Here is a 52,800-nt window from a genome sequence, read left to right on the forward strand (position 1 = left end):
GCACTCCGCGGCGAAAAACGCGGACGCGGCCTTCAGGATCTCGTTGGTCCGCCGCAGCTCGGCGTTCTCCTTCAACAGCCGGCGGTTCTCCTCCAGCATCTCGCTGGTCGGCCGATCCGTGCGCTCGCCGGCATCGGCCTCGGCCTGCCGGATCCAGTTCCGCAGCGCCTCGTGATGCACACCGAGCTGGGCCGCCAGCTTACGGATCACGGGCTTCGGGTCCGACTCGCGATACAAGCGCACAGCCCGCGCTCGCAGCTCGTCGGGGTACTTCTTCGGTGCAGCCACAGAACTTCCTCCCCATGATCAGTCGATCATGCTTGAGAAGCTCCGTGAAACCGGGGGAAACTCACCACCCGCATCCCGTCAGTGAACAACACCGCGAACAAGGCAAGCTCGGCGAGGGTACCGACGATCGCCGAGTCGGCGTGCACGTCGAGCACCCCGGTCACATCCGGACCCAGGACGAAGCCGGCGGCCAAGAACAGGACCGCGGTGGACAAGATGGTCCGCTTGGCCAGGGCAGACACCAGGACTGCGAGCAACAGCACGCAGGCGAAGGCGAGCAACAGCAACGAAGGCTCCGGTCGACAAGGACGGTTGATCTCACCGGCCAGCAGATACCGGCACGTACCGGCAGGGTAGCCGGTTCATTTACGGGTCACGATCAGATGCAAAACCCAGCCATCAGGTCAATTTCATACCGGTTCCCCGCGCCCGTCCAGTCTTCCGAGGTCAGCACCGTCCCGGCGGCGCCAGCGGACCGTGGCGCTCAGGTCGGCTGTGACGCCCGCGCGACCGCCAATCCGGTGTTCGCACTACCTAACCCAGGTCGCGATAGACCTGGCATGGCCTGGTGCAGGTCGGCGGGGCATCGCCGTCATCGTCGACCGTCAAGCGCAGCGGCGGACGCCGTTCGTTCGGCGCGCGCCGCTTTCCGACTGCGCTGCCGTCGGGGAAGTACGACTACATGGGGTGCAGATAGCTGTTGCGGTGTGGGGTATATCCGTAGTGCTTGTACAGCTCGGCGTAGGCGTCGTTGGCGTCTACCAGGTCCGGGTCGTAGCGGGGTGCCTTGCCGACGTGTTCGCGGGACTGGCTGACGTGCACGACATCGTCGCGGATGTCCTTGACGGCGTCCACCGGGATGAACGACGCCGTAGCGCCGATGCCGAAGATTCCGCCGTGTTCCACGCGTAACATGCGTACCTTGCGTTCGCTGGCGTCGATGAGTAGGTCATCGACTTTGCCGAGATCGCTGCCGTCACGATCGATCACCTTGCGGCCGCGGATGTCCTCAGCGGGATCAGTCACCATCTGGTCGCTGTCGCTGAGCTTGACCAAGGCGATGGTCTCGTCAGATGACCTGTCGCCTCTTCCGTCTGGATTCCCCATGTGCTGCAAGTACCATCGGTTTGCGGTCCTAAACCGATCGATTCACCGAGAACTTCCCGAAGCATCTGCCCGCCGGCCGGCGTGCCGCGCACGCCGATGTGACCGCAGGCTGTTGCCGGTACTGGCGGCGGGCGTGGCGCTGCTGCCGGTGTCCGCGACGGTGCTCGACGCCCTATACCACCGCTGATCCATGCTCCGACGCCGTTCTCAACCAGGCTCGTCGGTCGTCTTTCGCCGCCCGCATCCCGAACATCGCCAGCGCTGTCACGACAGTGCGGTGTTCGCCGTGCCGATCCTCGCCGCGAACATGATGTTTGTCGATTCCATGACGTTCCGGCGGAATGTGATGGCTGGTAGCAGCCGGGGGTACCCGCACCTCGGACACATCGATCCGTCGACCAAGGAGGTCACCATGGGTGTGAACGAACAGCGGCAGCACCGCCCGGACGAGACGACCAGCCGTTCGGCAACCGCGCGGGTCGGTGTGGCGCAGCGCCTGATCGAGGGCGCACCCGGCCTGGCCGAGGCTCGGCAGCTGTACGACGACCTGGTTGCCGCCGGCATCTCGCCCGATCGCATCATGCTGGTCGGCCGCGACCTCACGCCAGCGACCCGGGAGTCCGATCGCTGGGCAACGGTCTCCGTCGCCGGCAAAGGGGCGCTGCCCGGACTGATCACCGGTGCGCTGGTCGGTGGGCTGCTCCGGCTGACCGGGCTGGTCGACCCGACGGTGTCGGACGGCTGGCTGATCTTCGCCGCAGCCCTGCTGGGAACGGTCCTCGGTGCCATCGTCGCGGTGATAAGTCATGGCATGCTGGCCACCCGCCGTGCCGCCGCCCGCGCGAGCCAGGTGAACGTCAGCCATGTCGATCTGCTGGTCGACGCCGAGCTCGCCGACCACGCAGCACGGCTGCTCAGAGAGCAGGCACCGGAGCACCCGGCGGGTAACGGTCGATGACACGGCCCGATCGGCGTCGCCTGCGTCACGGTGTGCGCCGGCTCGCCGTCCGCACGCTGTTCGCCGCGGTGCTGCTCTCGATGGCCGCCTGCGGCGATGATCCGGCCCGGCACGACGGCGACCACGTGATCTCCGGGGACCTCGCCGGCGACCGGGAACAGGCCACGTTCCTCATGACGGCGGGAGCCGACGTGATCCGGGTACGTGCCCACGACCTCGACGGAGAGCTGTACCGCATCTCCACCCCCGAGGACTCGAAAGTCCTTCCCACCGCCGTCCTCGACGACGAGGTGCTCACCACCTCGCTGACAGACGGACCCGGCAGTGGTCTCGCCATCGTGACCGCCGAGTTGAACGCTGCCGTCCGGTGGACGATCCGTCTGCACGGCGGCGCCAAGGAACAGCTTCTGGACTTGAGCGCCGGCAAGGTCGCGCGTGTCGACTTCGTCGCGGGCACCAGCCGAGCGGAGCTCTTCCTACCGCCGCCCTCGGGCGCCGTCGCGATCGGCCTGGCCGGTGGTGCCGGCGAGTTCCGGATCCATCTGCCCAAGCACGTGCCAGCGAGGGTGCGTATCGGGGGCGGCGCCGGAACAGCCGACATCGACGGTGAGCGCCACACCGGCATCGCCGGCGGCACGGTGCTCACCACCGACAGCTGGACCGACGCCGGGGACCGATACGACATCGACCTGACCGCAGGCGTCTCCCACCTCAGCCTCGACCGGCAGCCCAACGACAGCCCGTCGGTAGCCAGTCGATGAGGACGCCCCTGGTACGACCGCCATCACCGCACCGCTCAAGGAGAGCATCATGGAAGTCACCGGATTTTTCACCGCCATCCTGTTCGGCCTGATCATCGGCGCACTCGGTCGTCTCGTCGTACCGGGCAAGCAGAACATCCCGATCTGGCTGACCTTGGTGGTCGGCGTGGTGGCCGCGCTCATCGGCACCTTCCTGGCCGCCGCCCTCGGCGTCGACGACACCGCCGGCATCGACTGGATCGAACTCGCCCTGCAGATCGGCCTCGCCGCGGCCGGTGTCGCCCTGGTCGCCGGCACCCGCGGACGCCGCCAACTCTGACACACCGCGCCCACTCTGATACGGCATACGACGGCGTGCCGCTGCAGCCCCGCGCTTTGTGCCTGGAATGGGCGCTGACACAGAACCGTCATGGATAACCGCGGCCGTACGGGGGATGCCTTCACAGACCATGGTCGTCGGCAGCGTATCCCTCACTTCTAACAGGGACTGCGGACGCAGGGATGCGACACCGCCGGCTTCAAGGAAGTCACCCGGAGGAGACTCGATCATGCCGAACGTTCAACAGCCCGATGCGCCGCAGCGGCGAGACGCGCCTGGTCCAAGACAGCGACCTCCCCGACGCCGCGACCGGAAAGAGCCCGCGCGCCGAGCACCGCACCATCCCGGCCGACCAGCAGTCCCCGTACGGTCCCGGCGCCACCGCGAGCAGCCCGCAGGAACCCCGCGGCCGAGACGCCGAAGGCGAATAACGCCCTGCCGCGCCAGCTCCACCGAGGCCGGGGGCACACCGTCACCAGCAGGAACGGATGACAATCATGATGAAGCGGCCATACCCCGACGACTCCTCCCGCAGCGAGCCTCACCAGCACCAACCCGACCCCGACAACGCACTCTGCCAGCAAGTAACCGAACGACTACGGCAGCAGCCCGACGCCAGCACGCAGGCCATCACGGTGCAGGCACAGCACGGTGTCGTCCTTCTCGGCGGAACCGTCACTTCCCCTGCCGACCGGGACAATGCCGCCAACATAGCCCGAAAAATCAACGGGGTGCGCGACATCTGCAACATGGTGACCGTCTCGGCTGCACCAGGCGACACACCGTCGTCAACCGCACACGGCGGTACGGCCGATGCCCGGCACCAGGGCGCCCACCCGAACCGGACGGCGTTCGATGCCATCACCGCGGACCTGATGGCACAGGACCCCGGCCTCGCCCGCCGTGTCGAAGTCTCTCTCAATCCGGCCGTACGCATCACCCTCGCGATCGTCGTCGGCGTCGCGTGGGCGTTGCTTTCGGTGCTGCTGGTCACCGCGACGTGGCTCGCCGTCCTCATCATCGGCGGGCTCCTGATCATGGCGACAGCGGTGGCACTCAGGAAACGGAGACCACACCGATCCGGCAGCACTTCACGACGCCTCCCGTCGCACGGCAGTTCCTGAACTCGCGACGCGCCGCGTCGCGCCATCGGCACCGCAGCGGCAATCCGCGCCCCTCACCTGCACCATCGTGTGCGCAAACACGAAAATCGGGTACTGGTGCGGGATCAGACGACCGGCAGGGAAACGAGATGGCTGACCCTCGACAAGACCGGAACGCCGCGTCCGCCCGGCCGTTGTTCCGGATGTCGACCTGGAATGAGGCCAAGTTCGTCACCGAGGCGCTGCGCACCGAAACGGTCGGTGGAGTGTTGCTGCTGCTCGGCGCTGCGCTGGCGCTCATCTGGGCCAACACGCCATGGGTCGACGCCTACCAGCAGGTACGGCACTTCGTCCCCTGGCCCGGCGGGCAGGCCCTGCTGCACCTGGACCTGGACCTCGCACACTGGGCCGGCGACGGCCTGCTCGCGATCTTCTTCTTCGTCGTCGGGCTGGAACTCAAACGCGAGTTCGTCGCCGGAGACCTGCGCAACCCGCGCCAGGCCGCCCTACCCATCGTCGCGGCTGTGGGCGGCATGGCCGTACCCGCCGTCATCTTCGCACTGATCAACATGGGTGACCGTGCCGCGCTGCAGGGCTGGGCCGTGCCCACCGCGACCGACATCGCGTTCGCCCTCGCCGTGCTGGCCGTGATCGGCTCCCACCTGCCGCTCGGGCTCCGGGCGTTCCTGCTGACCCTGGCCGTGGTGGACGACCTGCTGGCGATCACCATCATCGCGCTGTTCTACACCGACGACTTCCAGATCCTGTTCCTGCTCGGCTCGCTGCTGCCGATCGCCGTGTTCGCCCTGCTCGTGCAACGCGGCAAGACCTGGTGGTGGGCGCTCATCCCGCTCGCCGTCACCGCGTGGACGCTCATGCACGCCTCCGGAGTGCATGCCACCATCGCCGGGGTGCTGCTCGGTTTCACCGTGCCGGTGGCGGCCCGCGCTGGCGCCGAGCACGGCATGGCCGAACATCTCGAACACGTGTGGCGGCCCGTATCGGCGGGTTTTGCGGTGCCCGTGTTCGCGTTCTTCGCCGCGGGTGTGTCGCTGCGCGGTACCGACGTCGGCACCATCGCCACCGACCCGATCGTCGTCGGCATCGTCGCCGGGCTGGTGCTCGGCAAGGTGATCGGCATCCTCGGCTCGTCCTTCCTGATGGCCCGCTTCACCCGCGCCGAACTCGACGAGGAACTGTCCTGGACCGACCTGTTCGGGGTGTCACTGCTGGCCGGCATCGGCTTCACCGTCAGCCTGCTGATCGGCGAACTCGCCTTCGGCGCCGGCACCGACCGTGACAGCGCCGCGAAGGTCGCCGTCGTCGCCGCCTCCGTCATCGCCGCTACCCTGGCCGCGATCGTGCTCAGCCGCCGCAACACCGTCTACCGCCGGCTGCACGAACGCGCCACCCACGACGCCGACGCCGACGGCATCCCCGACATCTACCAGACGACGCCTCAGCAGCAAGAGCGCAACAGCTGACGCACACGGTACGGAACTCGCGTACCGAACCTCGAATCGATGGAAACCGTCCGGGCGTCCACGGTGACCCGCAACGGGGCGCGGACACGACCGGTCACCTCGGGCAGCAACGGGAGGTAGAGGGCTTAGTCGGCCGGGTTCAGCAGCACCACCTCGGCGGCACCACGCGCCGAGCGCAGCAAGGTTCGTGCCGTCCCGTACCCTCCGGTCACGTCCCCGGGCCGCGCGCCAACTCGGCGGGAGCGGAGGAAACCGCAAAGTGCGTTGTCATCGTCAGGGTCAATCGACCGACGAACGGGTAGGCGCGCAGCATGACGACTACACGATCAGCTTCCACCAGTTCGCGTGCCTCGACCTACGCGCTGCTGGCGGTGGGAATGGCGTTGTTCGGCAGCGCGACGCCGGTCAGCAAGCTGGTCGGCGAGGCGTTCCAGTCGATGGTTGCCTCGGGGCTGCGGATGCTGACCGCGTTCGCTGTGCTGGTGCCGGTGCTGGCGATCCGCCGGGTGTCCCCCGGACATCCGGTGCCCCGACTGCAACGGCGTGACTGGCTGCTGCTGACCGGTATCGCCGCGATCGGCACGTTCGGGTTCACGCTGCTGCTGTTCTACGGCATGCGGCAGGCACCCGGGCGCCGTGGTGATGGCCACCACCCCGGCCGTCACCGCGATCGGCGCGGTGCTGTTGCTGCGCGACCGGATCACCGGCTGGAAAGCCGCTGGGCTGGCCGTCGCGGTGGCCGGCGTGGTCGCGGTCAACCTCGGCGGCCCGTCCAGCGGATCCGGCGACAACGTGTGGCTGGGCAGCCTGCTGGTCTTCGGCGCCGTCTGCTGCGAGGCGACCTACACCCTGCTCGGCAAGAAGCTCACCGCCAACCTGTCACCGCAGACGATCGCCGTGTGGGCCGCCGCCGGTGCGGCACTGCTGTTCGCACCCTTCGCGGTCGTGCAGGCCATCGACTTCGACTGGTCCCGCCCGGCTGCCACCGACTGGCTGGCGCTGCTGTGGTGGGGTGCCGGCACGATGGGCCTCGGCTCGCTGCTGTGGTTCGGCGGCGTGATGCGGGTGTCCGGCACCACCGCCTCGGGATTCATGGCGGTCATGCCGCTCAGCGCACTGCTGCTGTCCTACCTGCTGGTCGGCGAGTCGTTCGCGTGGATCCATGTCGTCGGCATGGCCGCAGTCGGGACCGGCATCGCCGCCGTCGCCTACAGCGACACCCGCCGCAACGACGAACGAGAAGGCAGCTGACCGTCGTCGGCCCCTCCGAACAGATTCAGGCGGCCCTGAGTCACAAGACCCGCACGTACGGCCGGCGTCGACGACCTCACGGGTGCTTGGTCGAGCCACAGCTCGGTGGTTCATTGCCGACGACGGCTCCGACCGGTGCCGGAGCCGGCGACCGGGAAAACGGCGATGCCTTTCGCGACCGGACGGTGCCGTTTGGTCACGCTCAGGTGGGGCATCAAACACCGAAGATCGATGGGAGGGCGGGCGCGGATGGGTCACGAGACGGAGAAGCAACGGTGGGAGCGCAACTTCGGCGACCTGTTGCAGGAACTGCGGGTGGCGCAGACCGGCGTGCAGATCCTGTTCGCGTTTCTGCTGACGTTGCCGTTCACCGCCCAGTTCGAGCAGACCACCGGCGTGCAGCGTGGCATGTACATGGTGGCGCTGCTGGCTGCCGCGTTCGCTACGGGGGCGATCATCTCGCCGGTGGCGTTCCACCGCGTGTTGTTCCGGCGGGGCCGCAAGCCGGAGTTGGTGCGGTTCGCGCATCGTATGGCCAGCGCCGGCCTGGGGTGCATGGTGGTGGCGATGGCGACGTCGGTGTTGTTGATCACGGATTTCCTGTTGCCGAGGCCCTTCGCCTTCGCGTTGACCGTGATGGCGGCGGCGTGGTTCCTCACTTTGTGGGGCGTGCTGCCGCTGGCTCGGCGCAGTTGGAGCGGGAATGATCCGGACGAGCATCTTTCCGCACAGGAGGTCTCGCAACGGGTGAACGCCGGGACCGATCGGTAAGCCGCAGCCACCTGTTCCAGCACGTTGCTCGAGTGGACCGGCTCGGCCGGCGTCGTGCCTGACGTCAGGCCCGGGCGATCCCGGCGAAGGACGGCGGCCAGTAGGGCGTGTGCAGGGACCGGCCTCCGGCGTCCCGGTATCCGTAACGATCTATTTGTCTTCGAATCTTCAACGCGTGTCGCGGTTGCCGCCAGGGCGCGCGGGTAGGCGGAACGACATTGTCCGTGTACCGGGAGGACGATCCGTATGAGCGCGCCGGAGACGACCGGACGGGCCGGGACCGTCGGGGTTCCCGATCCGCCGACGGGGCGTAATCGGCTTCGCTACATCGGGCCCGGTGTGTTGTGGGCGCTGGCCGCACTGGCGACCGGCGAATTGTTGTTCACCCCACGCGTCGGCGCGCAGTACGGCTATGCGCTGCTGTGGGCTTTGGTCGTGGCGTTACTGCTGAAGCTGTTCGTCACCCGGGAGGTCGGTCGGTACAGCGTGGTCACCGGCGGCAAGCTGCTGACCGGTCTGTCCGAGCTGCCCGGCCCGCGAGGCTGGGCGATCTGGGCGATCCTGCTGCCGCAGCTGGTGGTCGGGGCCGCGTCGATCGCGGGGATCGCCAGCGCGGCGGGCAGTGCGGTGGTGCTGGCGGTGACCGGGCCGGTGCAGCTGTGGACCGGCGTGGTGATCGCCGCAGCCGCAGGCCTGGTGCTGTTCGGCCGGTACGCGGGCGTGGAATGGGTGTCGCGGGCCCTCGGGCTGTTGCTCGCCGTCGGCGCGGTGATCGCCGCGGTAATGGTCGGCCCGGATCTCGGCGAAGCCGCCACCGGGATCATCCCAGGCATCCCATCCGATCTGGTGGTCGCCGACATCCTGCCGTGGTTGGGGTTCCTGTCCAACGGCGCCGCCGGGCTCATGTGGTACTCGTACTGGGTCGTCGCAAGGGCACCGGCATGGCCGCCCTCGACACCGGCCGACGCGCCGACCTGAACTCACTCGACACCGGGCAGATCGACCGCTGCGCCGCTGGCTGCGCACCATGACCTTGGACTCGACGTCCGCCGTCGTCGGCACCGGCATCATCACCCTCGCCTTCCTCGTGCTCGGCGCCGAACTACTGCGCCCGGAAGGCATCGTGCCGGCCGAGTCCGACATGGCCCGCGACCTGACGACACTGTTCAGCGAAGTCTTCGGCGTCGGCTTCTGGCTGATGGTCGCCGGACTGATCTCCGCCTTCTGGACGGCCACGCTGACCAACATCGACGGCTGGCAGCGGCTCTACACCGATGGCATCCGCCGGCTGCTGCCAACTCGGCCCGCCGACCGGACCTGGGCCAGGCCCGAGATCATCGGCCGGATCGCGGTCATCGGCTGGCTGGCCTTACTCCCGTTCGCGGTGTTCCTGATCTTCGGTGACCCGATTGCGCTGCTGAGTCTGGCCGGTTCCATCGAGGCCGTGCACATTCCGCTGGTCGCGGGCTCACCCTCTGGTTGAACCGGCGCACGCTGCCAGCCGAGCTGCGAGCCGGACGCGTCGCCACCGGCCTGGTCGTGGCCGCGATCGTCTTCTTCACCACCTTCGCCGCCTACTACCTGTGGCAGCAGGTGATGTGAGTGCATCGGAGTCGTGATCGGGCTGGCTCTGTTGCCCGCCGCGGCGCTGGTTAGCGTCGGCGTGGGCGGCTGCGTCGAGTCACCCCGGCTGGGGCTGCGGGAACCGGCGTACGCCGGGCGTAGCGGTGTGGCACTGACACCGAAAGCGACCACGCTGAGCATGCAGCTCCTGCTCCCACCCGGCCCCTGGGGCCCGGAAAGATCATGGATGTGTGCGGTCACAGTTAGCGGCGGACGCTACGGGGGACGCCCGCCGATCACACGAACGGTGATCACTGTCGTCGGCGACTTCCAGCGGCGCGACGCAGGTCAGGCCGCGACCGCCTCCTTCGGCACTTCGTCAACGACGGGGAAAGCCTCGCTGAGCTCGGCCGCGGCGAGGATACGTCGGACGAACGTCGAGGCGCCAGCAAGTGGACCGTCCGCCCGTGGCGTTCAGCAGTCCGGCCACCCTCGTCGACGACTTTGACGGTCGAGCACCGGACACATCACAGTCCGCTGCCGATTTCGCACACCGCTCGAGGTAAGGCATCCGACCCACCACGAAGCTGTTCTGTTCGCCGATCAGCAAGGTTCTGCGGGTTACCAGGGCGGCGTCGCTTTCGTTCAGGGGCACGCCTTCGGATCGTGCGTCACCCTCATCCCGGAGGGGTACGGCAGGAGCATGCTGCTTCAGAATCCCTCGGATCTCTGGCGCGTCGTCGTTGTCGGCGTGCTGATCTATCCAGCGCTGATCGCCGTATTGCGCTGGTCCGGCAAACGAAACCTGGCGAAGATGAACGCCTTCGATCTCATCGTCACCGTCGCGCTCGGTTCCACACTGGCGACCATCCTGCTGTCCCGCGATGTCGCCTGCTCGAGGGACTGTTCGCGCTCATCCTGCTGATCGTCCTGCAGCTGGCCGCCTCGTGGCTGTCGGTGCGGTTCGGTCCGGTCCGCCGTCTGCTCAAGTCGCAGCCCACGCTGCTGCTGCGCGACGGCGAGATCCTCACCGACGTACTGCGCCGGCAACGTGTCACTCCGGGAGAGGTCCACCAGGCGATCCGTGCTCAGGGCTTGGGCAGCGTGGCCTCCGTCGCGGCGGTCGTCCTAGAAACCGATGGCAGCTTCAGTGTCATCCCGGCAGAGCAAGCCGGCGACCTCACCGCCCTGGCCGACGTCGACGGCTGCGGGAACACCGCGTGATCGGCGGCCCGCCCTGGCCGCTGGCACCCAGCGTCATCGCTCTGACCGTGGCCCTGGGGTCGATTATTGCGGTGGGCCGGCGGCTGGCGTCGACAGCCGATGCTCTGGCCGACCGTACCGGGATGGGCGAGGCCGCGGCCGGGGCGCTGCTGCTGGGCGCGGTGACCTCGCTGCCCGGGATCGGCACGACCGTGGTGGGCGCGTTGGGCGGCGATGCCCAGTTCGCGTTGGCGAACCCGCTCGGCGGTGAGCGCGTTGCAGACGTCGGTCACGCCGGGGACGGACCGCGCTTGCTCGGCTGCGGCGGTGCCGGCAGCCTCGGTGTCGATCTCACCGTCGAGGATCACGACGCTGTTCTGCGCGCTCACCTCCACCGATCCACCGGTCACGGCCGGATCGTTGAGCAACGCCGCTGCCACCCGTAAGGCAAGTCCGCGTTCACCGTCGATGGGCAACATGGTCGTCGTCGTTCGGGGACAGGCCAGCATGGCGTCGCGGCCGCGCCGAGATCCGCGGTACGCCACGCTGTTATACCACTCGGGGTACGACCACCAGTACATGAAGCCCTCCCACGAATCGTGAACCGGCCGAGCCGATGACCCGTGCCGTTTTCTCAGGGTCACAAACTCGTGCGGCGACCAGTCCGCGACCCCGTCACGAATCGATGACTGTTGCACCGAGGGTCGTGGTGATGAGCAGGCCGATCATCGCCTGGAAGGGCTGGGATTAAAGCTGTTGAGGGGTGCGGGCGATGCGGAGTGCGACTGCGGTGACGCCGGCGTTGCCGGCTCGCTGTCGGGGTCGTCGGCGGCGAGTCGGCGTCGGATCGTGACTTCGGCGGTGCCGCTGCCGCCGACCGTGATCTCGTCGTAGGCCTGCAGCGTGTGCGAAGGGTCGAGGTAGATCAGTGTCATCTCGAGCGGGGTGGGGGTGTCGCCTTCGAGTCCGCGCAGGCCGGCTCCGCCGGTGGAGCCGCTGACCATCAGCCGGGTTTCGCTCCGTCCGGATACCGGCGCCAGGATGCTGACCTTACGGGTGTGCCGATGCCCGGCGAGCACCAGCGGGACCGCACCGTTGAGCGGTCCGGCGCTGGCCGGGTCGTGCACGAGCGCGATGTCGACCGGTGTGCCGGCGGCGTCGACCGTGGCGGCGAGCTGTGACCCGGACGCGTCGAGCAGCCCAGGCACGTCATCGATCTCGGCGCTGGCCTCCTTGTCGGGGGTGAAGCGTGGATCGCCGATGCCGGCGAACGTCAGCCCGGCCACGGTGGCGATCTGATTGTCCAGCACGACCGCGTTGGGTTGCGCGGCCACGGCCGCGGCGGTGATCGACGAATCGTGGTTACCACGGACATAGACGTACGGCACGCCCAGGGCTCCGATCGCAGCGACGAACGACGCCTCGACCTGGCTGCCCCAGTCGTTGATGTCGCCGGTGTCGACCACGACGTTCACCTGGTACTGCTTGACCACCGCCGCGATCACCGTCCAGGCGGCCGGGTTGAGGTGCAGGTCGGAGACGTGCAGGACACGGATCGTGTCCGGGCTGGCCTGATAGACCGGCAGTGTGGAGAACGTGGCGTAGACCTTGCTGATGTTGCCGACCATCCGTTGCAGCTGGTCGCGGTACTTGGTGAACTGGTCGGCGATACGGCGGGCGTCACCGACGACCGCGGGCGCGTTGGCGAGCAGCCCGTGATACGTCGGTTCCTCGATCGAGCCGGGCTTGAACGTGACCGCGGTGATCGCACCGGTCGCTGTGAGGGTCGCCGCAGCGACACCGACGCCGGCCAGCACACGACGCCAACGCCGGAAGACGATCGCGGACAGCAGCAGCGCCCCGAGCAGCCCGGCGACGATCGACCGGGTCAGCAGCCGGGTGACGCCGTTCTGCACGTCGGTCGCCGCGGTCTGGCTGGCCGCGGCAAGCCCATTGGTGTCGTTGGCCAGCGCGAACGTCCGGTCCTGATCCAAGGTGTCCAGGCGTACCTTCAAATGCGCCGGCCCATCGTGACTGGCCAGACCGAGCGAGCCCAGCGGCGGGATCTGCACCTCGGTGCCCCCCGACAGCGACGGCGTCACCGAGAACCGGGCCGCGAACGGCCCCACATCCGCCTGAGTGTCTCCAGCAGCGAGCAGACCGGCATGGACGCCGACCAGGCTCACCACGGCCACCGCAATGCCGAGACCCGCACGGCCGATAAGCCGGTGCCCGCGAGCACACTGCCAGACACCGACAACGACGTGGACCGTCTGACGAACGAAGTTTCGCCCACGAGACATGCTTGCAGCTGCCACGCCACTCCCCGGCCCATCGCGACAGGTCAATGCGCGGATCCTCGCAGCAGTCGCGGTACCTGTCCACTGCCGGAACAGATCCTTGTTCTCGTCGGATCGCGTCGATGGTGCTGACCACACGAGCGTCGTCCGGGCAGGGAATCCTATGCTGGGGATCAGCAGCAGGGCGACATCCAGGCCGGTCGCGCCATAGGAGGGCGAAGGTGTTGCGGTCAGTGTAAAAGCCGTTCGCACACGTCGGCGTGGATCTCGTCGCGGATCGCCCGCCACCGGCCGGCGAGGCCAGGCGGTGGTGCTCGACAGCGGCAGTCGACGCGGCGACAGACCGTCACGGCACTGTCACGAGGCCGCCATGTTCACCGCCCGAGGCGGCCGCTCCGCAAACTTGTCGCCCTGGTCGCCGGCGCCCGCGGACGCCGCCGCCTTCGACGCCGCCCCTGCTCCTTTCGCCAGTGTGCCGCTGCTGAACGGCGCCGGCACACTGGCGTCCTGCCTCACATCGACAGGTCGGCGCATTGCGACTCGTTCGGCAGTAGCGGCCGGATCCTCAGCTGCCATGTCTGCCCCTGTGAAGTCCAGGGAGTCATGGTGCCGGCGTCCTCTGCGGCCGAGCGGATCCGTTCCACGTCAGATCCTTCGGCGATGACACAGCCGGTCCAGGTCTCTCCGGGTGGTTCGGAACCGGGTAGCGCCGGTCCGGGCCAGGCTTTCACCGGCGCCGGGCTTGCCGGATCGGGGCTGCCGGGCGAATGCGGGCGTACGAGAACCGCGATCGTGCCCGGCAGGTACGGAACGGGCCGCGGCAGGCTCTCCGCTGTCGGTAGTCCCTCGAGTTCGTGAACCAGCGCCTTCACCTCTTCTCGGGCTGCCTGCTGGGCCGCGGTGAGGTCGGGATCGACGTCGGCCTCCTGAAGGCCGATGATCGCGACGGTCGCCGGCGTGCCCGCGTTGTTCACGGTGATCCAGGTGGTGGTGGCGTCGGGTATCCGCGGATCGCCGAAATCGGTGTCCGGACGGATCCCGGCGGCCACGGCCCGCTCGGCGAGGTCCTGCGCCCGGGCCGCGCCGATCCGTTGCAGTTGCACGCTGGGCAAGGCCGGAGGGGGGTAGATGAGGATCTGCGGCCCCGGCGTGACCAAGCGCCCGTCGGGATACAGGGTCACGGCCGGTACGTCGGCGATGGGCGGCCCCGTCCCGGCGAGACCTCCGCCGCGCCGCACCTGCAGCAGCACCGGTGTCGAGGCGGCCGCTGACGAGTCAGCACCGGCATCCGTGTCGCCTGACGCGGCACAACCGGCAAGCATCAACAGGGTCGAACACCCTGCCAGCAGACGGTTCATGTCGAGCATGCCATTCCTCCTTCGTCCGGTGTACCCGTCGTCCGTTCTTCTCGAATACGACGACGTGGCGGCGGGTCCGGGTTCCGGCAGATGCCATCCGTCATCGGACTGTCACGACCCGTCGTGCGCCCGACCGGGTCGACGAACGCACCGCGGGTACTCGGATCACAACGAGGTGCGCCGCGCCGGCCGGTACCGGCCCGATAACGCCGGCATGTGACAACGGCGCATTAAAAATGAAGGGGAGCCACCCATGAACAAGACAGCCTTCACCTGCGCCACAGCCGCCGGACTTCTCCTGATGGCCGGTTGCGGCGACAACTCGACGCCTGCCCCGACGTGCCGGCGACCGGTGAGCCGGCACCCACCTCTGCCGCGCCGACGGCCGGCGTCGCCGAGTGCGTGGTCGGTGAATGGCGCAGCACCGGCCTGCCCGCCGCCGACGGCGGCGCCGCAGACGCCGATCTGACCGGCGGTGCCGGGTTCCGGGTGACCATCGGGACCGACGGGGGCGCGGCGATCACCTTCGACGGCATGGAACCGGTCGTCTTCTCCGCCCGCCTCGGCGAAGCCGAAGTGAGCGGGAAGTTCACCTACAGCGGTCAGGCCACAGGCCCGATGACCACGAACGCTGGCTCGGGCACCAGCCCGTCACCGGCGACAACCGGCAACTGGCAGCCGATCGGCGACATCAACTGGGATCAGACCCGCCTCACCGTCGACCTCACGGAACCGGCATCCGCCCGCCTCTTCGACAACGTGCCGCTCGAGGACTACACCGGTGACGGCGCCGCACGCACCGGCGACGCCGTCGACATCGACCCGTTCTTCGACACCGGAACCTACACCTGTGACGGTGACACCCTCACCGTCACACCGGACGACGACGGCGACCTGCCGCTCATCCTCGAACGCGCGTGACAGGCCACCAGGATGCTCGCCGACGCGTACGGCCATCCCGGCCACGACGCCTACGACATGGACGGGCTGCGCAGTTTCTGGCGTACCCGACTGCTGAACATCATGCTCTATGTGGCCGCTCTCCTGATCGGCGCGGTGCTGTTGCCACTGTTGGTCATGGGACCCGGCATCCTCGCCCGCTTGTTGTCCGAGCTTCCCGGCCCAGACCTGACATGGCTGATCACCGTGGCCTACTGGCCGACCGTGGTGCTACTGTCCCTGGCCGCTCTGACGTCGCTGTATCACCTGGCGGTACCGGTGAAGACGCGCTGGGCCAGAGACCTGCCCGGAGCGGTGCTCGCCCTGCTCATCTGGATCGGCGGCAGCGCGGCGCTTCGCGCGTACCTGCCCTCGGGTCTGCGCGGCGACGCCGGGCCGATCGCATTCCTGCTGTTCTTCTTTCTGACCGCCCTCGCGGTGCTGATCGGCGCCGAACTCAACGCCACCATCGACGAGTCGCAACCTGACGAAGCGACCCGCACCGGGCGGCAGCAGGCACGCCGCATCGCGAGGCCTCGTAGATCGCAGCGCCAACCCACCGAACTTTAACGGAACCGCCCGAGCAGGATCAGCACCACAGCGGCCGAGCCACGGCGATCAACAGCCCTCGCTTGGAGACATCCGGCAGCGGTCCATGAGGTTCCCGCTCGCGCTACGCCCGAGCGGGCCACGGCGCCAGGACCGCCTGTCACCATCGGCCGGCGCAACGCAGCGTACCAGGACGTCCGTCGGGGTCGTAGAACAGCCGGTACGGAACGGTGGCTCAGGCACGATGGAACGCGGGCAGCGGGGCGGGGTCGTGCCGCGGCGTCCGAGGCACTGAAGGCCTGCTGCGGATCGAGCAGATCCGGTCCTGACCGCCGCCCGGGTGACGGTCCAGATGCTCACGCATGAGGGTCAGGCACAGGTCACGAGCGAAAACACGGGCACGGTCACCGAGCCCGGCAGGGGCCGGCCGCCTTCAGGTCGACGCGCTCGTGTAACCGACGGTTCCCCAAGCCGGACCAAGCCGACGCTGCCTATCCATTCCCGCCAATCCGGCAGCGTCATCCTGATGCCCTACCCGATACTCACCGGCGACCGCGTCGCAGTGTTCTGACATCAGACCGTCCTGCCCGGCGACTCGACTTGCTGCACCCTGGAACACCTGCTCCGCCTGGTGCGCTCCCGGAACCTCAGCCGCTGAGATGCCAACGAGCACGACCCGAACGCAGATCAACCGCTCGTCGCTGACCCTGCCCCAGGTGGGATCGGAGTCCACCGCGACACGGCACTGCCGTGGTTGCGGGGTCGCTGGAGCTGCTCGGCCCGAGCGACGCCGCACGGCCGCACGGGGCAGTGACTTCAGCGGGCCATGGTTCCCGGAAAGGCCGAGCGGCAACGCGTGCGACCGGAGGCCGGCGTGGCAGATGAGCAGGATCCAGAACGCTCCGACAAGTTCAACTCCGCCGCCGAGTGCGTCCTGAACGGTGGACACGGCGTCCAGGAGGCAATGGCGGTCGCGGTCGAGGAGAGGACGACGTCGCGCAGCGCGATGGCACGGTCGTGCACGCTGCCCCGGAAGTTGATCGCGAACCGCTGCTTGACCGCGTTCTTCTCGTTGATGGTGGTCAACGATGCGTCGATGCTGCGCACTTCCCAGACGCCTACCCCGACCAGCACCACCATGGCGAGAACGACGACCACGAACCCGGCACCGAGACGCCTGCCGATGCTCCAACTCCGCACTGCGCGGCACCCCCATCGAGCAGTTACCGAAAGCGCGGCGTTCGCTACGCAATGCAATCATCGCTCGTCAGGGCCGCGTGCAACTGGAACCGAATATCTTTCAGGAAAGACACGGGTTGAGCAGGGGCGGAGACGAAACCGTCGGTTGACGTCGAACTGGATGCGCCCGGTAGCCATCCCGCTGGGCCTGTGGCCGCCCGGGTCACACTCCGCATGTTGACGGCGAGGTCTCTCTTGAAACCACGCCCTTTCTCGACAGCATCAATGGGTGGTGGCCAGGCCGAAGGCTGGGAACAAGGCCGGGTCGGGAAATCCGACGATGCCAGCCACTCGATCACCGTCGACGGCGAGGACCATGATGCCGTAGCCGCGGCAGTCCTGCGCGGTGTCGTCGGGAAGGTAGGCGGCAAGGGCCGGGTGACCGTTGGCTCGGACCCCGACGAGGTGGATCAGGTCGAGCCGGCCGCCGGCGGGCACGGTAGCGAAGAACTCGGCGACCGCCTCCCGGCCGTCGATGAGCAGCGCCTGCGGCGGCATGTGCAGGGTGACGTCGTCGCGCAGCAACGCCGCCAGCGCGGGGATGTCGCAGTCATGCCAGGCGCGCACGAACGCCTCCACGACCTCGCGTTCGCGAGCCGTTCCGGGCCTGGCCCCGACCGGTTTGTCAGTGTCGGCGATGGTGGCGCGGGCGCGTTGCAAGGCGCTGTTCACCGCTGGCACGCTGGTACCGAGCAGATCGGCGACCTGCTGTGCGGGCCAGGCGAGAACCTCGCGCAGGATCAACACGGCCCGCTGCGTGGCGGGCAGCACCTGCAGGGCGGCCACGAAGGCCAGGGCGACGCTTTCGCGTCGGTCGACGATCGCGGCCGGGTCGGCGTCGGCGTCGGCGTCGGTCAGCTGGTCGATCAGGGCGTCCGGGTAGGGCTGCAACCAGGCCGCGTCGAGCGGGCTGGCGATCGGTTCGCGGGCCCGGCGGTTGATCATCTTGAGGCACGTGGTCGTCGTGATCCGGTAGAGCCAGTGCCGCAGCGGCGCCCGGCCTTCGAAGCCGGCCAGGCCCTGCCAGGCCCGCAGCAGCGTCTCCTGCAGTGCCTCCTCGGCGTCGTGGTAGGAGCCGAGCATGCGATAGCTGTGCAGGTGCAGCGCCCGCAGATGCGGTGCGACCAAGGCTTGGAACGCTCCGTCGTCGCCAGCGCGGGCCGCTGCCAGCAGCGGGTCGGTGCTCGTCTGCGCGCTCATGCCGGACACCGTAGCGGTCGGGTCTGACATGACCGATGAGTTTGCCGCAGCCCGGGGATCGTACGAAAGGTAGGCACCTAACGGGAGAGGAGAGCAAACCATGAGCGCACCATTCGTCTGGTTCGACCTGACCGCCGTGCACGCCGAGTTCTATGAGAATCTGTTCGGCTGGACGACCCGCCCGGGTGCGGGTGACTACCAGAGCTGGTTCACCGCAGGCGGGCAGCCGTGGGGCGGCGTCGCCCCAGCAGATGACGTTCCAGCGGGCCGCTGGGTGCCCTACGTGATGGTCGACGACCTCGACGTCGCTACCAAACGGGCGGTCGAACTCGGCGGACGCATCGTACGGCAGCGGACCACCGGACCGGGCGGGACGTCCGTGATCGTCGCCGATCCCGGCGACGCCCTGGTCGCGCTGTTCGTGCCGACGAACTGAGCAGCCATGGCAATGACCGGGGAAGATCTGTTCGGGGAACTCGTCGAGCCGCTGTACGCCGACCGAGCGGTGCAGCGCTCGACCATGATGGGACTGCCATGCGTCCGATACAACGGCCGGTTCTTCGCCTCGCTCGAACGGCGCAGCGGGGCCCTTCTGGTGAAGGTGCCCCCGCGCCGGGTCGCAGCGCTCATCGCCGACGGCGTTGGCGAGCCGTTCGCGCCGGCCGGGCGGATCTTCCGCGAATGGGTGGCGCTGCCGCACCCTGACCGGCAGCTCTGGAGCGACCTGCTCACCGAGGCACGGCATCACGCCGCCGGCACCCCGGCCGAAATCGCTGGATTCCGCGGGTTCGGCGAGGCGGGACTGAAATTTTTGATCGGGCTGGAACGCGACAACACCAAACGGTTCTTCGACACCCACCGGCCGGTCTACCGGCAGGAGCTCCTGGAACCCGCCAAGGCGTTCGTGACGGCCCTCGGCCAGGTGCTGCACCAGCGCGTATCAGCGGCCCTGCACGCCGAACCGCGAGTGGGCGGCAGCCTGTTCCGGATCGCCAACGACCTGCGGTTCGCGCCGGACCGGCCGCCGTACAAACCGCATCTCGACTTCGTATTCTGGGAAGGCCCGAACGGACCGAAACGCGATCCGGCGCTGATCCTGCGCATCGGCGCGGCCGAGATCCTCCTCGGCTGCGGCGTCATGCCTCGCTCCGGGCCGGCGCTGGCGGCGTACCGCGGTGCCCTGCGCGACGACGCCCGGGTCGCCGACCTCAACCGGCACGTGACCCGCCTGCAGGACTCGGGTGCCGAGCTGAGCGAGCCGACCCGGCGTCACCACCCCGCCGGGTTCGACCCGGCCGGCCCGGCGGCCCGCTTCGCGTTACGCGACGGATGGCACCTGGTAAACCGCTACCCGCACCCCGCGGAAATCACCACACCCGCACTGGTTAACTGGTGCGCGGATCGCTTCGTCCCGTTTGCACCGGTCCACTCCTGGCTCACCCAGGCGGATCAAACCGTCAGCGCAGGTGCCTGAGGTGTGCCGGCCGCCGGTCAGGGGTCGGTCCGGCGGCGTCGCCGTTGCGACGGCCGCTCGCTGTGCCCGGGCGCGGCGTCGCCGGATCACCCTGAACAGGGTCGTCGCTCGTCGCACTTCTCACGACTGCGGGGACGCAGGACATTGGCGCTCGGCAGTCTCGCTGAAGTCGGGAACCGGGCGGGCCTGCGCCTGCTGCGCGGTCGTGGCCAGGCCGTTGCGCTCAATGTCGTTGACCAGCCACTGCATTTCCAGAATCTCTCGCCGTTGCGCCTGACTGATCTCCTTGGCGAGTTGGCAGACCCGCACGTCGGAAATTTCCGCATGCTCAGAGCGGGTGATAGCCAGCGAGTGATGCGGGATCATGGAATTCATCCACCCGGCGTCCTGCACAGTGGTCTGACTACGGTCGAGAATCGCGCCCCCACCGAGCAGGAGCACACTCGCCGCGGCGACCGCCAGATTCGCCTTCGTGTTGCGGTACATGTTCAGCATCCAGCCCAGCATGATCAGACCCATGGCGCCGCCCATGGTCAACGCCATGAACACCCGGCTCTCGCTGAACCGAACGTGGTCCCACGCCCAGGTGCTGACGAACATCACGCCGTACATCACCACCATGGCGGTCAGAATCATCGCGGCGAACCGCGCATACATTTTCGAGTCATGCGGCTGCTGGTCAGCCCTGTCCCGGTCGTTGCTCGTCCTGCTGCTCGTTCGATCCATAGCTGCGCCGGCCTTCCTCTATGCGACGGTCTTCTCGTCCAGCCAACGCGTATACCCGCACACGGCCTGGCGAAGCGGTCAACACGACGACGACCGCCGTGCATGTTGGCGAGGGACGTGGGGTAGGTGATCGCGGAACTCCGAAGTGGAGAGGAGCCGCCGATGAGCACGCCGCGTACGCCTCAAAGATCGACGTCGATAGTGGACTTCGACGTGACCGCGGTCATCGACCCGAAGGCGCACATCAGCAAGCTGACATCCATCGCCCGGGAGGCGGCCATTCCCTTGGCAGCAGCGGCATTGGCGATCGCTGACACCGTAGGACGCCGCAACGCCGATCTGTGACGCAGCGACCAAGCCGGCTCGGACGGGAAGCCACTGTCTCATTCCACGCACTCCGTTTTGCTCTCCGCCGGCTCCGGTGAGTCAGGTGCGGCGATCGTCGCGGTCTGGGGTTCCTCGCGATAGCCCAGTACGGCCTGGTAGGCAACAGCGCACGCCGGGACCGCGATCAACGCACCGGCCACGCCGCCGAGCAGGGTGCCGGCGGACACCGCAAGCAACGTGACCACCGGGTGCAGGTGCACCGCCTGACGCATCACCAGCGGGTGCAGCAGATTGCCCTCCGCCTGCTGCACCAGAATCACCGCCGCCAGCACGATCAGCGCGTCCTGGGTGCCGTTGGTGACCAGCGTGACCAGGGTCGCGGCCGCCCCGGCGACCGTGGCACCGACGATCGGGACGAACGCCGCCAGGAACGTCAACACGGCCAGCGACAGCGCCAACGGGACACCGAGCAGGAACAGCACCGCGCCGATGCCGATCGCGTCCACCGCTGCCACCAGCACGATGCCATGGGTGTATCCGGCGAGCGTTCTCCATCCCGCGTGACCGGCCCGGTCGATGCGCCTCGCCACCCGGCCGGGTGTCTGCTCGACCAGCCACGACCACATCGCCGCGCCGTCGCGGAGGAAGAAGAACACGAGCACGAGCGCCAGCAGCGTCGCGGCGAGCGCCGCAGTGGCGCTCGTGATGCCGGCGTACGGGCTGGGCAGCGCGCTGCGGATACCGCCGACCAGTTCCGCGGCGAGCTCGTCGACGCGTTGCTCGTCGATGCCCGGCAGCAGATCGGCCACGGTGTGCCGGAGCCGACGTACCCCCTCGACCGCCTGCACCTGCAGATCGCCGAGCTGACTCGTCGCCCGCCGGCCGATCAGGAACGAGGCCGCGCCGACCACTGCCAGCACGGCGATCAGGCCGGCGAGCGCGGCGATCGACCGCGGAACATGATGCCGCTTGAGCCACCCGGTCAGCGGGCCGACCAGGGCAGTCACCAGGAGGGCGGCGATCACCGCCATGGTCAACGGCGCCACCCGCAGTAACGCCCGCACGACCAGGTACGCCGCCAGGACGAAGACGAGCACCGCCAGCACCGTCCCGGCCGCTCGGATCAGCCGCCTGCCGGTGGCATCGTTGTCGCCGGTTGGTGCGGAAGTCACGTCAGTCCTTTGTCTTGGGTATCCACCGCCCGCGCCTACCCGCGGCAGCACCTCGCAAACGAGGGGATGCCCGCTCAGGCCTCCGGGGCGTCGGGGAGCACGGTCAGCCGGCCGGCCTGGGCAGCGGGAATTACGCTGAAGCTGCCGTCGGTCTCGAGCACCACCGCTGCCACGTCGGCCAGATCGCCGATGCCTTGCGAGCGGACTGCCTGGCGGACCTCGCCGTCGGTGACCCGCTGTGACCGCAAGGCGTCGTACAGGAGGACGCCGTCACGCAGCAGCACGCTCGGTTCGGACTTGAGCAGGCGACGCACCGCCCGCGACCGGATCGACAGCCAGGTGACCGACAGCTGCAGCAGCACCAGCAGCGCAGGCCGACAATTCCCTCGGCCAGAGCCACATCGCGCGACAGCAGAATCGTGGCCAGCGTCGAGCCGATCGCCACGGTGACTACCAGGTCGAAGGCATTCATCTTCGCCAGCGTCCGCTTGCCGGACAGCCGCAGAATGGCGATAAGGCAGGGATACGTGATCATCCCGATCACCGCGATACGCCATAGGTCGGTCCAGTGCTGAAAGAACATCACAATCCCCTACCCGGCCAGCGGGTCCGCACTCAACGCGACAGTGTCCCGAGTGTCACCTGCACCTGCGTACCGCTCCCGTCGCGGTGCAGCCTGAGAGCGACCGATTTCCCGGGGGCGGTCTCGCGGAGCGCGGCGTAGATGTCGCCGACCGTGGCGATCTGCTTGTCATCGAACTTGACGATCACGTCGCCTGCCCGGAGATCGGCCGCATCTGCCGGGCTGCCCGGCTGCACCTGCCGCACCAGCGCGCCACTGGTGACCTTCATGCCCAGCGGCTGCGCGATATCGGCGGTCAAGGTGGTCAGGACAACACCGAGGTACGGATGGGCAACCGAGCCGGTGGACAACAACTGGTCGGTCACGTCGACCACCGTGCTCGACGGAATGGCGAACCCCAGAGACACCGCGCCAGCCGACGGCGGTATGTATGCCTCGTTCAGACCCACCAGCCGGCCCTGGCCGTCGATCAGAGCGCCCCCGGAGTTGCCCGGCGAGATGGCCGCATCGGTCTGGATCAGGTCGACCAGCGGACGTCCGCCGGTTGTCGAGCCGGGTATCTGGCGCCCGACGCCGGAGATGATGCCCTGGGTGACGGTGTTCTCGAAACCGAGAGGACTACCGATCGCCAGGGCGGTCTCTCCGGGCTTCGGCAGCTCGAGGCGAATCGGGACAGGTGGCAGCCCAGTGCGTTGCACCCGGACGACGGCGAGGTCGGTGATCTCGTCCGCGCCGATGACCTGCCCTGCAACCTGGGTGCCATCGGCGAACGCGACCTGCACCTGCTTCACCGAGCCGACGACATGGGCGTTGGTGACGATCACGCCGTCCGCCCGGTAAACCACTCCGCTGCCCAACCCCTCGCCGGCGCGGATCGTCACCACCGACGGCTCCGTCCGCGACACCACCTCGACCACCGATCCACCGGGCGGTGCCGCATCGGCGGCGACACTGCTCGATGTCGCCGGGGACGCCTCGTCGGTGCAGCCAGCGGTCAAAACCACCACCGCGGCGGCGAAGCCCCCGAGGATCTTCGTGATTACGGTGGAGATGCCGGGGGCGGCGGTCGCGGTCATGGTAACTCCCGTGGACTGTCGGTCGGTTCGGGCTGGGCCTTCACGTTGTGTCGAGCCCCTTGCAGCTCAGGAACCGGGGCCCAGGCGAGTCCGCAGCGTGTCCAACGCCCTGCGGATCAGACGCGAGGCGTGCATCTGCGACATGCCGAGCTGCCGGCCGATCTCGCTCTGAGTGAGGTTGCCGTAGTAGTAGAGCGTCACCACCCGCCGTTCCCTTTCGCTCAGATGCGCCATGGCCTCGTACAGGTCGTGACGTAGTTCGGCCTGCCGGTATGCGTCGTCGTGATGGCCAACAAGTTCACCCAGCTCGGTGTCGCCTTCCGGATGCACCGGAGCCGACAGCGACGCCGCTCGGCGGGCGTACTCACACTCCAAGCCCTCCAGCACCTCCTCCACGGTCGTGCCGAGGTATGCGGCCACGTCGTCCGCGGTAGGACTGCGGTTTAGGTGCTGGGTGAGGTGCCGACGGGCATCCTCCACGCGTTGATGCAGATCGTGGAGGGGACGCGGCAGCCGCACCGCCCAGCCCCGGTCGCGGAAGTACCGCTTCAGTTCCCCGACGATCGTGGGTGTGGCATAGGCACCGAAGTCGCTGCCCCGGCGCGGATCGAAACCGTCCACGGCCTTGATGAGCCCGACCATCGCGGTCTGCCGCAAATCGTCGGGGTCGGTACGTCCGTTGGCGTAGCGGCGGACCAGCCGGTGAGCCAGCGGCGCCCATGCCAGGATGGCGTCCGCGCGTAGTTGCGGTCGTCGCCGGTCACCGGTTGGCGTAACGGCCATGGCGTGGATCAGATCCGACGCCCCGGTTGTCGAGACGGCACGGGTGAGTGTGTTCTGCGTTGTCGTCATGATCCTTGTCCTCGCGCGTCGGTGCGCCGGCCGGTGTCAGGACGTCGGCGGGCCAGGTCAACGCGGTGTCAGGTGGATAGCGGCCTGCCACCGCAGCGTGCGTTCTCCAGAGTGGAAGACCGACGTGGCGGGGCATCCGCGTTACCGTGACGGTCCCATGACAACAAGCAGCAGGACGACGCCGATTACGCGACCCTGCTCTGCTCAGGGGAGGATCCTTGCGTCCGCCCCTCCCCGAGGTCGCCGTGCAGCATCCGGACGGCCCGGTCGGCCAGTTCCGCGTCCACCATCACCTCGAATTCGCCGGCACGCACCAAATCGTCCGTCGTGAACGACCTTCGCCCCTGGGTGACCACGTATCCCAGCAGAGCCACCGCAGCACCGAGAATCGCGCCCAGCACGGCCGTGTTGAACACCAGCCACCAGGTCGACAGGGAATCCGTGGTCAGATCGAACAAGCGAAGCAGCCAGCCGACGGCCGCGCCGATCAGCAGACCCGACAGGGCACCACGGCCAGTCACATCGACGGTGGTCAGCTGACCGCGATGGCGCGCCACGTCGCGCAGATCGGCGCCGATCACCGTGACTCGCCTCTCCGAGAATCCGGCCGCGACAAGCCGTTCGACAATTCCGGCTGCTGCCCGGTAATCCGGCCGCGCCGCGATAGAGCGTTGCGCCACACCGATCCGTACGTCGTCATGGTCGCTCTCGCGGGGACCGCCTGTCGGTTGTCGAGGAATCTCTGGCATCACGCCACCTCCCATTCGTCTCGGTCGCCCGGTCCCCCGCCCTGCGGCGGTGCAAACGGCTGTCGCAGGCTTGTCACGTAACAGACCGCATTTCGTCGTGCGTGGTCGCACGGCGACACCGTTTCGGTGCGGCTCCGGCGGGTAGGTGCCGGTTCCGCCGTGGAGGGAGAGTCGCGGATGAATAACATCGATCCGGCATACAGCGCTTTCCGGAGCCGCCGCCGCGGGCGCAGAGCGATGGCCATGCTGGCTGTCGGGATCATCACCGCCGCGCTCGCCGCTTGCGGCAATGAAGAAAGCGATGTTCCGACGATCAATCTTTACTACGCCCCGGAGCAGAACCTGCGGCAGGTCGTCGCCGACTGCAATGTCGAGGCGAACGGCCGGTATCGCATCGTGCATCGGGTCCTTCCGCGCGGCGCTGACGACCAGCGCACTCAGATGGTCCGCCGGCTCGCGGCCGAAGACACCAGCATGGACGTGCTGGGCCTGGACATCACCTGGACCCCCGAATTCGCCAGCGCCGAGTGGATCCGCGAGTGGACCGGCGAGCACCGGGCCCGAGCCGAAGAAGGCACCCTCGCCGCACCACTGCGCTCGGCCGAATATCAGAATCGGCTGTACGCCGCGCCGAAGAACACCAACGTACAACTTCTCTGGTACCGCGCCGACGTCGTCGACGAACCGCCGCAGACCTGGGACGACATGATCAACACCGCGCTCGAGTTACGAGCGGCGGGCGAGCCTTATCAGATCATGACCATGGGAGCCCAGTACGAGGGTCTGGTGGTCCTGTTCAATACGCTGGTGGAGAGCGCGGGTGGCCACATTCTCAACGAGGAGAGCGACGAGGTCGTCATTGACCAGGGCGCGGTCCGGGCGCTGAGCCTGCTGCATCGGTTCGCCACGGCAGGGGTCACCAGCCCGTCCTTCAGTAACGCGACCGAGGACGACGTCCGGCTGGCCTTCCAGAGCGGCACCGGCGCCTTTCAGCTCAACTGGCCGTATGTCTACCCGGCCATGCAGAACGACGCGCCGCAACTGGCCGAAAATGTCCGCTGGGCTCGCTTCCCGCGGGTGAATCCCGGCATCCCCAGCCGCGTGACCATCGGCGGGTTCAATCTCGCCGTCTCCGCCTACTCCGAGCATCCGGACGAGGCGTTCGAGGCCGCCCTGTGCCTGCGTAGCCCGGAACATCAGAAGTTCTCGGCGATCAACGACGGCGTGCCGCCCACCATCGAGAGCGTCTATGACGATCCCGCGATGGCCGAGGCATATCCGATGAAGGATGTCATCCTCGCCGAACTTCGCGACGCGGCAGTCCGGCCCCGCACACCCGCCTACCAGAACGTCTCCACGGTGATATCGGTGATCCTGTCCCCGCCGTCCGATATCCAACCCACCGAGACCGCGGCACGTCTGCGCGACGAGATCGCACTGGCTCTCGAGTCCCGTGGGGTCCTGCCGGGCTGACCGGGAACCGGTAGCGGCGGCTCAGTCGAGAAGGGCGTCTTGTCAACGACGCCCACGGAGTCGTTTGCCGGGCAGGCCACCGGGCACACCCGGCAAAGAGCACAAATACGAAAGGCGAGGAGGAGGACACCATGCCCAACGTGCAACAACCCGAGATGCGCCGCAGCGGCGAAACTCGGCTCGTCCAGGACAGTGACGGCCCGCCGCCGGGTAGGACCGGCGGCGGCAGCCGCGAACACCGCGCGGTACCACCGGAACAGCAGTCACAGTACGGCCCGCAGTCCGGCCGGACGGGTGAATCGGCAGAACCGGAAGGACGCCCCGCCGAGGGTGACTGACTGACCACTCGGCACGGTGCCGACTCCACCACGGCGACCACACCACTCGGTGCGGTCGCCGCTTGCCCCCGTTTGGCACCCGTCGGCACGGGTAGGTGCCGCGCCGGCGTCGTTCACGACGCCGTGTTCGCAGCCAGTAAGGTCATCCTGTGCGAGCGCGCCGAGCATCCCGCTGTCGGCGCCACGAGGGCGGTGTCATGTGCCCGTCGTACCGTGGCAAGCCAGCGCCGAACCCACCTGCACGATCACCCCACGATCCCGCGGGACCATCCGGGCCATCGCCGCCCGCGTGCCGTGGACATAGCCCAGGTACGTGACCTGGGTGACCCGGGCGAACTCGTCCATGCCGATCTCGGCGAACGGAGCGAACACCGAGGTGAACGACGCCCCCGGCCCGGCGCACGTCATCGGCCACCGCGCGCAGCCCGGACTCGCCTCGCGCCAGCAGGCCCACCGCATCGCCACGCGCCGCGAACCGGCACGCCACTGCGCGTCCGATGCCGCCGGTCGCGCCGGTCACCACTGAAACCCTGCGCCGCGTCGCTTCCGTCATGATCGGCTCCTCCGTGCTCGCCTATCCGAGACCGGCCGCCTACCCCGGCCCCGGCGGTCCAAGCACCATGTCGGGCTGCCGCGACAAGCCGACAACACAGTGCGACGGACTACCCCATCCCGGTTACGAAACCGAGATCAATCTCGTTTCGGACGGCCTCACCCGGGCAGGCAACGCGGACCGATTTCGCTTACCGAAGGAAGGAGTCGCCATGTACCCGGGCACTCGGAACGCACCGGCGAAACGGCCCGATCCGGCGGAACGCGACACGACCATGCCAGCAGACATCAGGGCAGCAGCAGCTGCGTACGGCGGCCGCACACCGGCGCACGCACCGGCCGCGATCATTCCCAGCGCGCTGGTCTTCCTGGCCGGCATCTGGCTGATCATCGCGCCGTTCTCCCTGGACTACCGCAACGCCGGCGGCGGCTTCGACGGCTACTGGAACGACGTCGTCATCGGCGTCGCCCTCGCCGTCGTCGCGCTCGTGCGCATCGCCCTGCCCCTCGCGACCGCACCACTGAGCCTGATCAATATCCTGCTCGGGTTCTGGCTGATCACGGCACCGTTCGTACTCGCCTACAACACCGGCACGGACGCCACCCAGGCCACCCTGAACGACATCGTCACTGGCGCTGTCGTCGCCGCGCTCGCCGCCATCAGCTGGCTCGCCGCGCGCCAGCACGAGCGTGCCGAGATCAGACAGCCCCACCAAACCTGAGCGTCCCGCGGTGACCGGCTACCGCGCAGGCGCCAGCAACGGTGTGCGCAGACTCCGCTGCGCCGGAATCTCGAGTTCGCACGGTGTGGACGCTTGCCGCCGGCGCGGGTCCGGGAACGCACCGTTCCCGGACAACGACGAGAAAGGATTCAGAGCCATGGCACAGCCGCAGTTCGACCGCCCGCCTGCCGCTGCCGGGCCGGCGCCGGGCGGCCTCGCCGACGGACAGGTGGTGGTGGCCTCCTATACGCTTTGTGCCGATGCCGAGCGAGCCGTCGACTACCTGTCGGATAACCGCTTCCCGGTCGAGTTCACCGCCATCGTGGGCCGCGGCCTCTCCAGCGTTGAACAGGTCACCGGCCGGCTGACGACCGGGCGAGCAGCCGGGCAAGGCGCGCTTTCCGGCGCTGTTCTCGGTGCGCTGTTCGGCTGGTTCTTCGGCCTGTTCGACTGGGTGAACCCGCTGATATCCGGGCTCCTGCTCGCGCTATACGGAACGGTCTTCGGAGCGGTCGTCGGCGGCCTGCTCGGCATGCTGGGCCACACCCTGACCCGAGGGCGCCGCGACTTCAGCTCAATTGCCGGCATGCGCGCCGACAGCTACGACATTCTCGTCGACACCGATGTCACCGGGGATGCCGTCCAGTTGCTCGACGCCCCCGGTGCGCCCGGTCGCGGCCGGGCAGCCGATCGGTTGCGCCAACGCTGACCGCCCCGGACCGCTGCCTGGTACCGCCGCGGGCGTCTCCCCGCACAGCGGACCTCTCGGTCTTCCGCGCAAGCCATGATAAGGAGCCGGGATGCCTTTCCCTTTCTGGCACGGCGCCTCTCGTGCTGGTCGTGCCGGGCTGTTGACCCACCCAGGACAACGCCATGCCCGGTGATTCCCACCGCCGCCAGCCGTCCCACGAGGTTGACGGCGGGGGCGAACCCTTGGAGCGCTTTGGTTTACGTCTGTCGGCGGGCCTGGCTGGTGTCGTCATCGCCGGTGCCGCGTTCGGGTTGCTCCTGGCGCTGGTACGGGTGCAGTGGCCACCGCTGACCGACTTGGACCGAGATGTAGCCGCTCGCCTCAACGCCCTGGTCGCCGACAGCAAGATCACCGTGAACGTCCTGCGGTCGACAACCGAGTTCGGCGGGCGCAACCTCCTCATGCTCGTCCTGCTGGTCGGCACCATTTACCTGCTCGTCCGCCGTCAGCCGCGCCTGGCGGTCTATGCCGTGGTCACCAGCGTCGGGGCATTGATTCTCGACCCGGTCCTCAAGCTCCTGGTCGAGCGGCTACGACCGGTCGTCGACGTTCCCGTCGCCACGGCCCCCGGGCCCAGCTTTCCCAGCGGACACGCCCTGGGGTCGATCGTGTCCTACGGCGTCCTGCTGCTGATCTTCCTGCCCACCACACCGCGCCGGCACAGAACGTTCGTTGTCGCTGTCGTGGCGGTCCTCGTGGTCCTGGTCGGGGTCTCCCGCGTCGCGTTGGGCGTCCACTACGTAACCGACGTGCTGGGCGCTGGATGCTGGGCATCGCCTGGCTCGGCATCACGGCGGCCGCCTTCCGCCGCTGGCGCATCGATACCGGCCACGCCGCCCTGCCGATCGGCGCGGGCCTGACGCCCGAGGCCGCCCCCGATCTGACCGCGGCAACCGACCATGACACTCGGCGGAAGTTCTCCTGGGCGCATGCCGTCACGGGATCAATGGTCGCAGCGGTTCTGATCATCGGAATGCTCTTCGGCACCGGCGTGCTCGCCACTGCCGTCCTCGCCGACACCCGTCTCGGCCAGATCGACCGCGCGGCTGTCGCCTGGCTCGCCGCCCACCGCAGCCCCGTCTGGACCACCGTCACCGATGCCTTGAACAGCCTCGGCGACAGCCGCGCGATCATCACGGTCACTCTTGCCGCTACCGGACTGGCCCTCGCCGTTTACCGGCATCGGCGGCCCGTTGCGTTCCTGTGGACCGTCATGGCCGGCGAGATCGCCATCTTCCTCGTGGCCTCCACAGTCGTCAGCCGGGCCAGGCCACAGGTGCCGACCCTGCAACCCGATCTGCCGCCGACCGCGAGCTTCCCGTCCGGACACGTCGCCGGCGTGCTATGCCTGTACGGCGCGATCGCGCTGCTCGTCCAGCGCGCCGCTACGAACCGCATCTGGACGGTCCTCGCCTGGACGGCGGCCGTGCTCATTCCCGCGGGCGTTGCGGCGGCGCGCCTCTACCGCGGCGTGCACCACCCCACTGACATCGCCGGCAGTGTCCTGCTCGCGATCGCCTGGCTGACCGCCGCATGGTTCTTCATCCGTCCCGCTGCGGCACCGCCGGTAACCCGCGAGACGGGAGCTTGACCGCGGCAAGCCGGACCGCGGACGGCAGGACCGCGTCCGCGAGCGATGCCGCTGGGCCGGCATGTCCGATAGCCGTGGCCCGCCGGCTACCCGGTTCGCCCGTCAAACCGGGTAGCCGGCACCCGGCGGCTACGGCCGGGCCTTGCGCTGACGCCGTGCCCTTTGTGCCCCTCGGCCGTCAGCGCGGCGGCACGGATCACTCGGCGAGGGTGTCGAGAACGAACTGGACCCGTCCCGCCTCGTCGGTCCGCGCATCGATGGTCTTGTGCTCGAGCAGCTCGCCAGCCTCCGCGGAAACGAAGAGCTTCGCGTCGGTACCGGCGTCGACGACCGTGTCGCCCGGCTCGGGCTCCGGTGAGACAGCGATAGACAGCGATGTTCGGTTACCGTCGGCGTCAATGCGCAGACCGGCCCCCTCCGGAATCTCAGGCCGGGCGACAATCTGACGGATCGCGTATGACGCGTTGTCCGAAACGGTGAACACAACGCTTCTCCTCATCCTCCGCTGGGTCTGCAATCCCTTACGCCCAAACCTCCCGGCTCGACGTGTAAGTACTCCCGCCATCTCGCGACAGTCCTATGACGAAATGCCCCAACGGGTGACGCCCGGCGCGCGTCTGCCCTGTTTGCCTACTCGGTACGGGGGTACGCCGTCGGCTGCACGGCGGAGTGAACCGCAACGCGCCGGGCAGGGATCCATCGGTGGCAACCGGAGGTGGTGCTGTGATGCGTACGTTTCTAGCCGTTTCCGCGGTCGCGGGGCTCATCGGGATCGTCCTCGGGATCGTTTTCGCCATCACGTGGCTCGCCCTGATCGGCGCAACGCTGCTTACCGTTGCGCTGGTCATGACAGCGCTGGCCGCGCCGAAGACACGAGGTGGCCGCTGGTAGCCCGAGCGCAGCGCCAGTCGTCAGGCGCGTTCCAGAACCAACGGCAGATCGCCGTCCTCGTCCGGAGTCACGGTGAGCCGATCACCCTGACAGGTGTACCGACCGGAATCGAAAGAACGGATCGATGTCGACGACGTTGCCCGTCTGGTTTGCACCCTCACCGGTGTACTGGCCGAGCGGTACGTTGTCGAACGGTTGTGCCTGCACCGGCTCCGTGAGGTTGACGGTGAACGTGGTCTTGTCCCAGTCGAGGTCGCCCACGGGCCGCCAGGCGCCGGCGTCCGGCGACGACGTGCCGGTCGTGGCCGGCGAGGTGGTCATGCCGGTGGTGGAGTCGGTGGTGATCGCCCCGGTGGCCTGCCCGGCGTACACGAAGTTACCCCGCACGTCAGCTGTCCCGATGCCGGCAGAGAAGGTAACCGGTTTCATGTCGCAACGAGTACGGTCAGGACTCCGCGGACTGTTGAGCCCGTGGTGAACCGTCGCATGAGGATCTCTCGGTGTTTTTGTCTGACTGGTCGGCTTCGCCTACCCGGCGCCCGCGCTGCCAAACGGCGGTCGGTACGCAGGCATACCCGCCGGAAGGAATATTCCGTGACACTCGGTACAAGACGTCCATCACATCGGCAGATTGCGCCGAGGACCGCCATGATATGGCCGTGCCCTCTGTGCTGATGATCGAAGACGACGACCGCATCCGGCTCTCGCTGTCTCTCGCCCTGGAGGACGAGGGTTACACCGTTACCGGCGCGACCACGGCCGAAGAAGGAGTCGCGCAGCAGCGCGCCCAGCCGGCCGACACCGTGCTGGTCGACCTGATGCTGCCGGGCATCGACGGCTTCGAGTGCATCCGGCAGCTACGCCGCACCGACGACGTACCGATCGTGGTGATCAGCGCCCGCGAGGGCATCCACGACATCGTCGCCGCGCTCGAGGCCGGCGCCGACGACTACCTGGTCAAACCGGTCGCCATCCCGGAACTGGCGGCCCGCCTGCGCGCGCTGCGCCGGCGCGCCCGGGTCTCCGGCCCGGACAGCATCCCGGTACTGCGCTTCGGCGACCTGGAGATCGTGCCGGACGCCGGAGAGGTACGCCTGCACGGCGAGCCGGTCGCGGTCACCCGCACCGAGTTCCAGCTGCTCTGCGAGCTGGCCGACCACCCCGGCCGGGTGCTGTCCCGGCAGCAGCTGCTCCAGCGGGTCTGGGAATACGACGGCGGTGACGAACGCCTCGTGGACGTGCACGTCGGCCGCCTCCGCCACAAGATCGAGACGGACTCTGCCTCACCCCGGCACCTGGTCACCGTCCGCGGTCTGGGCTACAAACTGCAACGCTGAGGCTGACGGGGTCGGGCGGTGCCCGGCCAACCGACCGGTCACCGCCCTCCGGGTGGCGCTCAGCGCGTCAGCGGAAGAACCCCCGGACCGGCGGGATGTAACCCGGCGCCCAGAACGGCGAGTAACCGTAATACCCGTAAAGATCGTTGAAGTAGGCGTCCCGCTCGATGAGCTCGGGGTCGTATGCCGGCGCCTCGGCCACCTGCGTCCGGGACCGATCGATTCCCACCTCGTCGTCGGTGATCCGTTCCACCGCCTCCACCGGGATGAACAACGGCGTGGCACCGATACCGAACAACCCGCCGTGCTCGACGCGAAGCAGCCGTACCTTCCGATGCTCCGAGTCGATCAGCAGGTCGTCGACCTTGCCGATCTCGTGACCGTCGCGGTCCAGGACCTTCCGTCCGCGGATGTCCTGCTGCGGATCGGCCACCATCTGGCCGCTGTCACCCAATCGCATCAGGGTGCTGATTCCCGTGTCCATGGTAAGCCTCCTCGACCGGCCGAAGGCCGGAAAGGTTCTCGCATGCCAGTTACGGTTTCCGTCAACCGTACGGGCGACCGACAGCAGAACTCCGACAGAAATTGCTCATTCCCATGACGGACGTGTCGACCGTGGCTGGACAGGTGGTCCGGTCAGCGCCCGGTGTCGGCGTCGGTCTTCGTGGCACTCCCGCTGAGCAACCGGGCCGAGTTGACCAAACCTACGTGGCTGAACGCCTGAGGTGTGTTGCCCAATTGCCGGCCGCCCACCGGGTCGTACTCCTCCGCCAGCAGCCCGACGTCGTTGCGCAACTCGAGCAGCCTCTCGAAAAACGCGACCGCCTCCGCCCGCCGACCGGTCTCGTACAGCGCATCAACCAGCCAGAAGCTGCATGCGAGGAAGGAACCCTCACCGCCGGGAAGTCCGTCGATCCCCTCCGCGTCGGGCCGGTACCGGAGAACCAGACCATCCCGGCACAGCTCCTTCTGCACTGCCGCAACGGTACCGGCCACCCGGGGGTCGGTGGCAGGCAGGAACCCGACTCTGGGAATGAGTAGCAGAGCGGCGTCGAGTTCACCGATTCCATACGCCTGGGTGAAGGTGTTGCGTTCGTGATCGAAGCCTCGGGCACAGACTTCGGCATGTATCTCGTCGCGCATCGCGCGCCACCGGTCCACCGGCCCGTCCAGGCCCTGCCGCGTTACCGACACAACCGCCCGGTCGAATCCCGCCCATGCCATGACCTTGGAGTGGACGAAGTTGCGGCGTGGTCCCCTGACCTCCCACAGACCGTTGTCCGGCTGCCGCCAGCCGCCTTCCAGGTAGTCCAGCAGGGCCTTCTGCAAATCCCAGGCAGCGTCCGTCGCCACGATGCCAGCCTGCCGGGACAGGTGCAGCCCTTCAAGCACTTCTCCCCATACATCCAGCTGGAGCTGACCGGCCGCGGCGTTGCCGATCCGGACCGGGCCGGAGCCCTGATAGCCGTCCAGCCAGTCCACGGTGTACTCCGGTAGGCGGCGCGAACCATCCGAGCCGTACATGATCTGCAGATCGGACGGATCGCCGGCGACCGCCCGCAGCAACCACTCGCGCCACGCTCGCGCCTCGTCCAGGTAACCGGTGCCGAGCAACGCCTGCAGGGTGAACGTGGCGTCGCGCAGCCAGCAATACCGGTAGTCCCAGTTCCGCGTCCCGCCCAGCTGTTCGGGCAGCGAGGTGGTTGCTGCGGCGACGATGCCGCCGGTCGGCGCGTAGGTCAGAGCCTTGAGCGTGAGCAGCGAGCGGCGTACAGCTTCCGGCCATCGGCCGGTGTAGTCGCATCGGTTGATCCAAGTCCGCCAGAACCGATGTGTCTGGTCGAGTGCACGATACGGGTCGACCGGCTGCGGTCGTGGCAGGTGCGATCGTTGATAAGTAAGGACGAAGGGAACCTGCTGGCCGGCGCGCACGGTGAAGTCGGCCACCGTCGCGTGGTCGGCCGCCCGCACCGGCACCTCGGTTCGTAGCCAGGCCGCGTCCGGTCCGGCCACTGCGCCGACGTCAGCCTCGTGGCGCGTAACCCACGGCAGCACATGGCCGTAGTCGAAGCGCAGTGCCAGTTCCATCCGCACCGGCACTCTGCCGGACAGTCCTTCGACGATCCGGACAACGTCGGCAGCCTCACCCCGCGGCGGCATGCAGTCGACCAGCCGGACGGAGCCGTCCACCGTGTCCCACTCGGTTTCCAGAATGAGGGTGTCGTCCCGGTACCGGCGGCTTGTGGCTCGGCCGCCGACGGCCGGTGCGATCCGCCAGTACCCGGCGGACTCGTTGTGCAGGAGAGCGGCGAAGCAGGAGGGCGAATCGAAACTGGGCAGGCACATCCAGTCGATGGAGCCGTCCCGGCTGACCAGCGCAGCCGTGTGCAGGTCGCCGATCAGGGCGTAGTCCTCGATGAGCCCGGGCACGGCGACCTCCTGTCAGGTTGACCGGCCTCGCCTACCCGCCGCGAAGGTCCGCAAACGACCGATGCGGCCGCCGATGCACGTGAGCGCAAAAGTGTCACGCAACCGTGGTGCCTCTGCCGATTCGCCGTCATACGTCCGGCCGAGGTTGGCGGGAGGCCCTCGAGAGGGAGAGTCCCGATGACGAACACCATCGAGGTTGCGGATCTGCACAAGCACTATGGCAAGGTACGCGCCGTCGACGGGGTGTCATTCGAGGTCGCCGACGGCGAGTTCTTCGGAATCCTGGGACCTAACGGCGCCGGCAAGACGACCGCGCTGGAGGTCGTGGAGGGACTACGCGAGCCGGACTCCGGCACGGTGACCGTGCTCGGCGAACGGCCGTGGCCCCGCAATCCCGCGCTGCTGCCCCGGATCGGGGTCCAACTACAGGCCAGCTCGTTCTTCGAACGTCTGACCGCCCGCGAACAGATCCGCACGTTCGCCTCGCTGTACGGCGTGCCCGCCACGCAGGCCGACCACTGGCTCGCCGTCGTCGGGCTGGAGGATGCCGCCGGGCAGCCGAACGAACGGCTGTCCGGCGGCCAGCAACAGCGTCTCTCCATAGCGTGCGCTCTCGCCCACGGCCCCGACCTGGTGTTCCTGGACGAGCCCACATCGGGCCTCGACCCGCAGGCGCGACGCAACCTCTGGGATGTGCTACGGGAGATCAACCGGCAGGGCCGGACGGTCGTGCTCACCACCCACTACATGGACGAGGCGGAGGCCCTCTGCGACCGCGTCGCCGTCATGGATCAAGGCCGGATTCTCGGCGCCGGCGCCCCGGCCGCCCTCGTCCGCGGTCTGGACACGCCGACCCGGATCTCGATCGAGAGCGGCGTTGTGCCGCTCGATGAGGTGCGCCGATTCGCCGGCAGCGCGGAGGTCACCGACGACGGCGTCACCGTCAGCATTTCCACCCGGGCGCCGGGACCGGTACTCGCCGCCCTTGCCGGGCGCGACGCGCTGCACGGGCTGTCCGTGCGCGCCGCCACGCTGGAGGACGTCTTTCTCGAGCTGACCGGACGGGAGTACCGCGAATGACCGGCTTCCGCTCCCTCTCCAGGGCCATGGCGCTGGGCTTCGTGCGTGACCGCACCAGCGTCTTCTTCATCGTGCTGTTCCCGCTGATGTTCCTGTTGCTGTTCGGCGGTCTCTTCCGTGAACAGGGCACCGACCGCTTCACCGTGTTGCAGATCGGGACCGTTCCCGTCTTCGACCAACTGTCCCCCGGCGCCCGGGCGGCGCTCGGCGAAACGATCGACCTCCAACGCGCCGATGGCCGGGCCGCGGCGCTGCGCCAGGTGCGCGAAGACGACGCCGCCGCGGCGGTCGAGCAGCGCGGCACCGACCTCATCGTGCACTACTCCGCCGCCGACCGGGTGGAGTCCGGCACCGTGCAGGGCGTCATGCAGGCCTTCATCCAGCAGGCCAACCTGGCCTCCGCCGGGGTGACGACGCCCCGATACGCGCTCATCGCCGAACCGGTCGAGGACGAGTCGCTCGAGCCGATCCAATACCTGACTCCCGGCCTGCTCGGCTGGGCCATCGCGGCCGGCGCCACCTTCGGGGCCGCACTGACCCTGGTGTCCTGGCGGCAGAAGAAGATCCTGCGCCGACTGCAATTGGCGCCGATCTCGCTGTCCGCTGTGGTAGGCGCCCGGGTAGGGGTGAGCATCGGTGTGGCCCTGGTGCAGACCGCCATTTTCGTCGGCGTCGCACTCCTGCCGTACTTCGGGCTCCAACTGTCGGACTACTGGTGGATGGCCGTTCCTCTGGTTGTCGCGGGCACGCTGGCGTTCCTCGCCATCGGCCTGCTCGCCGGCGCGGCCGCGAAGACGCCCGAGGCGGCCAGCGCGATCGCCAACCTCATCGTGCTGCCGATGGCGTTCCTGTCCGGAGCCTTCTTCCCGCTCGACCTGGCACCCGGCTGGATCCGCGCGGTAAGCAACGCGTTTCCGCTCAAACATCTCGTGGACGCCATGCAGGCGGTCATGGTCCGCGGAGAAGGCCCGGCGGCCGTGCTGCCCGCTTTGGGGATCCTGCTCGCGTTCACGATCGTCGTCACCGCGCTCTCGGTTCGCCTCTTCCGCTGGGATGACACGTGACCCAGCGCGCAGCGCCGTGCGGCATGCTATCGATCATGAGTAGGGATTCGGGTGATCGGCTGGGGCGCTGGGAACGTCGCACCGCGGGCGTTCTGACGGCCCTCGCGGTTGTGTTCATCATCGTTTACGCCGTGCCGATTCTGTGGCCAGCCGTCGATGACGGCTGGCGCCGCGCGTGTGAGATCACGAACGTGACCATTTGGGTGGTTTTTGTCGGTGACTACCTGTGGCGGTTCTGGCTCAGCACGGCGCGCTGGGCATTTGTCCGCTCGCACATCTTCGACCTCGTCGTTCTGTTGTTACCGTTGCTGCGCCCGTTGCGGATGCTGCGTCTGGTCACCGCGCTCTTGGTGCTCAACCGCAGGACTGAGACGTGGAGCCGGGGCCGGCTGGCGCTTTACGTCGGGGGCACGACTGTGCTTCTGGTCCTGGTGGGCGCGCTCGCGATCCTCGATGCCGAGCGCACCAGCCCGGACGGCAACATTCGTGACTATCCGCAGGCGTTGTGGTGGGCAATCGTCACCATCACCACGGTCGGATACGGAGACTTCTATCCGACCACCCTGCCGGGGCGCCTGGTCGCGCTCGGGCTCATGATCGGCGGAATCGGGTTGATCGGTTTCGTGACGGGTTCGCTGGCGACGTGGATCGTTGAGCGGATCTCCACTTCCGAGCGTCCGTCGGAGGCGACCAAGGAGGACATCGCGTCGATCCTGGACGAGATCTCACGCCTGCGGTCCGAGGTCGCCGCGTTACGATCCGGGCGCGGCCCAGACGGGCACGGTGATGCGCCGCCGTGAGCTGTCGGGCACTTGGCCGGCGGGTTTGTGCGCAACGGTCCGGGGGTAGCCGGCACGCATCGAGGATTCGTACTGAGGCGTGGAAGTCGGCACTCGAGCGGCTCTCCGGCTGCTTCGGCCGCCGGACCCGCCGGGCCGGCTCGCTGGCGGCCCGGACGGCTCGGCAGTCGTTACGCGACCGGGTGCACGGGCTGGCTGCGGAAGCCAGCTTCTGGACCATGCTGTCCCTGCCACCCCTGCTGCTTGCCCTGCTTGCACTCGTCGGACAGGTCGGCGCCGTCGTCGGTGCCGACTTCTCGGACCGGGTGGCGACCACCCTGCTGGACTGGGCCAGCCGGATCTTCACGGAACGCACCATTGACGAGGCGGTCCGGCCGCTGATCGTGACCACCCTCCGCGAGGGCGACTCCGGCGTGCTATCGATCAGCTTGCTGCTCGCGCTGTGGAGCGGATCGGCGGCGATGAGCAACTACGTCTCGGCGATCACGCTGGCCTATGACCTTGACGGCCTGCGCAGCTTCTGGCGTACCCGCCTGCTCAGCCTGGGCCTCTACCTGGCGGCACTGGTCGCCGGCGCGGTCCTGCTGCCGACGCTGGTGCTCGGCCCCGGCATCCTGGCCGGCCTGCTTGCCCGGGCGCCCGGACCCGACCTGGCATGGCTGGTCGAGGCGGGCTACTGGCCAACGGTGTCGCTGCTGTCGCTGGCCGCCCTCACGTCGCTGTACCACGTTGCGGTGCCGGTGCGTACCAGGTGGCGCAGAGACCTGCCCGGTGCCGTGCTGGCGCTGTTGCTGTGGATCTCCGGGAGCCTGGTCCTGCGAATCTACCTCGAGTCCGGCCTGCGCAGCGATTCCGGACCGGTCGGCGCGCCCATCGCGATCCTGGTCTTTTTCTTCGTCACCGCGGTTGCCGTGCTGCTCGGTGCCGAGCTCAACGCGGCCATCGACGACATGTGGCCGGACAGGTCCACCGAGAAGGGGCGCCGCGATGCCGCCATCGAGCGTCGACGCGCCGGTCAGGGCGACCGTCCGCGGCGGGACGGGCCTCGGTGAACTCCGGTTTCGGGCGGCGGGACGCGGGTAGGTCCGGGGTCTGCCCGACAGTCGCGCAGCACAGAAGGGGAGATCGATGAATGACCGGACCGGCGGGCCCGGCCGCCCGATCACGAAGGTCCGCGCCGGGATGCGTGTCCTGGACGTGGAAGGGGAGATTGTCGGCCGGGTAACCCACGTCGCCACCGGCGACCGCCCGGCGACCCACGGCTGGGCCGTGCAGGCGTTCGGCGCAGAGGCATCCGCCGTTACCTGCGGACCGGCCGAGCGGCTGATGTCGGGCGGCTTTCTGAAGGTGTTCGGGACCGGGCTACACGGCGTGGACAGCTATGTGGCGGCGGATCAGATCTCCGAAGTCGATGACCTGACCGTCCTGCTCCGGGTCGGCAGGGACGAACTGATCGTCCAGCAATGACCGCCTGACCCTCGGCCGCACGTTGACCCGACGCATCCTCAGCGGTCGATGTCGGCGTTCACCCTCGCCGCCGCTTCCGCCGCCGACTCCGCTTCCCGGGGCACGGTTGCGCCGGAGTTCCGCCGGACGAATGGCAGGATCGTCCACCAGGCCAGGAACCAAACCGCGACCACCGCGCTCAGCGTCACCGCCGTCCAGCGGCTCATCAGCACGTCGGCAACCAGAAGGACCGAAGCCACCATCGAGATCAGCAGGCAGGCCAGACCGGCTATGGCCAGGCGATGCGCGAAACGCACCAGTTCCGGCTTACGTCCACGGCGGAACAGGAACCGATGGAACGCCACCGGCGCGATGATCGCACCACTGGCGAACGCCGCGGCCAGCAGCGCCACCAGGTAGATGCCACGTTGCACCTCGGTCACCCGTTCGAAGTTCGCGGCGAATGGCAACATCAACAGGAACGCGAATAGGACCTGCACCCCGATCTGCGAGACCCGTAGTTCCTGCAGGAGATCCGTGAAGTTGCGTTCCCACCGTTGCTTCTCGGTCTCGTCGGCCATGTCAGCCCCGTCGCCCGGCAACGTCGGCCGGCGGTGGCTTGCCCGTGGACAGCCAGCTCACCCCGGCGAGCATCATGACGACGGTGCCGAGTGTCACGTCGTGCCAGGCCGGTCCCGCAGCGGTGTGATATCCGAGAACGAACGGGCTCGTGATCAACCACGCGCCAATCCCGACGTTGATCAGGCTCAGCGGCGTGGTTGTGGCCGGTCGGGCGGTCCGGACAGCCGCGAATGTCGTCATCACCACACCGGAGATGATCTTGCTCCAGCTCGAGGCGACTCCGCCGTCCAGCACGAATCCCGCTGCGGTCAGCCACAGGCCGGCCGCAGCGACGAGAACACTGGGTCGATAAACGATTCCGGACAACGCGGACCGGGGAACGCTGCCCGGTGGACAGCGCAGCTCACCGGTCACGACGGGCCCTCGGCGCGATCAGGACCGCCAGGACGACCGCGAGGGCCAACACCGCCGCGCCGGAGATCATCAGCCAGACCGTGGAGTACAGAATGCCGAGAGCGAGCATGATGCTGCCCGCCGCGGCAAGCACAGCCAGGAAGTTACTCATCGTCTCCTCCTCCCGGTCACACGGGTCACCAGGGATCCAGCACCAACGATCCCCGGCCGGCATGGCGGGCTCCCGGCGGCCGGATGACACCTCCGTGACAGCCGCACCTGACTGATGGACGTCGCTTGTTGCGAAATACCGGCCGTTCGCCGTCGGTTCGTCGACGACCACGCTCGCCGCGCATGACCACCCAAGGAGCGGGTTCACAGTGCTGTGACGCCGTCGCCGGCCGCGGCGGCGCACGCATCGGAGCGGAGGCTGACATGCGCAAATCGCGACTCATAGCCGGGCTCGCCGTGAGCTCCCTGGTGTTGGCCGGGTGTGGCGGCGGCGACCCCACCGAGGAAAACGTAGGCGGGGCGTTCTCGGTCTACGTCTGCGAACCGGAGCACCTGGTGCCGCAGAACACCAACGAGACTTGCGGTGCGGAGGTGCTGGGCGCGTTGTTCACGCCGCTGGTCGACTACGACCCGCAGACGAACGACGTGCAGATCGGCGCGGGTACCGCGGCGTCGGTCGAGTCGCCGGACCAGCGGGTCTGGACGATCCGGCTCAAGGACGGCTGGACGTTCCACAACGGTGAACCGGTGGATGCGGCGGCGTACGCCCGTGCGTGGAACGCCGGTGCCTACGGGCCGAATGCCTACGGCAACGCGTACTTCTTCGAGAACATCGAGGGCTACGACGAGCTACAGGTGCCCGCGGACGCACCGGCCGGCACCAAGCCACCGGCGACGCAGATGAGCGGCCTCGAGGTGGTTGACCCGCTGACCTTGCGGGTCACGTTGAAGCAGCCGTTCAGCCAATTCCCGGTGACGCTGGGCTACACCGCGTTCTATCCTCTCCCCGAGGCCTACACCGGTGACCCGGCCGCCTTCGAGGAACGCCCGATCGGCAACGGCCCGTTCCGGATGGACGGCAGCTGGCAGCACAACCAGCAGATCCAGGTGCAGAAGTACGCCGAGTACGCCGGCGAGCCGGCCCAGGCCGATGCGATCACCTTCCGCATCTACAGCAACGTCAACACCGGTTACAACGACCTGCTCGCCGGGAACCTCGACATCATGGACGCCCTGCCGCCCGAGCGGCTGGTCGGTGCGCGCAACCAGTTCGGCGAGCGGTACATCGAGCGGCCCAGTTCGTCGTTCACCTACATCGGGTTCCCGCTGTATGACGACCGCTTCGACGACGTGCGGCTGCGCAAGGCGATCTCGATGGCGATCGACCGGCAGGCGATCATCGACGCGATCTTCAACGGCGCCTACACCCCGGCCCGGTCGCTGGTGTCACCGGTGGTGGCCGGTGCCCGGGAGAACCCGTGCGGTGACTCCTGCCGGTTCGACCCGGCGGCGGCACGGCGGATGCTGGACGAGGCCGGCGGTTTCACCGGCACGCTCACCCTCTGGTTCAACAGCGGGTCCGGGCACGAGAAGTGGATGGAGGCCGTCTCCAACCAGCTGCGCACCAACCTCGGCATCACCTCCATCTCCTTCCGGTCGCTCGAGTTCGCCGAGTACCTGAGCCTGCTCGACGCCGAGGATGTCACCGGGCCGTTCCGTCTGGGCTGGGTGATGGACTACCCGAGCCCGCAGAACTACCTGCAGCCGATCTACTCGACCACCGGTTCGAGCAACAACTTCGGTTACTCCAATTCGCGGGTCGATGCGCTGCTCAACCAGGGCAACGCGGCCGAGTCGGTGGACGCCGGCATTCGGCTCTACCAGCAGGCTGAGGACCTGATCCTGGCCGATATGCCGAACGTCCCGATGTGGTTCGGCAAGGTGCAGGGCGCGCACTCGGCCACCGTCGGCAACGTGGCGATCGACGCCTTCTCCCGGATCCGGCTCGCCCAGGTCACCGTCAACCAGTAGACCCCGCACGACCGGAAAGGGCTGCCCGATGCTGCGCTACACCCTGCGCCGGCTACTGCTGACCGTCCCGGTGCTGATCGGTACCACGTTCCTGGTTTTCGCCATGGTGTTCGCGATTCCCGGCGACCCGATCCGGGCCCTGGCCGGCGACCGCCCCATGGCCGAGGGCACCTACCTGGAACTGCGGGACCGATACCACCTCGACGATCCGCTGCTGGTGCAATATGGCAAGTACATGTGGGGCCTGCTGCAGGGTGACTTCGGGCAGGACTTCAACGGCCGGGCGGTCGCCGAGATCATGGCGGAGCGGTTCCCGGTCACGATCAAACTGGCGCTGGTGGCCCTGGCCTTCGAAGTGCTCCTCGGGATAGCGGGCGGCGTGCTGGCCGCTATCCGGCGAAAATCGTTTCTCGACAGCCTGGTGCTGATCACCACGACCGCGATCGTGAGTATCCCGACCTTCGTCCTGGGATTCACCCTGCAGCTGGTGCTCGGCGTGCGGCTGGGCTGGTTCCCGATCGCCGGGCTGGCCGAGGGCTGGCGCAGCTACCTACTGCCGGGTTTCGTGCTCGGCGCGCTGTCACTGGCGTACGTCGCCCGGCTGACCCGCACCTCGCTGGTGGAGAACCTGCGGGCCGACTACGTCCGGACCGCAACGGCGAAGGGCGCCCGGCGCAGCCGGGTGGTCGGCATCCACGCCCTGCGCAACTCACTCATCCCGGTGGTCACCTTCCTGGGCGTCGACCTGGGCGCCCTGATGGGCGGTGCCATCGTCACCGAGGGCATCTTCAACCTGCCGGGCGTGGGACAACAGGTCTTCCTCAGCGTGCGCGCCCAGGAAGGTCCGGTGGTGGTCGGCATCGTGACCGCGCTGGTCCTGGTTTTCGTCCTCGCCAACCTCGCCGTGGACCTGCTCTACGGCCTACTCGATCCGAGGATCCGCTATGAGTGAGCACCCGACCCGCCGCCCCGCGGCCGCCACGGTGGAACAGGAACTCCCGGCACCGCCCGGCGCGGAGATGCCCGAGCGACGAGGCGGACTGTGGGCCGACGCCTGGCGGGAACTACGCCGTGATCCGGTCTTCCTGATCGCCGGCTTCGTCGTCCTGATCTTCGTGACCATGGCGGCTTTCCCCGGCCTGTTCACCCGCACCGATCCGCGCGCCTGCCAGCTGTCCCGGTCGTTGACTCCGCCGTCGTGGTCGCATCCGTTCGGATTCGACCTGCTCGGCTGCGACTACTACGCGCGGGTCGTCTATGGCGCGCGTGCCTCGATCGCGATCGGCATCCTGGTGATGATCGGCACGGTCGTCGTGGCGGTGCTGCTCGGCTCACTGGCCGGCTACTACCGGGGTCCGGTCGACACGATCATCTCGCGATTCACCGACGTCGTCTTCGGACTGCCCTTCATCCTCGGCGCGATCGTGCTGCTGGCCACCGTCGACAGCCGCGGCATCCTGGAGGTCGGGCTGGTGCTGGTGGCCCTGGGCTGGACCACGATGACCCGGCTGATGCGTTCGTCGGTGCTGTCGGTTCTCAACGCCGACCACATCAGCGCCGCCCGGGTTCTCGGTGCCTCCGACGCCCGGATCCTCGCCACCCATGTGCTGCCCAACGCGATCGCACCCGTGCTGGTGTACGCGACGATCTATGTCGGCATCATCATCGCCGCCGAGGCGACCCTCTCCTTCCTCGGTGTCGGCCTGCAGCTGCCGGCCATCTCCTGGGGCCTGATGATCTCCGATGCGCAGTACCGCATCGGGCAGGCGCCACACCTGCTGTTGTGGCCGGGGCTGTTCCTGAGCCTGACGGTACTCAGCTTCATCCTCATGGGCGACGCCCTGCGCGACGCTCTCGACCCGAAACTGCGATGAGGCGGACATGGATCTCGACTTCGAACTCCGGCCGCCGCAGGCGCCGGCCGGCCCGCTGCTGGCGGTGGAAGACCTGCACGTGGAGTTCCGCACCCGCGACGGCGTCGTCAACGCCGTCAACGGGGTCTCCTGGGAGGTTCACGCCGGCGAGACGTTCGCGCTGCTCGGCGAGTCCGGGTCCGGCAAGAGCGTGAGCGCCCAGGCGGTAATGGGCATCCTCGACACACCACCCGCCTACGTGACCCGCGGCGCCGTCAAATTCGCCGGTGAAGATGTGCTCGCCATGCCGGAGCAACGCCGTAGGCGGCTGCGTGGCCAACGGATCGCCATGGTGTTCCAGGATGCACTGACCGCGCTCAACCCGACGTTCACGGTCGGCTGGCAGATCGCCGAGATGCTGCGGATCCACCGCGGTAGCACCCGCTCCGAGGCCCGCCGGCGTGCCGTCGAGTTGCTCGACCGGGTGCACATCCCGGCGGCGGCGGACCGGTTGTCGGACTACCCCCACGAGTTCTCCGGTGGCATGCGGCAGCGCGTGATGATCGCGATGGCGCTGGCCCTGGACCCGGCGGTGCTCATCGCCGACGAACCCACCACCGCCCTCGACGTCACCGTCCAGGCCCAGATCCTCGAGCTGCTGGCCGATCTGCAGGCCGAGCAACAAATGGCACTGGTGCTGATCACGCACGACCTCGGAGTCGTGGCGGAGGTCGCCGACCGGATCGCCGTCATGTACGCCGGCCGCATCGTGGAGACGGCGCCAGCGGCACGTCTGTTCCGGCAGCCCGCGCATCCGTACACCGAGGGCCTGCTCGCCTCGGTGCCCCGTGTCTCATCCCAGGGCGGGCCGCTGGAGCCGATCGGCGGTGCCCCGCCGAATCTGGCCCGGATCCCCCCCGGCTGTGCGTTCCACCCCCGGTGTGGCTACCGGCGACCGGTGTGCCGAGCCGAGGAACCGCCGCTGTATCGCGTCGGCCCCGACCGGGGCAGCGCCTGCCATTTCTACCAGGAGGTGCTCGATGACCGTGGGTGAGTCGCCGATTCTGTCCGCGCGGGGCCTGGTCAAGCACTATCCGCTGATGCGGGGGGTGGTGTTCCGGACCCGCTATGGCGAGGTACGCGCGGTCGACGGCGTCGACCTCGATCTGGGTCGTGGCCGGACACTCGGCGTGGTCGGCGAATCGGGCTGCGGCAAGTCGACGATGGCGCGCCTGCTGACCCGGCTCGAGACGCCGACCGCCGGCGACATCACCTTCGACGGTGAGCGGCTGGCCGGGCTGTCGCGGGCCGGCGTGCGGCAGTTCCGCCGCCGGGTTCAGCTGATCTTCCAGGATCCGTATTCGTCGCTGGACCCGCGGCGGACGGTCGGCGACCTGGTAGCCGAACCGTTCCGGATCCACCGCGACGTGCTGCCCCGGCGCGACGTCCGCCCGCAGGTGCAGGAACTGCTGGAGGTGGTCGGACTCGATCCGGATCACCTCAACCGGTACCCGCACCAGTTCTCCGGCGGCCAGCGCCAGCGGATCTCGATCGCCCGGGCGCTGGCCCTGCGCCCGCAGGTCATCGTCTGCGACGAACCGGTCAGCGCCCTCGACGTGTCGGTTCAGGCCCAGGTGATCAATCTGCTGGCCAAGCTGCAAAAAGACTTCGGGCTGTCGTACGTCTTCATCGCCCACGATTTGTCGGTGGTGCGGCACATCTGCGACCGGGTGGCGGTCATGTACCTCGGCCGGGTGGTGGAGACCGGATCGGAGCAGGAGGTGTACGACCACCCTACGCACCCGTACACCCAGGCCCTGTTGTCGGCGGCTCCCGACCCGGACCCGGACCGCCGGCGGCCGCAACGCATCGTCTTGACCGGTGACGTGCCCAGTCCGGCAAACCCGCCGTCCGGCTGCCGCTTCCGCACCCGATGCTGGAAATCGCAACAGCGGTGCACCGACGAGGACCCCGCCCTGAAACGCCGGGCCCGGCCGCACGCTGACGCCTGCCATTTCTCCGCGGAACAGATGGTGGCCGATGCCGGTTGACGCCCGACCTCACCACGGCGACAACGCGGGCACGGCGGCAGCGCCTGCGGCCAGTTCCACGACGAAGCGGGCGCCACCGCACGGCCCGTCCTCCACCCAGACCCGTCCGTCGTGCCGGCGTACCTCCTCGGCGACCAGCGCCAAGCCCAGCCCGCTGCCGGCGGAGCGGTGCGGCGCGAGGCGGCAGAACCGCTCGAAGATCTCCTCGCGGCGCTCGGCCGGGATACCCGGGCCGGCGTCGTCGATGAGAAGTCGTACGGTACCGGGCCGATGCTCGACGCTCACCCGCCGCACCCCGCCGCCATGGCGCTCGGCATTGTCGACGAGGTTCGCCACGACCCGTTCGAGACGCCGCCGATCTCCGGTGACCACCCCGGCCCCGGCCGGCACTACCGACACCGGCCGGCCGGCGACCCGGTCGGCGACCCGAGCCAGGTCAGCGACAGCGATCGGCTCGGCGCGAAGCGTCGTACCATCCCCGGTGGACACCTCCAGCAGATCGATGACGGTGGTACGGAACCGGCGCACCTCCTCGACGAGCAGGTCGAGGATCTCCCGGTCGAGCGGTGTCAGCGCGTCCCGCCGGGCATGGAGCAACTCGGCCGCGTTGACGATCGTGGTAAGCGGCGTGCGCAGTTCGTGACTCACATTGGCGGCGAAGCGGGTGTCGGCCTCGACGCGACGACGCAGGTCGGCCACCGTCCGGTTGAAGGCGTCGGCAATGGTGCCCAGTTCGCTGCCGTGACCGGGGGCCATCCGCACGCTCAGATCACCGCCGGCGACCGCAGCCGCGGCGCCGGTCAACGCCGCCACCGGCCGCAGCGCCGAACGCGCCGCCCAGCGCCCGAGGACCACCCCGACCGCGGTTGTCACTGTGCCCGCGAGGAGCAGCACCAGCACCACGACCTGCATGGTGTCGGCGATGTCGCGCAGGGGGGAAGACCTCCACGTACCCGGCGGCCCCGCCGGCCAGTGGACGCACCGCGACCAGTGACGGGCCTGCCGCCAGCTGGACCCGGCGGGTGGCCCGCTGCCCGTCGAGCGCGGCCGCCCGCAGGTCCGCCGGCAGGTCGGCGGCGTCCGCGGTGACCCGGCTGGCGTACCAGCGTCCGTCCGTTGCCACCAGGGAATACGAGGGAATAGGCCGGTCTAGGCTGCGGAGCGTGTCAGCGACCCCGGACGGCGCGTCCCGCAGCACCTGCCCGACGATCCGGGAGTTGATCTCCACCTGGCGCTCGGTGGTGCGGGCCCGTTGGTCCATCATGACCGGATAAACCAGTACCGCGGTGCTGATGCCAAGAACGACGGCCAGCAGCAGACCACCGACCGCGAACATCACCCCGACCCGGGCGTGCAGACTCCGGGCACCGTGCCCGGTCATGGCTGCAGCTTGTACCCGAGCCCCCGGACCGTAACCAGATGCCGGGGGTGCGACGGGTCGCGCTCCACCTTGGCCCGCAGGCGACGGATGTGCACGTCGACGAGCCTGCCGTCACCGAGGAATTCATAGCCCCAGACCTCACGGAGCAACTCGTCACGGCCCACCACCTCGCCCGGCCGTTCGGCCAGCGCGACGATCAGCCGGAACTCCGTGCGGGTCAGCGACACCGGTGAGCCGTCGCAACGGACAACCGCCTCGGCCGGCATTATCTCCATCGGTCCGACCGACACCACCGCCGGATGCGTCCGCCGCACGGCCTCGCAACGCCGCAGCAGAGCCCGGATCCGGGCGGCCAGCACCTTGGCTACGAACGGCTTGACTATGTAGTCGTCCGCGCCCGACTCGAGACCGGCGACCATGTCATGGCTGTCCGCGCGGGCCGTAAGAACGATGATCGGCACCTCGCTGAGGGTTCGTACCCGGCGGCAAACCTCGAGACCGTCGAGATCGGGCAGCATCAGGTCGAGCAGCATGACCGCCACCGGCTCGCGGGGCAACAGCTCAAGGGCCTGCCGCCCCTCCCCCGCGACGCTGAGCCGAAAACCTTCCTCACTCAATGCGATAGCGAGCACCCGTTGCACTGCCGGGTCGTCCTCGACCAGAAGCACCCGCCGATCGCACTCGCCGTGCATCGTCCGTCTCCTCTCACCCAGCGTTCTCACCGAGAGTTGTCAATGGATGTCGCGGCGTGCCGGCAGACCGATGTCGATGTCATGACATCTGCTCCGCGGCGTTTGCCGTGCAAGCTCACGGGGATCGACATCGATCGGCGGCAACGATCACGACTCATCGACGGAGGTCGGCGATGTTTTCCTTCCCCTTTCCCGACGGCGCGTCGGCGTGGCAGCCACCCATCACCCACCCGACCGAGTCGGTGCCCGACGACGCGCTCGCGGTCGAGGTGGCCGAACGCCTCGCCGAGGAACTGTTCCTGAACGGCCAGCACATCATCGTGGAGGTCCAGCAATCCGTCGTCATCCTCGAAGGAAACGTGCAGTCCGAGCACGTCCGGCGACGCGCCCACGAGATCGTCTGGGGCACGGCGGGCGTCTTCGACGTGTGCAACCGGCTCACCGTCTGACCACAGTCACCGCTCGGCCAAGGCACCGCCGTCATGCAAACGTCACAGGTCCGCGCGGCAGCCGCCGCATCTCGGACCGAGCATGGGTACGGGGCGTCGGAACATCGATAGGGGGAAACGCGTGCAGCCGCTGCCGGACGGACACTTCGTCGCCAAGGTTCGCGGCCGCGATTCCAGCGTCCGGGAGAGCGACTACCAGCTGGCGCTGGCGGTTGTGCTCGAGCTGATGCAAGACGCCCGGACCCGCCGGGAACCGGTGCGCGTCAGTGCACAGAACGACGTCGTAATCCTCACCGGAACGGTGGGTTCCTGGGATGCGCGGCCACCCGCCGCAAAGCGCAGCATGTCACCCGCGGAGGTCGCGGTCGTACTCAGTCTGTGGCTGGTCCTGCCGTGGCTGGTCATCACCACCGCGATTCCGGCAGTGCCGGCGGTTCTCGCCGCGGTGTCCTGCACCAGCACCGTGCTGTTGGTCAGATACCTCCGTTCGAGGTTCTGAACACGCCAGCTTCTCGCCGCCGACAGCGACCGCGGCGAGCTGGGCGGTCGGTCCCGGCGGCTACGCCACCACCAGGCGGTTAGAAACGTCGCGGACCGCAGGCACTGCCCAGACGACCCGGTGGGCGAAGGTACGGGCACGGTCCGAGGCAACGACACCCTCGAGCACCACCACGCCGTTCTGTGCCTGCACGGCGATCTCGTACGTATCTCCGGCGAGCGCTTCCACGAGGCAGTGAGCGGCATGCACGGCCAGGTCAACATCCGCAGGTGTCGGCGACGCGGCGAACCCGCGGTCTGGCTCACCTGGCGAGCCGGAAGTGAACGGCGTCATCATGCAACCTCCATATGCCATGTCGTCCCCCAGAACCGCCCACTGGGCGCACGAGGTTCACAACTGCTCAGCATTGACAGCGCATGTGGCGGCGACTCCGCGATGTCATGGCATTTCGATGACGGCGGGCATGGCACGGCTGCGCCGGGTTACCGGAAAGGTTGAGCGCCCACGGAGGTGATTCCGATGCACCGTACGAGATCTTTCTCAGGATGGTTGCCGCTCACCGCATCGATCCTGTGCCTCGCCGCAGGGGGTTGCACCACCGCGGATGACGGCAGGACGACCGGAACCGGCCCAGCGAGACCGCAGGCGGCAAGCGCCACACCGCTGCCGAGCCTGCCCCCGCACCGGGTTGGCGACCAGGTGACAATAACCGCCGCGGTGACCGCCGTTTTGACCACTCAGCTGTTCGTGATCGAAGATGCCGACCTTCCGGAACGGGGATTGCTCGTACTCGGCGGGCCGGTCAGCGGCCTCCACGACCGCAGTCTGGTCACGGTCCAGGGCACGATCCAGCGGTTCGAGCTCGAGCGTCTGGCCGAGCCTTACCAGCTGCCGGCTGACGGTGATTTCGCACGCTTCGAAGGTCGCAAGGTCCTGCTGGCAGAATCCGTGCGTTCGTGGGCGTGAACCACCGGCAACTACTCATGTGGAGTGTTCGCCGTCGGGGTGGACCACATCGACATAGAAGGCGTCGGCGGCCAAGCCGACCCGGAACGGCAGGCGGTCGGTGCCGGCCGGCAAGGTCACGGTGAGACGGGCGGTGCCGGCGGCTGCCGGGGCGGCACGCAGTTCCCGGACAGCTGGCAGTCCGGGTCGGAGGTGACGCTCGGCACCGCCGCGGATGTGCTCGAGCCGTATACCCAACGCCGGTGCACCGGCGTTGCCCGCCGGGCGATAAGCGACGCGGTAGCCGGGAAGACCGCCGCTGAAATGCAGGACGATCCGGTCGAATCCACTGTGCTGCTCAACGCCGACGCCGGCCAGGTCGGCGGGCTCGGCCCCGGTGGCGGCGCCCACGCCGTAGCGCAGATCGGTCCGCCACTCAGGGCCGGCCGGTGCCGCGCCGGGCACCGGCTGGCCGCATCCCGCCAAGGTAACGACGAGGACGGCCGTCACGAAAGTCCGGCCGGCTCGGTGCGAGCTTTGCCTCCAGCTAAGCACAACCCGCAAGGTAGTACCGGAACCCAGCGGAGGCGCCACGGTCGTACGTCGATCGTGTGACAGCCGGATCGCGGAACGTCGATCAGGCGGCGGTCAGCCCATCGCGGTGAGCAGGTCCCGGCAGGCCTGTTCGCAGGACCGGCACGCGTCGGCGCAGATCCGGCAGTGCTCATGGTGGCCGGCGTGCCGGCCGCACTCGTCACCGCACGACTTGCATGCCGTCACGCACGCCTCTAGCAGCGCACGGCTGAGGTTGGCGTCGTAGCCGGTGTGGCGCGACAGCACCCGAGCGGTGGCGGCGCAGACGTCGGCGCAGTCCAGGTTCGTACGGATGCACTTGGTCAGCTCGCCCACGGTGTCCTCGCTCAGGCACGCGTCGGCACAGGCAGTGCACGCCCCACCGCACGCGATCAGCGCGTCGATGGCCGCAGCAAGCTTCTGCCGGTCGAGGTTGATGGACTTGGGGTAGGTCTCCAGCATGGGCATCGTCGTACTCGTCAAGGTTTGCGGAGACACGATGACTCCTCTCGTCTGTTCCCGTTGAAACCGCCTACCCGCCGTCCCACCGGCTAACCGCACGAATATCACGACCAGAAGGCCTTGGCGCGAGAAGGCGGCCGGAAAGCGGCACAGCGGCCAGCTCGTCATGCGAATGTCATAAAACAGTGCAGGCGATGCCGTATGGGACCGGCAGGATCGGGTTCAGGGAGTAGCCCTCCCGGTTCCGGCGCGGGAGGCGAATCGCCGACACCCTCCCGCGCCGACGACCCTCCCGGTTCAGGTCACGACCAATTCCGCACCTCGTCGGCGACGAGCATCCGGTCGAATCCGGTATAGACCGCAGTGTCGGCTGGACGACTCCGCAACGTGACGCGTCCGAGATCGAACAACTGCACCCGTCCGCGCACGGTGACCAGGTCGTGCACGTCGAGGTCGACTCCGTCGCCGGCCAACACCATCAATCCGACCTTCGGCAGATCCGCGTCCTTGACCACGAACGTCTCTGTGGTGATCGGCTTCGCGACAATCGCCGTGACGACGAGTTCCGCACCGAGCCGGCTTCGGCTTATCGTGTCGTTCGCCGCCGGCCGCGACGGGCGCGGCTCGACGGCTTCGACCGGGCCGAGAAGGCCGCAGCCGGCCGTCGCCGCCACCAAGATCACTAGCATCAGGAACCGACGCCACGACCGGCGAACCCGTACTGACATCCTGATCACCAGCTCTGTGGAGAAGACCGGACGGACGACGAACCCGTCCACCGACGTCTCGAAGCTACGACCGCGATCCCGCGCACCGTGCACAGCTTCGTGTCGATCCGATGACCGCACGGACCTGTCATCGGAGTGCGCGATCTTCGACCCGCTATCGTCACGAACGTTGGGAAATGTAGGCAGCGTATTGACTGCATCGCGGCATGACGCTGCCTGGCTGGAAGGACCAGCGATGACTCTCACCATCAACACGCACCGGCTCCCCGAGCCCACGATGGCGATCGCGATCGAGCCGCAGGGCGCGATCGGAGCGGAGGCC

The 52,800-nt window shown here is 68.3% G+C and carries 66 protein-coding genes and 5 pseudogenes (1 of these 71 only partly in view); 41 read left to right on the forward strand and 30 right to left on the reverse strand.

Going from position 1 to position 52,800, the window contains the following annotated elements:
* The 3 genes and pseudogenes from Ari01nite_RS43065 to Ari01nite_RS43075 form a co-directional block, all read right to left on the reverse strand.
* Window positions 1-288 (reverse strand): transposase (locus Ari01nite_RS43065; protein ID WP_203789708.1); only part of this gene is annotated, 288 nt, incomplete at its 3' end.
* Window positions 289-353: 65 nt separating this feature from the next.
* Window positions 354-575: pseudogene (locus tag Ari01nite_RS43070) on the reverse strand (cation:proton antiporter); the annotation flags it as partial.
* A 391-nt stretch (window positions 576-966) separates the two neighbouring features.
* Window positions 967-1,344, reverse strand: a complete 378-nt coding sequence (locus Ari01nite_RS43075) for a PRC-barrel domain-containing protein (protein WP_239163502.1) — start codon at window positions 1,342-1,344, stop codon at window positions 967-969.
* A 463-nt stretch (window positions 1,345-1,807) separates the two neighbouring features.
* On the opposite strand from Ari01nite_RS43075, the gene Ari01nite_RS43080 reads away from it, so the two are divergent.
* The 15 genes and pseudogenes from Ari01nite_RS43080 (at window position 1,808) to Ari01nite_RS43145 (ending at window position 11,254) form a co-directional block, all read left to right on the forward strand.
* A complete protein-coding gene (locus Ari01nite_RS43080) occupies window positions 1,808-2,353 on the forward strand; it encodes a hypothetical protein (protein WP_203789712.1) in 546 nt (181 codons plus the stop codon).
* A complete protein-coding gene (locus Ari01nite_RS43085) occupies window positions 2,350-3,114 on the forward strand; it encodes a hypothetical protein (protein ID WP_203789714.1) in 765 nt (254 codons plus the stop codon). Before Ari01nite_RS43080 ends, Ari01nite_RS43085 begins: the two co-directional genes overlap by 4 nt.
* Window positions 3,115-3,163: 49 nt before the next feature.
* On the forward strand, window positions 3,164-3,433 hold the full coding sequence (locus Ari01nite_RS43090; RefSeq protein WP_203789716.1) for a GlsB/YeaQ/YmgE family stress response membrane protein: 270 nt from the start codon (window positions 3,164-3,166) through the stop codon (window positions 3,431-3,433).
* Window positions 3,434-3,684: 251 nt separating this feature from the next.
* A complete protein-coding gene (locus Ari01nite_RS43095; RefSeq protein WP_203789718.1) occupies window positions 3,685-3,864 on the forward strand; it encodes a hypothetical protein in 180 nt (59 codons plus the stop codon).
* 57 nt (window positions 3,865-3,921) lie between these two features.
* Window positions 3,922-4,557, forward strand: a complete 636-nt coding sequence (locus Ari01nite_RS43100; protein WP_203789720.1) for a BON domain-containing protein — start codon at window positions 3,922-3,924, stop codon at window positions 4,555-4,557.
* Window positions 4,558-4,685: 128 nt separating this feature from the next.
* Window positions 4,686-6,020: a Na+/H+ antiporter NhaA gene (gene nhaA, locus Ari01nite_RS43105; protein WP_203789722.1), complete on the forward strand. Its 1,335-nt coding sequence runs from the start codon at window positions 4,686-4,688 to the stop codon at window positions 6,018-6,020.
* A 377-nt stretch (window positions 6,021-6,397) separates the two neighbouring features.
* Window positions 6,398-6,586: pseudogene (locus Ari01nite_RS51535) on the forward strand (hypothetical protein); the annotation flags it as partial.
* A 76-nt stretch (window positions 6,587-6,662) separates the two neighbouring features.
* Window positions 6,663-7,271 carry a DMT family transporter gene (locus tag Ari01nite_RS43115; protein ID WP_239163517.1) on the forward strand — a complete coding sequence of 203 codons (609 nt, stop codon included), beginning with the start codon at window positions 6,663-6,665 and terminating at the stop codon, window positions 7,269-7,271.
* A gap of 249 nt (window positions 7,272-7,520) precedes the next feature.
* Window positions 7,521-8,042 (forward strand): DUF6328 family protein, encoded by a 522-nt coding sequence (locus tag Ari01nite_RS43120; protein WP_203789886.1) that lies wholly within the window; start codon window positions 7,521-7,523, stop codon window positions 8,040-8,042.
* Between the two features lie 246 nt (window positions 8,043-8,288).
* Complete coding sequence (locus Ari01nite_RS43125; protein ID WP_203789726.1) at window positions 8,289-9,020, forward strand: Nramp family divalent metal transporter; 732 nt, start codon at window positions 8,289-8,291, stop codon at window positions 9,018-9,020.
* A gap of 49 nt (window positions 9,021-9,069) precedes the next feature.
* On the forward strand, window positions 9,070-9,525 hold the full coding sequence (locus Ari01nite_RS43130; protein ID WP_203789728.1) for a hypothetical protein: 456 nt from the start codon (window positions 9,070-9,072) through the stop codon (window positions 9,523-9,525).
* Entirely contained in the window at window positions 9,522-9,644 is a 123-nt protein-coding gene (locus tag Ari01nite_RS51140) for a hypothetical protein (protein WP_275410930.1), read from the forward strand. The genes Ari01nite_RS43130 and Ari01nite_RS51140 overlap by 4 nt, the downstream gene beginning before the upstream one ends.
* Window positions 9,645-10,308: 664 nt before the next feature.
* The gene (locus Ari01nite_RS43135; protein ID WP_203789730.1) at window positions 10,309-10,530 is read left to right on the forward strand and encodes a DUF421 domain-containing protein; all 222 of its coding nucleotides are present in this window, start codon (window positions 10,309-10,311) and stop codon (window positions 10,528-10,530) included.
* A gap of 32 nt (window positions 10,531-10,562) precedes the next feature.
* Entirely contained in the window at window positions 10,563-10,829 is a 267-nt protein-coding gene (locus Ari01nite_RS43140; protein ID WP_203789732.1) for a DUF421 domain-containing protein, read from the forward strand.
* Complete coding sequence (locus Ari01nite_RS43145; RefSeq protein ID WP_203789896.1) at window positions 10,826-11,254, forward strand: calcium:cation antiporter family protein; 429 nt, start codon at window positions 10,826-10,828, stop codon at window positions 11,252-11,254. Before Ari01nite_RS43140 ends, Ari01nite_RS43145 begins: the two co-directional genes overlap by 4 nt.
* Here the strand turns inward: Ari01nite_RS43145 and Ari01nite_RS51540 are convergent.
* The 3 genes and pseudogenes from Ari01nite_RS51540 to Ari01nite_RS43155 all read right to left on the reverse strand — a co-directional run.
* Window positions 11,135-11,389: pseudogene (locus Ari01nite_RS51540) on the reverse strand (hypothetical protein); the annotation flags it as partial. The gene Ari01nite_RS43145 and the pseudogene Ari01nite_RS51540 overlap by 120 nt on opposite strands.
* 144 nt (window positions 11,390-11,533) lie before the next feature.
* On the reverse strand, window positions 11,534-13,396 hold the full coding sequence (locus Ari01nite_RS43150) for a metallophosphoesterase family protein (protein ID WP_239163504.1): 1,863 nt from the start codon (window positions 13,394-13,396) through the stop codon (window positions 11,534-11,536).
* 224 nt (window positions 13,397-13,620) lie between these two features.
* Entirely contained in the window at window positions 13,621-14,475 is an 855-nt protein-coding gene (locus Ari01nite_RS43155; RefSeq protein ID WP_203789734.1) for a hypothetical protein, read from the reverse strand.
* A 300-nt stretch (window positions 14,476-14,775) separates the two neighbouring features.
* On the opposite strand from Ari01nite_RS43155, the gene Ari01nite_RS43160 reads away from it, so the two are divergent.
* Both Ari01nite_RS43160 and Ari01nite_RS43165 read left to right on the forward strand, forming a co-directional pair.
* A complete protein-coding gene (locus tag Ari01nite_RS43160) occupies window positions 14,776-15,387 on the forward strand; it encodes a hypothetical protein (RefSeq protein WP_203789736.1) in 612 nt (203 codons plus the stop codon).
* A 12-nt stretch (window positions 15,388-15,399) separates the two neighbouring features.
* A complete protein-coding gene (locus Ari01nite_RS43165; RefSeq protein ID WP_203789738.1) occupies window positions 15,400-15,975 on the forward strand; it encodes a YihY/virulence factor BrkB family protein in 576 nt (191 codons plus the stop codon).
* A gap of 795 nt (window positions 15,976-16,770) precedes the next feature.
* On the opposite strand, the gene Ari01nite_RS43170 is transcribed toward Ari01nite_RS43165, so the two are convergent.
* Together Ari01nite_RS43170 and Ari01nite_RS43175 are read right to left on the reverse strand one after the other, a co-directional pair.
* Window positions 16,771-17,154, reverse strand: a complete 384-nt coding sequence (locus tag Ari01nite_RS43170; protein ID WP_275410931.1) for an MCP four helix bundle domain-containing protein — start codon at window positions 17,152-17,154, stop codon at window positions 16,771-16,773.
* Window positions 17,155-17,415: 261 nt separating this feature from the next.
* A complete protein-coding gene (locus Ari01nite_RS43175; RefSeq protein WP_203789743.1) occupies window positions 17,416-18,393 on the reverse strand; it encodes an RNA polymerase subunit sigma-70 in 978 nt (325 codons plus the stop codon).
* A 100-nt stretch (window positions 18,394-18,493) separates the two neighbouring features.
* Here Ari01nite_RS43175 and Ari01nite_RS43180 point away from each other — a divergent pair, with 100 nt between their 5' ends.
* Window positions 18,494-18,829 (forward strand): VOC family protein, encoded by a 336-nt coding sequence (locus Ari01nite_RS43180; protein WP_203789745.1) that lies wholly within the window; start codon window positions 18,494-18,496, stop codon window positions 18,827-18,829.
* A 12-nt stretch (window positions 18,830-18,841) separates the two neighbouring features.
* Window positions 18,842-19,867 (forward strand): DUF2461 family protein, encoded by a 1,026-nt coding sequence (locus tag Ari01nite_RS43185; RefSeq protein WP_203789747.1) that lies wholly within the window; start codon window positions 18,842-18,844, stop codon window positions 19,865-19,867.
* 120 nt (window positions 19,868-19,987) lie between these two features.
* Here Ari01nite_RS43185 and Ari01nite_RS43190 read toward each other — a convergent pair whose 3' ends face one another.
* Window positions 19,988-20,524, reverse strand: coding sequence for a DUF305 domain-containing protein (locus tag Ari01nite_RS43190; protein WP_203789749.1), 537 nt, complete (start codon window positions 20,522-20,524; stop codon window positions 19,988-19,990).
* 231 nt (window positions 20,525-20,755) lie between these two features.
* Here Ari01nite_RS43190 and Ari01nite_RS43195 point away from each other — a divergent pair, with 231 nt between their 5' ends.
* Complete coding sequence (locus Ari01nite_RS43195) at window positions 20,756-20,938, forward strand: hypothetical protein (RefSeq protein WP_203789751.1); 183 nt, start codon at window positions 20,756-20,758, stop codon at window positions 20,936-20,938.
* A gap of 38 nt (window positions 20,939-20,976) precedes the next feature.
* Here the strand turns inward: Ari01nite_RS43195 and Ari01nite_RS43200 are convergent, their stop codons facing one another.
* The 6 genes and pseudogenes from Ari01nite_RS43200 to Ari01nite_RS43220 form a co-directional block, all read right to left on the reverse strand.
* Window positions 20,977-22,092 (reverse strand): AI-2E family transporter, encoded by a 1,116-nt coding sequence (locus Ari01nite_RS43200; RefSeq protein WP_203789753.1) that lies wholly within the window; start codon window positions 22,090-22,092, stop codon window positions 20,977-20,979.
* Between the two features lie 74 nt (window positions 22,093-22,166).
* Window positions 22,167-22,454 carry a DUF421 domain-containing protein gene (locus Ari01nite_RS43205; protein WP_203789755.1) on the reverse strand — a complete coding sequence of 96 codons (288 nt, stop codon included), beginning with the start codon at window positions 22,452-22,454 and terminating at the stop codon, window positions 22,167-22,169.
* 56 nt (window positions 22,455-22,510) lie between these two features.
* Window positions 22,511-22,675 (reverse strand): annotated as a pseudogene (locus Ari01nite_RS51545) (DUF421 domain-containing protein); the annotation flags it as partial.
* Between the two features lie 32 nt (window positions 22,676-22,707).
* Window positions 22,708-23,751 carry a S1C family serine protease gene (locus tag Ari01nite_RS43210; protein WP_203789757.1) on the reverse strand — a complete coding sequence of 348 codons (1,044 nt, stop codon included), beginning with the start codon at window positions 23,749-23,751 and terminating at the stop codon, window positions 22,708-22,710.
* A gap of 66 nt (window positions 23,752-23,817) precedes the next feature.
* Window positions 23,818-24,603 (reverse strand): sigma-70 family RNA polymerase sigma factor, encoded by a 786-nt coding sequence (locus Ari01nite_RS43215; RefSeq protein ID WP_203789759.1) that lies wholly within the window; start codon window positions 24,601-24,603, stop codon window positions 23,818-23,820.
* A 185-nt stretch (window positions 24,604-24,788) separates the two neighbouring features.
* A complete protein-coding gene (locus Ari01nite_RS43220) occupies window positions 24,789-25,352 on the reverse strand; it encodes a general stress protein (protein ID WP_203789761.1) in 564 nt (187 codons plus the stop codon).
* A gap of 177 nt (window positions 25,353-25,529) precedes the next feature.
* On the opposite strand from Ari01nite_RS43220, the gene Ari01nite_RS43225 reads away from it, so the two are divergent.
* A complete protein-coding gene (locus tag Ari01nite_RS43225) occupies window positions 25,530-26,825 on the forward strand; it encodes an ABC transporter substrate-binding protein (RefSeq protein ID WP_239163505.1) in 1,296 nt (431 codons plus the stop codon).
* A gap of 548 nt (window positions 26,826-27,373) precedes the next feature.
* Here Ari01nite_RS43225 and Ari01nite_RS43230 read toward each other — a convergent pair.
* A pseudogene (locus Ari01nite_RS43230) lies at window positions 27,374-27,716 on the reverse strand (SDR family NAD(P)-dependent oxidoreductase); the annotation flags it as partial.
* Between Ari01nite_RS43230 and Ari01nite_RS43235 the strand changes: the two are divergent.
* From Ari01nite_RS43235 to Ari01nite_RS43250, 4 genes are all read left to right on the forward strand, one after another.
* The gene (locus Ari01nite_RS43235; RefSeq protein ID WP_239163506.1) at window positions 27,661-28,437 is read left to right on the forward strand and encodes an SPW repeat protein; all 777 of its coding nucleotides are present in this window, start codon (window positions 27,661-27,663) and stop codon (window positions 28,435-28,437) included. The pseudogene Ari01nite_RS43230 and the gene Ari01nite_RS43235 overlap by 56 nt on opposite strands.
* Window positions 28,438-28,594: 157 nt before the next feature.
* The gene (locus tag Ari01nite_RS43240) at window positions 28,595-29,146 is read left to right on the forward strand and encodes a YflT domain-containing protein (protein WP_203789765.1); all 552 of its coding nucleotides are present in this window, start codon (window positions 28,595-28,597) and stop codon (window positions 29,144-29,146) included.
* 164 nt (window positions 29,147-29,310) lie between these two features.
* The gene (locus tag Ari01nite_RS43245) at window positions 29,311-30,048 is read left to right on the forward strand and encodes a phosphatase PAP2 family protein (RefSeq protein ID WP_203789767.1); all 738 of its coding nucleotides are present in this window, start codon (window positions 29,311-29,313) and stop codon (window positions 30,046-30,048) included.
* Window positions 29,952-30,779: a phosphatase PAP2 family protein gene (locus tag Ari01nite_RS43250; protein ID WP_203789768.1), complete on the forward strand. Its 828-nt coding sequence runs from the start codon at window positions 29,952-29,954 to the stop codon at window positions 30,777-30,779. The genes Ari01nite_RS43245 and Ari01nite_RS43250 overlap by 97 nt, the downstream gene beginning before the upstream one ends.
* Window positions 30,780-30,975: 196 nt before the next feature.
* Here the strand turns inward: Ari01nite_RS43250 and Ari01nite_RS43255 are convergent, their stop codons facing one another.
* Window positions 30,976-31,263 (reverse strand): adhesin, encoded by a 288-nt coding sequence (locus tag Ari01nite_RS43255; RefSeq protein ID WP_203789770.1) that lies wholly within the window; start codon window positions 31,261-31,263, stop codon window positions 30,976-30,978.
* 242 nt (window positions 31,264-31,505) lie between these two features.
* Here Ari01nite_RS43255 and Ari01nite_RS43260 point away from each other — a divergent pair, with 242 nt between their 5' ends.
* Window positions 31,506-31,670: a hypothetical protein gene (locus tag Ari01nite_RS43260; RefSeq protein ID WP_203789772.1), complete on the forward strand. Its 165-nt coding sequence runs from the start codon at window positions 31,506-31,508 to the stop codon at window positions 31,668-31,670.
* Between the two features lie 81 nt (window positions 31,671-31,751).
* Here the strand turns inward: Ari01nite_RS43260 and Ari01nite_RS43265 are convergent, their stop codons facing one another.
* On the reverse strand, window positions 31,752-32,057 hold the full coding sequence (locus tag Ari01nite_RS43265; protein ID WP_203789774.1) for a hypothetical protein: 306 nt from the start codon (window positions 32,055-32,057) through the stop codon (window positions 31,752-31,754).
* A 272-nt stretch (window positions 32,058-32,329) separates the two neighbouring features.
* Between Ari01nite_RS43265 and Ari01nite_RS43270 the strand changes: the two genes are divergently transcribed.
* Window positions 32,330-33,007, forward strand: coding sequence for a response regulator transcription factor (locus Ari01nite_RS43270; protein WP_203789776.1), 678 nt, complete (start codon window positions 32,330-32,332; stop codon window positions 33,005-33,007).
* A gap of 67 nt (window positions 33,008-33,074) precedes the next feature.
* Here Ari01nite_RS43270 and Ari01nite_RS43275 read toward each other — a convergent pair whose 3' ends face one another.
* Together Ari01nite_RS43275 and Ari01nite_RS43280 are read right to left on the reverse strand one after the other, a co-directional pair.
* The gene (locus tag Ari01nite_RS43275; RefSeq protein WP_203789778.1) at window positions 33,075-33,491 is read right to left on the reverse strand and encodes a PRC-barrel domain-containing protein; all 417 of its coding nucleotides are present in this window, start codon (window positions 33,489-33,491) and stop codon (window positions 33,075-33,077) included.
* Between the two features lie 152 nt (window positions 33,492-33,643).
* Complete coding sequence (locus tag Ari01nite_RS43280) at window positions 33,644-35,437, reverse strand: glycoside hydrolase family 15 protein (protein ID WP_203789780.1); 1,794 nt, start codon at window positions 35,435-35,437, stop codon at window positions 33,644-33,646.
* Window positions 35,438-35,614: 177 nt separating this feature from the next.
* Here Ari01nite_RS43280 and Ari01nite_RS43285 point away from each other — a divergent pair, with 177 nt between their 5' ends.
* From Ari01nite_RS43285 to Ari01nite_RS43305, 5 genes are all read left to right on the forward strand, one after another.
* Window positions 35,615-36,517: an ABC transporter ATP-binding protein gene (locus tag Ari01nite_RS43285; protein WP_203789782.1), complete on the forward strand. Its 903-nt coding sequence runs from the start codon at window positions 35,615-35,617 to the stop codon at window positions 36,515-36,517.
* Entirely contained in the window at window positions 36,514-37,581 is a 1,068-nt protein-coding gene (locus Ari01nite_RS43290; protein ID WP_203789784.1) for an ABC transporter permease, read from the forward strand. Before Ari01nite_RS43285 ends, Ari01nite_RS43290 begins: the two co-directional genes overlap by 4 nt.
* A 35-nt stretch (window positions 37,582-37,616) precedes the next feature.
* Window positions 37,617-38,381, forward strand: a complete 765-nt coding sequence (locus Ari01nite_RS43295) for a potassium channel family protein (RefSeq protein ID WP_239163507.1) — start codon at window positions 37,617-37,619, stop codon at window positions 38,379-38,381.
* Window positions 38,378-39,433, forward strand: coding sequence for a YihY/virulence factor BrkB family protein (locus Ari01nite_RS43300; protein WP_498371181.1), 1,056 nt, complete (start codon window positions 38,378-38,380; stop codon window positions 39,431-39,433). Before Ari01nite_RS43295 ends, Ari01nite_RS43300 begins: the two co-directional genes overlap by 4 nt.
* Window positions 39,434-39,509: 76 nt before the next feature.
* Window positions 39,510-39,848 carry a hypothetical protein gene (locus Ari01nite_RS43305; RefSeq protein ID WP_203789788.1) on the forward strand — a complete coding sequence of 113 codons (339 nt, stop codon included), beginning with the start codon at window positions 39,510-39,512 and terminating at the stop codon, window positions 39,846-39,848.
* A gap of 38 nt (window positions 39,849-39,886) precedes the next feature.
* Here Ari01nite_RS43305 and Ari01nite_RS43310 read toward each other — a convergent pair whose 3' ends face one another.
* The 3 genes from Ari01nite_RS43310 to Ari01nite_RS43320 are packed head-to-tail and all read right to left on the reverse strand — an operon-like array spanning window position 39,887 to window position 40,974.
* Window positions 39,887-40,408 (reverse strand): DUF6328 family protein, encoded by a 522-nt coding sequence (locus Ari01nite_RS43310; RefSeq protein ID WP_239163509.1) that lies wholly within the window; start codon window positions 40,406-40,408, stop codon window positions 39,887-39,889.
* A 1-nt stretch (window position 40,409) separates the two neighbouring features.
* On the reverse strand, window positions 40,410-40,823 hold the full coding sequence (locus tag Ari01nite_RS43315; RefSeq protein ID WP_203789790.1) for an SPW repeat domain-containing protein: 414 nt from the start codon (window positions 40,821-40,823) through the stop codon (window positions 40,410-40,412).
* Entirely contained in the window at window positions 40,813-40,974 is a 162-nt protein-coding gene (locus Ari01nite_RS43320) for a hypothetical protein (protein ID WP_203789792.1), read from the reverse strand. Before Ari01nite_RS43320 ends, Ari01nite_RS43315 begins: the two co-directional genes overlap by 11 nt.
* 263 nt (window positions 40,975-41,237) lie before the next feature.
* Here Ari01nite_RS43320 and Ari01nite_RS43325 point away from each other — a divergent pair, with 263 nt between their 5' ends.
* Genes Ari01nite_RS43325 through Ari01nite_RS43345 form a run of 5 tightly spaced genes read left to right on the forward strand, consistent with a single transcriptional unit; the run spans window position 41,238 to window position 46,749 of the window.
* Window positions 41,238-42,845, forward strand: a complete 1,608-nt coding sequence (locus tag Ari01nite_RS43325) for a peptide ABC transporter substrate-binding protein (protein WP_203789794.1) — start codon at window positions 41,238-41,240, stop codon at window positions 42,843-42,845.
* Between the two features lie 28 nt (window positions 42,846-42,873).
* Window positions 42,874-43,797: an ABC transporter permease gene (locus Ari01nite_RS43330; protein ID WP_203789796.1), complete on the forward strand. Its 924-nt coding sequence runs from the start codon at window positions 42,874-42,876 to the stop codon at window positions 43,795-43,797.
* Window positions 43,790-44,719: an ABC transporter permease gene (locus Ari01nite_RS43335; protein WP_203789798.1), complete on the forward strand. Its 930-nt coding sequence runs from the start codon at window positions 43,790-43,792 to the stop codon at window positions 44,717-44,719. The genes Ari01nite_RS43330 and Ari01nite_RS43335 overlap by 8 nt, the downstream gene beginning before the upstream one ends.
* Window positions 44,720-44,726: 7 nt before the next feature.
* Complete coding sequence (locus Ari01nite_RS43340) at window positions 44,727-45,752, forward strand: ABC transporter ATP-binding protein (protein WP_203789800.1); 1,026 nt, start codon at window positions 44,727-44,729, stop codon at window positions 45,750-45,752.
* Window positions 45,739-46,749 (forward strand): ABC transporter ATP-binding protein, encoded by a 1,011-nt coding sequence (locus tag Ari01nite_RS43345; RefSeq protein WP_203789802.1) that lies wholly within the window; start codon window positions 45,739-45,741, stop codon window positions 46,747-46,749. Before Ari01nite_RS43340 ends, Ari01nite_RS43345 begins: the two co-directional genes overlap by 14 nt.
* Before the next feature lie 9 nt (window positions 46,750-46,758).
* Here the strand turns inward: Ari01nite_RS43345 and Ari01nite_RS43350 are convergent, their stop codons facing one another.
* The 3 genes from Ari01nite_RS43350 to Ari01nite_RS43355 are packed head-to-tail and all read right to left on the reverse strand — an operon-like array spanning window position 46,759 to window position 48,822.
* Window positions 46,759-47,622, reverse strand: a complete 864-nt coding sequence (locus Ari01nite_RS43350) for a sensor histidine kinase (RefSeq protein WP_239163518.1) — start codon at window positions 47,620-47,622, stop codon at window positions 46,759-46,761.
* On the reverse strand, window positions 47,519-48,130 hold the full coding sequence (locus tag Ari01nite_RS50485) for a hypothetical protein (protein WP_239163510.1): 612 nt from the start codon (window positions 48,128-48,130) through the stop codon (window positions 47,519-47,521). The genes Ari01nite_RS43350 and Ari01nite_RS50485 overlap by 104 nt, the downstream gene beginning before the upstream one ends.
* A complete protein-coding gene (locus tag Ari01nite_RS43355; RefSeq protein WP_203789806.1) occupies window positions 48,127-48,822 on the reverse strand; it encodes a response regulator in 696 nt (231 codons plus the stop codon). The genes Ari01nite_RS50485 and Ari01nite_RS43355 overlap by 4 nt, the downstream gene beginning before the upstream one ends.
* A 173-nt stretch (window positions 48,823-48,995) precedes the next feature.
* Here Ari01nite_RS43355 and Ari01nite_RS43360 point away from each other — a divergent pair, with 173 nt between their 5' ends.
* Both Ari01nite_RS43360 and Ari01nite_RS43365 read left to right on the forward strand, forming a co-directional pair.
* Window positions 48,996-49,271, forward strand: coding sequence for a BON domain-containing protein (locus tag Ari01nite_RS43360; protein WP_203789808.1), 276 nt, complete (start codon window positions 48,996-48,998; stop codon window positions 49,269-49,271).
* 121 nt (window positions 49,272-49,392) lie between these two features.
* Window positions 49,393-49,770, forward strand: coding sequence for a hypothetical protein (locus Ari01nite_RS43365; protein ID WP_203789810.1), 378 nt, complete (start codon window positions 49,393-49,395; stop codon window positions 49,768-49,770).
* A gap of 60 nt (window positions 49,771-49,830) precedes the next feature.
* Here the strand turns inward: Ari01nite_RS43365 and Ari01nite_RS43370 are convergent, their stop codons facing one another.
* Window positions 49,831-50,106 (reverse strand): BON domain-containing protein, encoded by a 276-nt coding sequence (locus Ari01nite_RS43370; protein WP_203789812.1) that lies wholly within the window; start codon window positions 50,104-50,106, stop codon window positions 49,831-49,833.
* A gap of 381 nt (window positions 50,107-50,487) precedes the next feature.
* Between Ari01nite_RS43370 and Ari01nite_RS43375 the strand changes: the two genes are divergently transcribed.
* Window positions 50,488-50,736, forward strand: coding sequence for a hypothetical protein (locus Ari01nite_RS43375; protein ID WP_203789814.1), 249 nt, complete (start codon window positions 50,488-50,490; stop codon window positions 50,734-50,736).
* Between the two features lie 15 nt (window positions 50,737-50,751).
* Here Ari01nite_RS43375 and Ari01nite_RS43380 read toward each other — a convergent pair whose 3' ends face one another.
* The 3 genes from Ari01nite_RS43380 to Ari01nite_RS43390 all read right to left on the reverse strand — a co-directional run bounded on the left by Ari01nite_RS43380 (window position 50,752) and on the right by Ari01nite_RS43390 (window position 52,529).
* Window positions 50,752-51,225 (reverse strand): hypothetical protein, encoded by a 474-nt coding sequence (locus tag Ari01nite_RS43380; protein WP_203789816.1) that lies wholly within the window; start codon window positions 51,223-51,225, stop codon window positions 50,752-50,754.
* 138 nt (window positions 51,226-51,363) lie between these two features.
* Window positions 51,364-51,750 (reverse strand): four-helix bundle copper-binding protein, encoded by a 387-nt coding sequence (locus Ari01nite_RS43385; RefSeq protein WP_239163511.1) that lies wholly within the window; start codon window positions 51,748-51,750, stop codon window positions 51,364-51,366.
* A gap of 302 nt (window positions 51,751-52,052) precedes the next feature.
* Window positions 52,053-52,529 (reverse strand): hypothetical protein, encoded by a 477-nt coding sequence (locus Ari01nite_RS43390; protein ID WP_203789820.1) that lies wholly within the window; start codon window positions 52,527-52,529, stop codon window positions 52,053-52,055.
* A gap of 226 nt (window positions 52,530-52,755) precedes the next feature.
* Here Ari01nite_RS43390 and Ari01nite_RS43395 point away from each other — a divergent pair, with 226 nt between their 5' ends.
* Window positions 52,756-52,800: the beginning of an STAS domain-containing protein gene (locus Ari01nite_RS43395; protein WP_203789822.1), read on the forward strand. 252 nt of this gene lie beyond the right edge of the window; 45 of the gene's 297 nt are visible here — the first part of the coding sequence; its start codon is at window positions 52,756-52,758; the stop codon falls past the right edge of the window.

It is taken from the genome of Paractinoplanes rishiriensis, assembly GCF_016862375.1.
In the GTDB taxonomy this organism is placed as follows: domain Bacteria; phylum Actinomycetota; class Actinomycetes; order Mycobacteriales; family Micromonosporaceae; genus Actinoplanes; species Actinoplanes rishiriensis.

Excerpts from the sequence above, each read along its gene's own strand:
- Ari01nite_RS43080 (WP_203789712.1), top strand. The coding sequence starts at position 1,808 with ATGGGTGTGAACGAACAGCGGCAGCACCGCCCGGACGAGACGACCAGC.
- Ari01nite_RS43085 (WP_203789714.1), top strand. The coding sequence starts at position 2,350 with ATGACACGGCCCGATCGGCGTCGCCTGCGTCACGGTGTGCGCCGGCTC.
- Ari01nite_RS43090 (WP_203789716.1), top strand. The coding sequence starts at position 3,164 with ATGGAAGTCACCGGATTTTTCACCGCCATCCTGTTCGGCCTGATCATC.
- Ari01nite_RS43095 (WP_203789718.1), top strand. The coding sequence starts at position 3,685 with ATGCGCCGCAGCGGCGAGACGCGCCTGGTCCAAGACAGCGACCTCCCC.
- Ari01nite_RS43100 (WP_203789720.1), top strand. The coding sequence starts at position 3,922 with ATGACAATCATGATGAAGCGGCCATACCCCGACGACTCCTCCCGCAGC.
- nhaA (WP_203789722.1), top strand. The coding sequence starts at position 4,686 with ATGGCTGACCCTCGACAAGACCGGAACGCCGCGTCCGCCCGGCCGTTG.
- Ari01nite_RS43115 (WP_239163517.1), top strand. The coding sequence starts at position 6,663 with ATGGCCACCACCCCGGCCGTCACCGCGATCGGCGCGGTGCTGTTGCTG.
- Ari01nite_RS43120 (WP_203789886.1), top strand. The coding sequence starts at position 7,521 with ATGGGTCACGAGACGGAGAAGCAACGGTGGGAGCGCAACTTCGGCGAC.
- Ari01nite_RS43125 (WP_203789726.1), top strand. The coding sequence starts at position 8,289 with ATGAGCGCGCCGGAGACGACCGGACGGGCCGGGACCGTCGGGGTTCCC.
- Ari01nite_RS43130 (WP_203789728.1), top strand. The coding sequence starts at position 9,070 with ATGACCTTGGACTCGACGTCCGCCGTCGTCGGCACCGGCATCATCACC.
- Ari01nite_RS43135 (WP_203789730.1), top strand. The coding sequence starts at position 10,309 with ATGCTGCTTCAGAATCCCTCGGATCTCTGGCGCGTCGTCGTTGTCGGC.
- Ari01nite_RS43155 (WP_203789734.1), bottom strand. The coding sequence starts at position 14,475 with ATGCTCGACATGAACCGTCTGCTGGCAGGGTGTTCGACCCTGTTGATG.
- Ari01nite_RS43165 (WP_203789738.1), top strand. The coding sequence starts at position 15,400 with ATGCTCGCCGACGCGTACGGCCATCCCGGCCACGACGCCTACGACATG.
- Ari01nite_RS43175 (WP_203789743.1), bottom strand. The coding sequence starts at position 18,393 with ATGAGCGCGCAGACGAGCACCGACCCGCTGCTGGCAGCGGCCCGCGCT.
- Ari01nite_RS43180 (WP_203789745.1), top strand. The coding sequence starts at position 18,494 with ATGAGCGCACCATTCGTCTGGTTCGACCTGACCGCCGTGCACGCCGAG.
- Ari01nite_RS43185 (WP_203789747.1), top strand. The coding sequence starts at position 18,842 with ATGACCGGGGAAGATCTGTTCGGGGAACTCGTCGAGCCGCTGTACGCC.
- Ari01nite_RS43190 (WP_203789749.1), bottom strand. The coding sequence starts at position 20,524 with ATGTATGCGCGGTTCGCCGCGATGATTCTGACCGCCATGGTGGTGATG.
- Ari01nite_RS43195 (WP_203789751.1), top strand. The coding sequence starts at position 20,756 with ATGAGCACGCCGCGTACGCCTCAAAGATCGACGTCGATAGTGGACTTC.
- Ari01nite_RS43210 (WP_203789757.1), bottom strand. The coding sequence starts at position 23,751 with ATGACCGCGACCGCCGCCCCCGGCATCTCCACCGTAATCACGAAGATC.
- Ari01nite_RS43215 (WP_203789759.1), bottom strand. The coding sequence starts at position 24,603 with ATGACGACAACGCAGAACACACTCACCCGTGCCGTCTCGACAACCGGG.
- Ari01nite_RS43220 (WP_203789761.1), bottom strand. The coding sequence starts at position 25,352 with ATGCCAGAGATTCCTCGACAACCGACAGGCGGTCCCCGCGAGAGCGAC.
- Ari01nite_RS43225 (WP_239163505.1), top strand. The coding sequence starts at position 25,530 with ATGAATAACATCGATCCGGCATACAGCGCTTTCCGGAGCCGCCGCCGC.
- Ari01nite_RS43235 (WP_239163506.1), top strand. The coding sequence starts at position 27,661 with ATGCCGCCGGTCGCGCCGGTCACCACTGAAACCCTGCGCCGCGTCGCT.
- Ari01nite_RS43240 (WP_203789765.1), top strand. The coding sequence starts at position 28,595 with ATGGCACAGCCGCAGTTCGACCGCCCGCCTGCCGCTGCCGGGCCGGCG.
- Ari01nite_RS43245 (WP_203789767.1), top strand. The coding sequence starts at position 29,311 with ATGCCCGGTGATTCCCACCGCCGCCAGCCGTCCCACGAGGTTGACGGC.
- Ari01nite_RS43250 (WP_203789768.1), top strand. The coding sequence starts at position 29,952 with ATGCTGGGCATCGCCTGGCTCGGCATCACGGCGGCCGCCTTCCGCCGC.
- Ari01nite_RS43260 (WP_203789772.1), top strand. The coding sequence starts at position 31,506 with ATGCGTACGTTTCTAGCCGTTTCCGCGGTCGCGGGGCTCATCGGGATC.
- Ari01nite_RS43275 (WP_203789778.1), bottom strand. The coding sequence starts at position 33,491 with ATGGACACGGGAATCAGCACCCTGATGCGATTGGGTGACAGCGGCCAG.
- Ari01nite_RS43285 (WP_203789782.1), top strand. The coding sequence starts at position 35,615 with ATGACGAACACCATCGAGGTTGCGGATCTGCACAAGCACTATGGCAAG.
- Ari01nite_RS43290 (WP_203789784.1), top strand. The coding sequence starts at position 36,514 with ATGACCGGCTTCCGCTCCCTCTCCAGGGCCATGGCGCTGGGCTTCGTG.
- Ari01nite_RS43295 (WP_239163507.1), top strand. The coding sequence starts at position 37,617 with ATGAGTAGGGATTCGGGTGATCGGCTGGGGCGCTGGGAACGTCGCACC.
- Ari01nite_RS43305 (WP_203789788.1), top strand. The coding sequence starts at position 39,510 with ATGAATGACCGGACCGGCGGGCCCGGCCGCCCGATCACGAAGGTCCGC.
- Ari01nite_RS43310 (WP_239163509.1), bottom strand. The coding sequence starts at position 40,408 with ATGGCCGACGAGACCGAGAAGCAACGGTGGGAACGCAACTTCACGGAT.
- Ari01nite_RS43320 (WP_203789792.1), bottom strand. The coding sequence starts at position 40,974 with ATGAGTAACTTCCTGGCTGTGCTTGCCGCGGCGGGCAGCATCATGCTC.
- Ari01nite_RS43325 (WP_203789794.1), top strand. The coding sequence starts at position 41,238 with ATGCGCAAATCGCGACTCATAGCCGGGCTCGCCGTGAGCTCCCTGGTG.
- Ari01nite_RS43330 (WP_203789796.1), top strand. The coding sequence starts at position 42,874 with ATGCTGCGCTACACCCTGCGCCGGCTACTGCTGACCGTCCCGGTGCTG.
- Ari01nite_RS43335 (WP_203789798.1), top strand. The coding sequence starts at position 43,790 with ATGAGTGAGCACCCGACCCGCCGCCCCGCGGCCGCCACGGTGGAACAG.
- Ari01nite_RS43340 (WP_203789800.1), top strand. The coding sequence starts at position 44,727 with ATGGATCTCGACTTCGAACTCCGGCCGCCGCAGGCGCCGGCCGGCCCG.
- Ari01nite_RS43345 (WP_203789802.1), top strand. The coding sequence starts at position 45,739 with ATGACCGTGGGTGAGTCGCCGATTCTGTCCGCGCGGGGCCTGGTCAAG.
- Ari01nite_RS50485 (WP_239163510.1), bottom strand. The coding sequence starts at position 48,130 with ATGACCGGGCACGGTGCCCGGAGTCTGCACGCCCGGGTCGGGGTGATG.
- Ari01nite_RS43355 (WP_203789806.1), bottom strand. The coding sequence starts at position 48,822 with ATGCACGGCGAGTGCGATCGGCGGGTGCTTCTGGTCGAGGACGACCCG.
- Ari01nite_RS43360 (WP_203789808.1), top strand. The coding sequence starts at position 48,996 with ATGTTTTCCTTCCCCTTTCCCGACGGCGCGTCGGCGTGGCAGCCACCC.
- Ari01nite_RS43370 (WP_203789812.1), bottom strand. The coding sequence starts at position 50,106 with ATGATGACGCCGTTCACTTCCGGCTCGCCAGGTGAGCCAGACCGCGGG.
- Ari01nite_RS43385 (WP_239163511.1), bottom strand. The coding sequence starts at position 51,750 with ATGCTGGAGACCTACCCCAAGTCCATCAACCTCGACCGGCAGAAGCTT.